Genomic DNA, 56,978 nt, shown 5'->3' on the forward strand with positions numbered 1-56,978 from the left:
CGTTAAAGGAGAACTGCCCGGCGTCGTAATCGCGCTTCTTCGCCGCAGGCGTCGCGGCGAACAACTTGCGCACGTTGTCGAACAAACCGGTGTAGGTCGCCAGGTTGGAACGCGGGGTGCGGCCGATGGGTTTCTGGTCCACCTGCACCAGGCGACGGATATGCTCCAAGCCGGCACCGATGCGTCCGCCGCTGGTTTGCGGGGCGTCGTCTTCCAGGCTCGGTTCTTCGTCGCTGTCCACCCGGCTGCCGAGGCCGCTGCCGACCAACTCCAGCAGCGCCTGGCTGACCAGGCTGGACTTGCCCGAGCCGGAAATACCGGTGACCGACGTAAAGCAGCCCAGCGGGAAATCCACGCTCAGGTCCTTGAGATTATTGCGCGTGACGCCTTCCAGGCTCAGCCAGCCGGTGGGTTCACGGCGCGCCTGACTCGCAGGGCGCTTGTCGGCAAACAGATATTCCCGGGTCTGCGAGGCTTCGACGTCCGCCAGGCCGGCAGGCGGCCCGCTATAGAGCACTTGCCCGCCATGTTCACCCGCGGCCGGGCCCACATCGATCAGCCAGTCGGCGCGGCGCATGGTTTCCAGATCATGTTCGACCACAAACAACGAATTGCCCGCCGCTTTCAAGCGTTCAAGCGCGGTGAACAACGCTTCGCCATCCGCCGGGTGCAGGCCTGCCGAAGGCTCATCCAGCACATAGATCACCCCGAACAACTGCGAGCCCAATTGCGTGGCCAACCGCAAGCGCTGCAACTCCCCGGACGACAGGGTCGGCGTGCTGCGCTCCAGGGACAGATAGCCCAACCCCAACTCGATCAAGGTACTGACCCGCTCCAGCAGATCCTCGGCGATGCGCTGGGCCGCGAGGCGTTTTTCCACCGACAGCTTCATCTTGTCCTGCCCCGCCGCCACCGGCCGCAACAACGCGGCCAATTGCGTCAATGACAGTTGCGACAACTCACCAATGTCCACCCCGGCAAACTTCACCGACAGCGCCGCCTTGGTCAACCGCTTGCCATCGCACAACGGGCAGGCGCTGCCTTGCATGAACTGCGAGACACGCTTCTTCATCAGCGCGCTTTGCGTGTGGCTGAAGGTGTGCAGGATGTAGCGCCGCGCGCCGCTGAAGGTGCCCTGGTAGCTCGGCTCCAGTTTGCGTTTCAGCGCTTCGCGGGTCTGCTCGGGGGTGAAGCCGGCATACACCGGCACGGTCGGGGTTTCTTCGGTGAACAGGATCCAGTCGCGCTGCTTTTTCGGCAGGTCGCGCCACGGAACATCCACGTCATAGCCCAGGGTCACGAGGATGTCGCGCAGGTTCTGGCCCTGCCAGGCCAAGGGCCAGGACGCCACTGCGCGCTGGCGGATGGTCAGGGACGGATCGGGCACCATCAGCGCCTCGGTCACTTCATACACGCGCCCCAGGCCATGGCACTGCGGGCACGCGCCCTGGGGCAGGTTCGGCGAAAAGTCCTCGGCGTACAGCATCGCTTGTCCCGCCGGGTAGCTGCCGGCACGCGAATACAACATGCGGATCAGGCTCGACAAGGTGGTGACACTGCCCACCGAGGAACGCGCACTCGGCGTACCGCGCTGCTGTTGCAAAGCCACGGCGGGGGGCAGTCCTTCGATACTGTCCACATCGGGCACGCCGACCTGATCGATCAGCCGTCGCGCATAGGGCGCCACCGATTCGAAATAGCGGCGCTGGGCTTCGGCATACACCGTGGAAAACGCCAGGGACGACTTGCCCGAGCCCGAGACGCCGGTAAACACCACCAGGGCATCCCTGGGAATATCCACGTCGACGTTCTTCAGGTTGTGTTCGCGGGCGCCGCGCACCCGTACAAATCCAAGGTGCTGGGCAGTGATCGGGGGGAGGGTGCGCTGTGAAGTCATGAACAACCTTGTCTGGCGGTGAGCACGCTGCGCAGCCGTTGCGTCAGGGCCTCGGGGCTGTAGGGTTTGCTCAGCAGGTGAATGTCAGCGCTGAGCAGGTGATTGCTGGAGAGAATGTCCCGCGTGTGCCCGGAGGTGAACAGCACCGCCACCGGTGGCGACTGGGCGCGGGCCCAGTCGGCCAGGTCGGTGCTTTTGACGCGGCCGGGCATCACCACGTCGGTGAAGATCAGGTCGGGCCGCGCCCCGTCCTGCAAGGCTTGCATCGCGCGGTCGCCATCCTCGGCGGTCAGCACGGTGTAGCCCGCCTGTTCGAGCAGATCCACCACGATCACCCGTACGTCCTCGTTGTCCTCGACCACCAGGATGGTCTCCTGGCCCACGTCGTGCGGCACGGGTTCAGGGTGAGTCTCCTGGACTTCTTCGCCCAGGCTGCGCGGAAAGTACATTTGCACCACGGTGCCCTTGCCCTCCTCGCTCCACACGTCCACATGCCCACCGCTTTGCCGGACAAAGCCAAACACCATGCTCAAGCCAAGACCGGTGCCGTGGCCGTTGCGCTTGGTGGTGAAAAACGGCTCGAACACCCGCGCCAGGATCGTCGCCGGCATGCCCACGCCAATGTCCGTGACGGCCAGGCGCACATACTCGCCCGGCTTGATGCTTTTGCCGATGCAATCCCTGGGGTTGAGGATGATGTTTTCGCCGGTGATGCGAATCACGCCCTCGCCTTTCATGGCATCGCGGGCATTGATCGCCAGGTTGAGCAACGCATTTTCCAGCTGGTTGCGGTCGACGTTGATGCACCAGGAGTCCTGCGGCAACTGCACATCGATATGAATGGTTTCGCCGAGTGCGCGTTGCAGCAACTCGCCCAGCCCGGCATAGATGCGCTGCGGGTTATACACGGCCGGTGACAACGGTTGGCGACGGGCAAAGGCCAACAGTTGCGACGACAGTTTGGCGCCACGCTCCACCGCCGCGATGGCCGCCGTGACGCGCCGCTGTACCTGGGCATTCTCCGGTTCATGGCGGGCCAGTAAATGCAGGTTGCCGGCGATCACTTGCAGCAGATTATTGAAGTCATGGGCCACGCCACCGGTCAGGCCGCCGATGGCCTCGAGCTTTTGCGCCTGGCGCAGTTGGTCTTCGGCGGCGGAACGCGCCTGGACTTCAGCGGCCACGCGCTGCTCCAGGTTATGGGTCAGCTCCTGGCGCAAGCGTTCGGAATGCACATGGGCGGTGGTCTCCACCACAATCGCCAGCACGCCGGCCGGTTGCTGGTCGTCGCCAGGGACGGGGCTGTAGTAGAGATCCAGCCACACCGTTTCCGGCTGGCCGTTGCGCAGCAGCACCAGGTCCTTGTTGTTGAACGACAAGGTGCCGCCGGCCAGGCAGGTGTCCACCACATGGCGGTTGAAGTCGGCCACTTCCGGCCAACCCAGCTCCACCGGCGAGCCGAGCAAATACGGATGGCGGCCACCGGCGAACACCGAATAGCTGTCGTTGTAGATCATGTACCCGGCCCGGCCCCACAGCATCACCATGGGCACGGGGGACGCCAGCATCATCTGCACGGTACAGGCGAGGCTGGTGGACCAGCGGTCAAGCGGTCCCAGGTCGGTGCTTGACCAGTCAAATGCGCGAATTCGCTGGGCCATTTCGCCGGCCCAACCTTCACAGCCGTGGGGATTGGATAAGAATTGCATCGTTCGGCTCTGCGCAGAGAAAGGACAGTCGCAATTTTTTGAGCGCATCAAGGGTCGATGGTTTCATTTTGTATAAATTAGGGGTTAATCACCGCAAGCGCTACCGGCCTCAGTGAAAATCCCGGCTGCGCACCGTGATGCCTTCCAGCAGCGGCGTCAGGTCGGTCAGGCGCCCGGCGATCAGGTGCCGCACCTCGCCCACCGCCTCCCAGCGTCCGTCCACCTTGAGCAGGCGCGAACCCACCAAGACCTGGCGCTGACGTTCGGCCAGGTCGCGCCAGACCACCACGTTGAGGTTGCCGAATTCATCTTCGAGGGTGACAAAGGTCACGCCACTGGCAGTGCCGGGACGCTGGCGACCGGTCACCAGCCCGGCAACGCTGACAGTGCGGCCATGTTCCACCGCCATCAGTTCGTTCGAGCTGCGGCAGCGCCGTTTACGCAGCTCGGCGCGCAACAGCGCCAACGGATGCGGGCCAAGGGTGGTGCCGAGCAGGGCGTAATCGGCATGCAGGTCCTCGCCCACCGTCGGTGTTGGCAGTTCCACCCGTGCTTCATCGGGGCTGGGAAGGCCTGCAAATAACCCTAGCTGCTTATGCACCCCAGCCACGGCCCAGCGCGCCGTATGCCGATTGCCGGCCAGCGCGCGCAAAGCCCCGGCATCCGCCAGCAAGGCCTGGGCACGCGCCTCCAGGTCGGCGCGCTGGTCCAGGTCGGCAATGTCGCTGAACGCCCGGCGCTGGCGGGCGGCTTCGATACGCCGCCCATCCTCTTCGCGAAACCCCGAGATCATGCGCAAGCCCATGCGAATCGCCGGTTGCTGGCCGTCTATGGGTTCCAGGCTGCAATCCCAGTCGCTGGCCTGCACATCCACCGGACGGATCTGCAAACCATGGCGCCGCGCATCCTGCAGGATCTGGTCCGGGCTATAGAAACCCATGGGCCAGCTGTTGATCAGCGCACAGGCGAAGGCCGCCGGCTCATGGCATTTGAGCCAGCAACTGGCGTAGGTCAGCAAGGCGAAACTGGCGGCGTGGGACTCGGGGAAACCATAGCTGCCAAAGCCCTTGATCTGCTCGAATATCTGCGCGGCAAAAGCCTCGGTGTAGCCATTCTTCAGCATGCCGGTGCGCAGGCGTGCTTGATGCGGTTCCAGGCCACCGTGACGTTTCCAGGCGGCCATGGAACGGCGCAACTGGTCGGCCTCGCCGGGGCTGTAGTCGGCGGCGACCATGGCGATCTGCATCACTTGCTCCTGGAACAACGGGATGCCCAGGGTACGCTTGAGCACCGCCTCAAGCTCCGGCGACGGATAGGTGGTGGGCTCCTCTTCGTTACGTCGGCGCAGGTACGGATGCACCATGCCGCCCTGGATCGGCCCGGGGCGCACGATGGCCACCTCGATCACCAGGTCGTAGAATTTTTGCGGCCGTAACCTGGGCAACATCGACATCTGCGCCCGCGACTCGATCTGGAACACGCCAATGGTGTCGGCCTTGCTGATCATCGCGTAGGTGGCCGGGTCTTCCTTGGGGATCGTCGCCAGGGAAAAGTCCAGATGGCGATGGCGACGCAGCAGATCGAAACAGCGACGGATCGCGCTGAGCATGCCCAGGGCGAGAATATCCACCTTGAGCAGGCCCACGGCGTCGAGGTCATCCTTGTCCCACTGGATGATGGTGCGCTCGGCCATGGCGGCGTTTTCCACCGGTACCAGGGTGTCCAGCGGGTACTCGGAAATCACGAAGCCACCGGGGTGCTGGGACAGGTGCCGGGGAAAACCGATCAGTTGCTGGGTGAGCGTCAGTACGCGGCGCAGGATCGGGCTGTCCGGGTCGAAGCCGCCTTCGCGCAAGCGTTCCAGGGGCGGCGCATCGTCACTCCAGCGTCCGCAGCATTCGGCCAGCGCGTTGATCTGGTCCGGCGGCAAGCCCAGGGCCTTGGCCACATCGCGCACCGCACCGGCTGCGTGGTAACTGCTGACCACCGCCGTCAGCGCCGCGCGCGTGCGGCCATAGCGCTGGAACACGTACTGCAGCACTTCTTCGCGGCGTTCGTGTTCGAAGTCGACGTCGATGTCCGGCGGCTCGTTGCGCTCGCGCGACAGGAAACGCTCGAACAGCATGTTCATCAGGCTCGGGTTGATCTCGGTGATCCCCAAGGCAAAACACACCGCCGAGTTGGCCGCAGAGCCGCGCCCCTGGCACAGGATCGAACGGCTGCGCGCGAAGCGCACGATGTCGTGCACGGTGAGAAAGTAGCTTTCGTAGCCCAGCTCGCTGATCAGTTCCAGTTCGTTGTTGATCTGCTGCAAGGTCTTGGCGTCGACTCCTTGCGGCCAGCGCTGGGCGATGCCTTCTTCGGTGACGGCGCGCAGCCAGGATTTGGCGTCATGGCCCTCGGGCACCAGCTCGCGCGGGTAGTGATAGCGCAACTGGCCAAGGTCGAAGGTGCAACGGCGCGCGATGTTAAGGGTCTCGTCGAGCAAGGCTTGCGGGTACAGCGCGTCCAGCGCCTCGATGCTGCGCAGGTGGCGCTCGCCATTGGGATGCAGGCGCGTGCCGGCTTCGGCCACCGGCACGTGATGGCGGATCGCGGTCATGGTGTCTTGCAGGGCGCGGCGGCCGCGCGCATGCATATGCACATCGCCGCAGGCCACAGCCGGGATATGCAGGCTGGCGGCCAGTTGCAGGCGTTGCTCCAGATGCCGCGCATCGTCCTGGCCGCAGTGCAGGTGCACCGCCAGCCACAGGCGTTCGGCGAAGGTACGGCACAACCACTGAATGGAGGCCTGTGTGTCGCTGTCTTCGGCAATCCATAGCGCCAGGAGGCCGTTGAGGGGGCGTTCGAAGTCTTCTTGCAGCAGGCGATAACTGCCCTTTTCAGCGCGGCGGCGGGCCAGGGTAATCAGGCGGCACAGGGACTGGTAGCCGCTGAGGTCCTGCACCAGCAGCACCAGTTTCGGGCCGTTCTCGATGCGCACTTCGCTGCCGATAATCAGCGGCAAGCCCACCGCCTTCGATGCCTGCCAGGCCCGCACAATGCCCGACAAAGTGCATTCATCGGTGATCGCCAGGGCGCTGTAACCCTGGCGTTTGGCCCGTTCGAACAACTCCAGCGCGCTGGAGGCACCGCGCTGGAAGCTGAAGTTCGTCAGGCAATGCAGCTCGGCGTAACTCATGGCCACCGCCTCCTACAGAAGGCCGGTTGCAGCCTATGGGGACTCATGCGAACCAGCCTTGCAGCCACAGCCCATCGCTTTGCCCCACGCTGCGATAGGCCCAGCCTTGCTGGCCGGCGCGGGTACGGATCAGGTAGTAGTCGCGGCGAATATCGGCGCCGTCCCACCAGCCGGATTCGATGCGCTCCGGCCCCATGAGGATCTGCACGCCCTGCTCGGCCAGCAAGGTCGGTTCGTTAAGCAACCAGCCGGGACGCTGGACCTTGTTCAAGGTGACGCACGGGCTTTTATCCGCCGCCATTTGCCAGGCGCATTCGGGGCGATGGTCGGCATGGAAGCGCAGGCCTTGCACCGCCTCATCCCCCAGGCGGGCCCGCAGGCGTTCGCGCAGTTGCTCCCACGGCAAGGTCTGTTGCGGGCGATCGTCGAACAGGTCCTGGCGTTGCGGCACGAACACCGGCAGGTCCTGGGCCACCAGGCGAAAGCCGCGCACCGGTGAAGTGACCTGTACCTGCTCCAGGCGCCCACGGGCCAGTTCGAACAGCATCGCCGGTTCGCGCTCGGCGCTGAGCAGGCCGACCTTGATCACGCTGTCCGGCGCCTGGGCATGTTCCAGGTGCAGGTCGAAGCGTTGCACGCCACTGTCGCGACCGCAGAGGAAGGCCGAGAGGTCGCCGGTCAAACGCCGCAGGGGGAATAACAAGGCCTGGTGGGATTGCACATCGAAATTCAACTCGATGCGCACATCGAACTGGTCCGGCGGCTGATAGAACGCCAAGGCCAATGGTCGTTGCCCGGTCAACGCATCCAAGTGCTTGAGCAGGCCGGCGTCAAAGCGCCGCGCCAGGGTGTGCCGGGGCAACGCCTGTACCTGGGCCAGGGTACGCAGGCCCATGCGCGACAACGCGGTGGCCGCTTGCGGGTCGAAGCCGGCGCGGTCGATGGGCAATGGCGCCAGGGCCTGGAGCAACGCATCCTCATCGGCCACGGCCAAGCCATCGTAGAGATTGGCCAGCACCCGCGCCGCCGCCGGGTTGGGCGCGGCGACGATACGGTGACGAAAGCCCAGCTCGGTCAGTTCCTGGCGCAAGCGTGCCTCGAACTGTGGCCAAGGCCCGAACAGGCCCAGGCTCGATTCGATCTCGAACAACAAGGCGCGCGGGTAATACACGCTGACCTGGGAGCTGAAGCGGTAGGCCCAGGCCGCCAGGAATTGCTGCCAGCGTTCGATTTGCACGGGGTCGTATTCGGCGCTGGCAAAGGTCTTGGCCAGGGCATGGGCGGCCGTCAGCGATTGACCGGGACGCAGGCCCACTGCGCGGGCGGCGTCATTGACGGTTTGCAGCACGCGCCGCTGCGGCGTGCCGGCCAGCAGCGCCAGGGGTTGGTCGGGCTCGGGGTGCAGGCGCTGCACCCCGTCCAGCGCCAATTGCGGGAAGACAATACACACCCAGCGCATGGCAACCTCAGTGCCCCGCCAGTGCAATCGGCGCCGGGTGAGCCAAACCGCCCCGGCACTTGAGCACCCGCACCTGGGCAGGTTTGGCCTCGACGGCCAGGCGCAGGGCGGCGGGTGAAGCGTTGATCGCTTCACTCAAGGCGCGCCAGGCAAACGCCAGGGTCTGCCCGGTTTCCGCGGCCACCTGCAAGCGACGCAAGGCGCGGTCATCCGCCTTGCGCGGCCAGCACAGCACCGCGCCGCAACTGCCGGAGCGCAGGCACTGCTCCACCGCCCACAACACATCGCGCGCCTCGGCCTGGACCACCGACAGCTGGCGCAAATCCACCCCGGCGTTCTGCCAGGCGTGGGGGTACGGGGTGTAGGGCGGCGCCACCAGCACAATGCGCTCCCCCGCCGCCGATAATCGCGCGAGGGTCGGCAGCACCAGTTGCAGTTCGCCCACGCCTTCCATGGCCATGAGGATTTCGCTCAAGGCCGACTCCGGCCAGCCGCCCGTGGGCAGCACCGCATCCAGCGCCGCCAGCCCCGTGGGGTGTACGCTGGCCGGGGGCGCGGCAGGCCGGCCTTTCCAGACGCGACCGCCATTGAACAGCGTGTCCAGTGCAATCACGGCGCCCATCAGCCTTGCCTCACCAGGCCGCAGAATACCCCTTCGATGGCCAGGTCCTGGTCGGGGCCTACCACGATAGGTTCGTATGCGGGGTTACGCGGCAGCAGACGCACACGCTCGCCACTGCGTTCGAAACGCTTGATGGTGACTTCGCCGTCCAGGCGCGCCACCACAATCTGCCCGTTCACGGCTTCGGCACTGCGGCGGACGCCCACCAGGTCGCCGTCGAGGATGCCGTCTTCGATCATCGAATCACCTTGCACCCGCAACAGGTAATCCGGGGTTTTCGCGAAAGTAGCGGGGTCGAGTTGCAGGCGGCTGTGCACTTCGGCATCCGCGCCGATGGGCAGGCCTGCTGCCACTCGGCCGAGCACCGGGACATCCAGCCACTCCGGGCGCATGGGCTGGTTGAGCAAACGGATACCACGCGCCTGGTTGGGGTTGACCTCGATGAAGCCGGCCTCGGTCAGGGCCACTACGTGTTTACGCGCGACGCTGCGAGAGGCAAAGCCGAACGCCTCGGCGATCTCGGCGAGGCTGGGGGGTTGGCCTTGCTGCGCGATACGGTCGCGGATGAAGGTCAGGATGGCGGTGCGGCGGGGGGTCAGGGTTGTCATGGAGTACATTTGTACTCTTTTGGGAAATTTCTTACAAGGACCGGTAGTCGGGGTTGGGGGGTTATGCACATTTAACCGAGTACACCAGGCTCACAACTCCGGTCGGCCCAGAAGCCGCCAAGCTCACCCCCCTCCCGCCATATGCTGCGCAATCCTGCCCCTCAACCACCGCTCCGCCGGGTCATTGTCATGCACCCCACTCCACACCATCGACAACTCCGCCGCATCAATCGCAAACGGCGGATCCTCTGCCCGCAGCGCCGTGCCCTCGGTCAACGCACACGCCGCATAGTCCGGCACCGTCGCAATAATCTGTGTACCGGCCAGCAACGCCCGCAAGCCACTGAATTGCGGCACCGCCAGCACCACCCGGCGGGCACGGCCGATACGCGCCAGGTCCAGGTCGATATTGCCGCTCAAGTCTCCCGAGAACGACACCATCGCATGGGGCCGCGCGCAATAGTCGTCGAGGGTCAGCGGTTCAACGCCGTCATCACCGCGCAGTACCTTGCAGGGAATGTCCCGCAGTTTCTTGCGCTTGGCATTCGCCGGCAGTTCAGTGGTGTAGCTCACGCCTACCGAGATCTCGCCACTGGCCAGTAATGCGGACATCAGCAGGTAATTGGCGCGGCGTACCACCACGATGATGCCCGGGGCTTCTTCACGCAGTTGGCTGAGCAACGGCGGGAACAGGCCGAACTCGGCGTCGTCGGACAGGCCGATGCGGAACACCGCACAGCTGGTGGAGGGGTCGAAGTCCTTGGCGCGGCTGACTGCGCCTGAAATGGTGTCCATGGCCGGTTGCAGCTCCTTGAGTATCGCCACGGCGCGCGGCGTGGGCTCCATGCCCCGGCCGTTGCGCAGCAGCAACGGGTCGTCGAACAAATCTCGCAGCCGACCCAAGGCCGCGCTCACCGCCGGTTGGCCCATGAAGAGCTTTTCGGCGACCCGGGTCAGGTTCTTCTCGAACATCAGCGCTTCGAAAATCACCAACAGGTTCATATCGACGCGGCGCAGGTCGTTGCGGTTCATGGCGGTATCCAAACGGTTAGCAGGCTGCCAGCTAAGCAGGCAAAACACTGCCTGGATTGCATGCCTGTGCTGTCTTTTTCGTGACCGAACCTGGCGAAATTAACAACGATTAACTCGCCAGCCAGACGGTGCGGCGCCAAAAATGAGCCGGTCTACACTGCATCCATTCACCGGGAACGCTCCCATCGACTGCGGATATTCGTCATGGCCCGACCTGCGTACTGTGCTCCTCGCTTATCCGCTACCGGCGGCCTGTGCCCCCGGCGCGAGCGGATCGCCAAGCAATTGATCCTCGCCAACCTCGGCGAAAGCCTGGCGATTGCCGACCTGGCCCAAGCCTGCGCCCTGTCGCGCAGCCATTTTTCCCGCGCATTCAAGTGCACCACCGGGCTGTCGCCCCAGGAATGGATACGCCAGCAGCGCATCCAGCGGGCCAAGGAACTGATCACCGGTTCCTCCTTGAGCCTCACGCAAATCAGCCTGGAGTGCGGGTTTTGCGACCAGGCGCATTTCTGCCATATGTTCACGCGCAGCGAGGGCGTCAACCCGATGACCTGGCGAAATCACCAACTGCGTCACAAGCCTCAAGAGATCGCTGCCTAGTGGTCTGCATGCACCTGGAATATGCTGGCCGCTTACTTTTCCCAGAGCATGGCCACCCATGAGTGCCCCACGCGACCAGGCCGTGCATTTCGGTCCTTACCGTATCCACCCGCGCCAGCGCCTGGTGCTGGAGGCCGGTCGCCCGTTGCGCTTGGGCCGGCGGGCAATGGACATCCTGCTGATCCTGTTGGAGCAGGCCGGCACTGTGGTGAGCAAGCAGGAACTGATCGCCCGGGTCTGGCCCAAAAGCGTGGTGGAAGACGGCAACCTGCGGGTGCATATGGCAGCGCTGCGCAAGGCCCTGGGCGATGGCCAGGCCGGGCAGCGCTATATCGTCACGGTGGCCCAGCGGGGCTACAGTTTTGTAGCACCACTGAGCATCGAGCCGATGAGCCTACCGACCGAAGGCGCGCCCCCACGCCCGGGCCACAACCTGCCGTTGCGACGCACGCGCATGCTCGGCCGCCAGGCCCTGATCGACAGCCTGGTGCAGCAGCTGCCCGAGCAACGCTTTATCACCCTGACCGGCGCCGGCGGCATCGGCAAGACCACCGTCGCCTTGCGCGTGGCGGAATTGTTGATCGGACATTACCGCGACGGTATTCGCCTGTTGGACCTGGCGCCTCTCAGTGCACCGTCGATGATCCTGCCCAATCTCGCCGCGCTGCTCGACCTCACCCACACTGAGCACGAACCGCTGGCTGTGTTTGCCCGCCGTCTGCAGGAGCACCAATTGCTGCTGGTGATCGACAACTGCGAACACCTGCTGGACGACATCGCGCTGATCAGCGAGACCCTGCTGCGCCACGCGCCCAAATTGCACATCCTCACCACCAGCCGCGAGGCATTGCGCGCCGAGGGCGAGTCGGTGCAACGCCTGGAGCCCCTGGCCTGCCCGCCCGCCACCGGCAACCGCGCCCAGGCCCTGGGCTATCCGGCCCTGCAACTGCTGATCGAGCGGGCCATGTCCCATCAGGACAGCTTCGAACTGAGCGAAGCCGAACTGCCCCTGGCTATCGACATCTGCCAACGCCTGGACGGCATCCCCCTGGCAATCGAGTTGGTGGCCGCGCAGATCGAGCGCTTCGGCCTGCCCGGCCTGCTGGTGCAAATGGAAGACAACTTCCGCCTGCTCACCCGTGGCCGGCGCAGCGCCCTGCCCCGCCATCAAACCTTGCGCGCCACCCTGGACTGGAGCTTTGAACTGCTCACCGGCTGCGAGCAAATCTGCCTGCGTCGCCTCGCGGTGTTCCGGGGTGGCTTCAGCCTGGCCAGTGCCGCAGCGGTGATCGCCGGGCAACAGGTTGCGCCGGTCGCGGTACTGGGTTCGATCACCCAACTGGTGGCGAAATCCTTGCTCAATGTGGAGGCTGGGGATGACGAGGTGATCTATCGCCTGCTGGACATCACCCGCACCTACGCCCTGGAAAAACTCAGCGTCGCCAATGAACTCGACGCCACGCGTGAACGCCACGCCAACCGTTGCCTGGTCCTGATGAACCAGGCGCAGGCCGATTGGGAACAGACGGCCACCCAAACCTGGATCGACCGCTATGCCCCGCTGCGCGAAGACATTCGTGCCGCCCTCGACTGGGGCCTGGGCGACCAGGGCGTCCACCTGCTGGGCATTCGTCTCACCGTCAGCGCCATGCCGTTGTGGCAGGAGCTATCGCTGCTGCGCGAACACGGCCTGTACGTGAGCAAGGCCCTGGCGCGGCTGGGGCAATCGAGCACGCCGAGCCCGCACTTGAACATGGCCCTGCAGTTGGCCTTCGGCAGTTTTTCCTATCACACCCTGGGCGGTACGCCGCAGACCATCGAAGCCTTTGCCCATGCACGGCGCCTGGCCGAAGCCGACAGCAACCTGGTCGGTCAACTGCGCGCGGTGTCGGGGCAAATGACGGTCAGCCTGTGCGGTGGCAACTACCGCGAGGCCCTGGAGCAAAGCCTGCATTTCGACCGGTTGGGGCCTCAGGCCGAGCCGTTGCTGGCCCTCAGCGCCCAACGCCTGAGGGTGCTGGCGCAGCACTTCGCCGGCCACCAGGCGCTGGCGCAGCAGAATGCCGAACAGGTGATCCAGCGCATGGCCCAGAGCGGCCATCTCAACCGGTTTACCCACGGCTTTGGCGTGCAATACGACCAGAGCGTGGCCTCGTTGACCATCCTCGCACGCATCCTGTGGCTGCGCGGTTTCCCCGACCGCGCGTGGCGCACCGCAAGCCAGGCACTGGCGCTGGCATTGCAGATCAATCACGGCACGTCGATTTGCTACACCCTGGCCCTGGCCGGGGTGGTCATCGCCCACTACAACGGCGACTCCGTCGCAGCCCGCGACCAGTTGGACCTGCTGCTGCAGCAGGCGCAAAAGCATTCGGTGCAGTTGTTCCACACCTGGGCGCAGTGCTACGAAGGCACGGCGCAGATCGACGATAGGCAGGGGTTGGGGCTGGTCGAAGACATCCTGGTGACCTTCAACGCCCGTGCAGTGGGTGACGCCTTGTTCGAACGCGCCCGGTGCGGTGCGGCCGGCTGGTGCAGCGCGGAAATCCTGCGCGTGCGCGCCGAGTCCATGCCCGACATCCACGGGGCTGAGGCACTGCTGCTCGAAGCCCTGGGCCTGGCACACCAGCAAGGCGCGCTGGCCTGGGAGCTGCGCTGTGCGGACTCCTTGGCGCGGCTGTGGCAAAAGCAGGGTCGTGTGCAGGCCGCCCGCGACCTGCTGGGTTCGGTCTACGCGCGATTTACCGAAGGCTTCGCCACCCAGGACCTAGTCCGCGTACGCTGCCTGCTCGACGAGTTGCAGGACAAACGGCCGGCCTGAAAACGTCCCCAGGTAATGCCCATAACCCTGCTGCAAACGGGCAACCTGCTGCGGGTTGCGCAGGAGTGCCAGGCCATAGCTGCGCACGCTGTTGAGCAGGCGATAGCGCGGATAACCCGGACCGGGTTCGAGGCTCAACAGCGAGGTACCGACCAGGCGCGTGAGCAAATACGACAAGTCGGCGTGTTCCAGCTCTGTGCCGGCGACCAGCTGATTCAGGGTGGGCGCGGTCACGGCCATCTTGAACAGGCTCAATTGCAGGAACAGCCAGCGCTCCGGCAGGCTCAGGCGCTCGTAGGTCCAGTCCAGGGCGGCGGCCAGGGATTGGTGGCGCTCCACCGCCGTGCGGCGGCCCCGGGCCAGTACCTGCAATCCACTGTGCAACTGCGCCTGTAAACCACGTACGCCCAGCGCGTCCACCTGGGCGGCCGCCAGTTCAAGGGCCAGGGGAATACCGTCGAGGCGCCGGCAGATGTCTCGCAACGGCGTCAGATCCTGTTGGCGCAACACAAAGCCCTGTTGACCGGCGCACGCCCGTGCGACGAACAGTTGCACGGCGGGGAACGCCATCGCCTGTTCAATACTGCCCACCGCCGACGGCGCCGGCACGGCCAATGGGGGCACGCGCAGCACCCATTCGCCTGGGGCCTGCAACGCTTCGCGACTGCTGACCAGCACGCTGACCTGGGGCGCGTTCTCGCGCAGCGCCCGCAAAAGATGTCGACAGGCACCGAGCAACAGGTCGGCGCCGTCGAGTACCAGCAGCAATTGCCGGGACACCAGCTGGCGGCACAACTCAGTGACACTGCCGCTGGGTTCCAGATGCAGGATCGTGGCCAGATGGCGCAGCATCATCAGCGGCGCCTCCACCGTGGCCAGGTCGACCCACCACACACCGTCGCGGTAACGTGGCAACACGCGCTCGGCCAGGGCCTGGGCCAAGGTGCTCTTGCCCACGCCGGCGCAACCGGTCAGGGTCATCAGGCGCTGCCCGGACACACGCCGAACCAGCACACCCAGCAGTTCATCGCGACCGATCACCGGGCTGAGCCGGGTGCCGAGGTTATGCCGGGGCAACACCGTGGCGGCCGCAACCTCCACGGGTGCAACAAAACAGTAACCGCGCTGGGGGTCATTGAGGATAAGGCGTTGCCCGTCGAGGGCACGGCGCAGTGCGGCGATGTGCACCCGCAGGTTGTTCTCCTCCACCACGCTGCACGGCCAGACCCGCTCGATCAAGGTAGCCTTGCTGATGAATTGCCCTGGCGACTCCAGCAGTACCGCGAGGATATCCAACGCCCGCCCACCCAACGGCACCGGCCAACCCGCCTTGCTCACCAGCCGCTGCTGCCGGTGAAACGCATAGGCGCCGAAGCGCACCGTGCCATCCGCGTCAATCGCCTGAGGCTCATTCATGTCTGCAATCGCGCTGAAACGCCCGGTCTTGGGCATCCGCGCATCCTTTTCCATGGGCTCGACGTTATCTTGCCAGCTACCTGTAACAGGGCAATGCTGGCACAGGGAGCGATACGGACAATCGGGTGCGCGAGACGGACATCCCGTCGTTAACTGAACTGTTGGCGGTATTGGGTAGGGTTCAAGCCGAGTTTTTCACTGAATAGAAAGCGCATGTGCCGCACGCTGCCGAAGCCTGCATGGAACGCCACGGTCTTGAGCGGCAGGTCGGTGGTTTCCAGCAGTTGCCGGGCGCGGTCGATGCGCGCGCCCTGCAGGAAGGCCATGGGCGTCATCTGCACGTCCTTGGCGAACAACCGGGCAAAGTGGCGTGGGCTCATGCCAGCCAGTTCGGCCATGGACTCGATGGTGAAGGGCTGGTCCAGATGGGCGAGCACATGGTTCTGCACGCGGGTGATCGCGGTTTCCTGGGGCGCCACGGACGCCGTCATCGGACTGAACTGGGCCTGGCCGCCCTGGCGTTTCATCACCACCAGCAGCACCTTGGCCACATCCACCGCCACTTGCTTGCCATGGTCCTGGGCGACGATCGACAGCGCCAGATCGATACCGGCGGTGACCCCGCCCGAGGTAATCAACCGCCCATCCTGCAGGTAGATGCGATCCGTCTCGACGATGGCCTTGGGGAAGGCCTTGATCAGGCGTTCGGTGTAGTGCCAGTGGGTGGTCACGCGGCGTTCGTCGAGCAGCCCGGCGTGGCCCAGCACAAAGGCTCCGGTGCAGATCGAGCCGAAGCGCCGCGCCCGTGGCGCCGCCGCCTTGAGCCAGGGCAGCAGCGACGGGTGGCATTCGTTATAGGCACCCGGGCCGCCGGGCACCAGCAGCAGGTCATAAGCCGCCTGGGCCTGGTCCAGCAGCAGGTCAGTCTGGACCATCACCCCATTGGAGGCGCGCAACGGACCGGGCTCGGTACCCAGGGTGAGAATCTGGTAATGCTCCGCCGCCGGCAGGTAGCGGTTGGCAATGGAAAACACTTCGAGCGGCCCGGCCATGTCCAGCAGGAGGAAGTCCGGGAACAGCGCCATGGCCACGGTTTTCATACGGGAAGAATCCATCGAGGGAAGAAAGCGGCGGATATTATGACACGCCTTTTTATTGTCAACATATAGGGGACAGTTATTCAGATTCCAGCTTCTTAATGAATATCTCAGTTACCAGTAATCTTCTTCTCAACGCAAGCGCCCTGCATCTCGCAGCCCGCGCTCACTTGAGGACAAGACCATGCTGACCCTTCGCAAAGCTTCCGAACGCGGCGCCGCCAATCACGGTTGGTTGAAGTCGTTCCATACCTTCTCGTTCGCCAACTATTGGAACCCCAATGAACAGGGTTTTTCCGACCTGCTGGTGATCAACGACGACCGCGTCGCGGCCGGCAAAGGCTTCGGCCAGCACCCGCACCGCGACATGGAGATTTTCTCCTATGTGCTTGAAGGCGCCCTGGAACACAAGGACACCCTGGGCACCGGCTCGGTGATCCGCCCCGGCGATGTGCAACTGATGAGCGCCGGCAGCGGCGTGGCCCACAGCGAGTTCAACCACAGCCAGACCCGCGGCGTGCACTTCCTGCAAATCTGGATCGTACCCGCCGTGGCCGGTGCCGAGCCGCGCTATCAACAGGAGCACTTCAGCGCGGCGCAGAAACAAGGGCGCCTGCAACTGATCATCTCGCCGGACGGCACCGACGGCTCCCTGACCGTGCGCCAGGACGCCAGGGTGTACGCCGGGCTGTTCAACGGCGACGAAGCCGCGACCCTCGACCTGCCGCCGGATCGCCACGTGTACATCCATGTAGCTCGGGGCAGCGTGGACATCAACGGCCAGCGCTTGCAGGAAGGCGACGGTGCCCGAGTGCGCGATGAGCGGCAAATCCGCCTGAGCCAGGGCCAGGATGCCGAGGTGCTGGTGTTCGACCTGCGTCCCCAGGAATTGCCGCAGATGCCGTGACGAGCACGGCGATGGCCCTTTGAAACGGGCCATCGCTGGCATCGATAGTCACCATCAGCCCAATGAAGTTCTCTTAAAAAATGCAACGCGTAACATCAAACCCATACCAGGCAACACCCAACTAAAACACTCGGAGCACACCATCATGAAACGCCAAATCTTGCTTAGCCTCGCTTTCTCGGTACTCGCTGCAAACGCATTTGCCCACCCTGTTGTTGCTGAAGGCGGCGCGGATCGCCTGATCGAAAATCGTGTTGCTGAAGGTGGCTCGGATCGCCTGCTGGAACGTCGTATTGCCGAAGGTGGCTCGGATCGCCTGCTGGAGCGTCGTGTTGCCGAAGGTGGTGCTGATCGCTTGCAGCAACGCGGTATTGTTGAAGATGGCGCCGACCGCCTGCAAGGCAACCGCGTTGCTGAAGATGGCGCCGACCGCCTGCAAGGCAACCGCGTTGCCGAAGGTGGCGCTGATCGCCTGCAGGAACGTGGCCTGGCCGAAGGCGGTGCCGACCGCCTGCTGGACAACCACGCTTAATCCCGCACTGTTCGCGGGGCACCCCAAACCGGCCTGATCAGCCGGTTTTTTTTCGTCTTCGATTAATGCAGCTCGCGATCCACCCACACCACAGCCTTGCCGATCTGTTGCCGCGCTTCGATGCGCTCATGCACCTGCTGCAGCGTTTCCAAGGTGTAATGCCCTTCGATAGCCACCGTCAACGTACCTTCGAGCATCGCCGCAAACACCGCGTTGGCACGCTGTTGTACGGTCACGCCGTCGGCCATATGGTCGGCCAACCGGGGGCGCGTCAAAAACAGATGCACCCACTGCGCGGCGGCCGTGAGATCGCGTTTGCCGCAAGCGACCTGGCCACCCACTGCGGTCGAGGGTCCTGTGCGTGATATTTGGCTCACGGTGTGCCCCCACATGCGCCGTTCGCCGTCGGTAAAGGTGGTCATGGAGTTTCTGGTGCCGTGCAAAGCCGAGGCGCATCCGCCACCCTTCGGGTCGCCCTGCCGGGCGTTTTTCCGGCCTGAGCAGGCAACGCTTAAACCTGCGCCCGTCAAAAAAATCGTTGGAACCAAAATACTTATCGAGCATTAAGAGTTTGCACTAGCATATGTGTAAGTCCGTACGAGCTCTGTGGAACATCCCCCTACTCCCCCCCTTGCGAACGTAAAAAACAAGTGGCAAATGTTAAAATTTGTCACGTTTTAGCGTAATCAATTCGATTAGTATCTAAACGCTAGCAGTGATTGAACTGACGGCCTTGCATGCCGGAAAAGGGAGTAGGTTATGCATTTTTCCAACGTCCTCGCCATTGCACGGACTCAATCGAAATCGGAGGACTTTCGGGAGCTTTTAGTTCGCACTGTAGCGAATAATTTAAAAGTCGATACACGTTGCTACGGACAACTAATTGACCCCCAGGAAAGCCACGTACATTACCGTGCCATCATTATAGAAATTGATACACCCTCCGCCAGCAATCTAAGCCTGGACATAATAAGAAAGGCGCGAACTGAAAACCCTGACTGCACGATATTCGTCGTCGTCACCTTTGCGTCGACCCTCAGCAAAACAAAATACTACCTGGCCGGCGCCGACTACTGCATCAAGGTGGTCGAAACTTCCCCTGAAAAAAAATTGAATTTGTTTGATGCCTTTCTCAGTGAAAGCGCTCGACTCAATCAGTGCGACCTGGTGCTCGACCAAGATCGCATGTGCCTGTATGGCGATGGGAAAAAGTTGGAAATATCCTTCGTCGAAATGAAAGTACTGGAAGCACTTATTCAGAACCGACTGCTCAGCCATAATGAGATCGCCGGTGTCATGGGGCTTAATACCAAGTACTACGACTCCCGCGCACTGGAAAAGTCCATCAGCCGTTTGCGCAGTAAGATCAAGGCGCACTATGGTGAAAACATCATCCAAAACATTCGCGGTTATGGTTACAAACTCAGTCGGGGCCTTATTTGCGCCAGCCATTTCCACCCCACTCAGGAGGGGTTGAGCCGTGAAGAGTGAAAAAGAGCCCTCCCTACATACCCCCCCTGTCAAGATCATCAGGCAAGCTGTCGTTGACCGCAGTCATGCCTGGTGGGGCAGTGAAATCAGCGTAACGGGTGGCGTAGACCTCGAACAACTTGAAAGTGCCTGCACTAAGGCCTTGCGCTATATCCACCCACCGCGCACAACGCTTAAGGCGGTCAGTCCGGCGACGGGTCATACGCTTTTGCGCATGGGGCAATCGGCCCTGATGAACGACGACATCCTCAAGGCGATCATTCAGGTCACGCGGGCATTGGAATACCACAAACAACCTTTCACCCTCAGTCTCGACAACCCCCTGGACGCCCTGCCCGGTCCGGTGGAACGCCGGGCGATGGTGCGCCAGTTGTATAAGTTGAAAGACCAGAGCGGTATCACGCTGGCCTATAACAATTACAGACTCGATACAAAGCCGGCGGACCTGCTGATCGGCCTTGAGCTCTACGACTATATAAAGATGCCGTTTCCGGATTCCGCCCTGCGGCTCAGCCTCAATACCCGCTCGGACCTGTTCGACCGGCTCTACGACCGCATGCTGGAGCTGATGAGTGCAAGCAGAGTGCGCTTTATCGCCGACCAGGTGGAATTTTCCGACAGCGCCATGCTGGCTAAAAACTTGCCGTTCGAATACTTTCAGGGCGGCTATTACTCCCCTGCTGACTGCCTTTAACAACTAACAACTGCATCTTCCTGATATGGGTGGCCCCTATGAGTTCTTTCAAGAAACACACTTTCGCTCCAACACTTGCGTCTATCGCACTGCAGGACTTCACGCCCAACGCAGAGTTCTTCCATTACGACGTAAACGCCCCGGAGGCGACGGACCCCGCCGATACAAACCTGGCGTTTTCTCAAACACGGATCACCTCGCGCTTTAATACCTACATTATTACCCACACCCTCAGCTTGCCCTCGCAATCGTTTAACGCCAAGCGGCAAGAATCCAGAATGCCAACCACCAAGGCCCCTGACAGCGCGCCGAATAACCCTACGCGTACTCAGGAGAGCAGCGCCGGACGAACGCCACTGTATCCACAGGATTTCTGGCTGCTCACTCAACATGACCGAGCACTGGTCAAAGGTGGTCTGCGCATTTCATTGACCACTATTGAATCGGCGTTGATTAAAAAGATGCTGCACCATGAAGAACGCGTGGTCAGCAAAGAAGAGTTGATCCGCAATATAGGTCGTGAACCTGACTTATACCGCGGATTGGAAATGTGCCTGAGTCGCCTGCAGGAAAAGTTCAAGCGGGTTAATGACGGTGAACGCCTGTTTCGTGCGGTAAGAAACCGTGGTTATTGCCTGACGCAAAAAATCAAAAAGCCGCTTGAGCTTAGTCAGCCACGCCGTTAAACAATAAAAACAATCCAGCATTTAGCACGCACCCTGCCTATTACCACACGCTTCTACCTGCCCTTTTATAACATACAATTCGCCTGCCCCCTTCTGACCTTGTTATAAGTCGTCAGCCACTGCCCCATGCCGTTCATTACTATCAACAGGCACGCGCTTGCGCGTGCCTGTTGTTTATAACAGTTAATCCTAAACACCTGCCACCACGTGCGCGCTCATCACCGGGAGCAGAACTATGCTTAATAACACTAGAATGCATCGCAACCTCACCCCCAGGGGGTTGACGTTCTGGGGGCAATGGACACTCGCATCGAGCTTAGTTGTTGCGCTGTTATTCACGCTGGTCATCTTAAAGACTGGCCAACTGGAGTATTACTACCGCGTCCTGGCCGCCTTTACGATATTAGCCTCTCTCCCGGCGTATACCTTGTGCGGTGTCTACAGCAAGAAAGATGATTATGCGGTAGGCCTTGGACGCTTGTTCATGGGCTGGCTGTTAACCATGGGCATATTGTTTGCCGTGGGTGTAGCGTGTAATGCCAACGCCCTGTTCCCTGTAGAAATTTTATTACTCTGGGCAGCGGTCAGTTACCCGTTATTGGCACTGTGTTACATACCGCTGCACAGCCTGTCCCGGTATTACCACCGCCAACTTCACGAGCGCCAAAAATCATTGATCGTGGGCACTGGCAAGCTTGCGGTGGACCTGGCCAAAACCCTCTCGCGGCAAAAACGCTCGCCCCTGGTGGGGCTTGTCGGCAGCCGTGCCGAGGCGGCCGAAGATGCACAAGCGCAGATACTCGGCGAGCTGCCGCAACTGCCCCAATTGATCCGGCAGCACGGTATCCGCCGGCTCTACATCACCCATTCATTGCAGGACGCCACGCACATTGAGGCGTTGTACCTCAACCTGCTGGAGATCAGCGTGGATGTGATCTGGGTGCCCGACCTCAATAACATGCTGCTGCTCAACCATTGTGTGGCCGAGGTGGATGGGCTGCCGGCGATCTACCTCAACGAAAGCCCGCTGACCAGCCGCCCCACCGCAGCGCTGAGCAAGTCGCTGCTGGACAAGAGCCTGGCGCTGCTGGCGATCATCGTGCTGAGCCCCCTGCTGTTGCTGGTCGCCCTGTTGATCAAGCTCACCTCCCCTGGCCCGGTGATCTTCAAGCAAGACCGCCACGGCTGGAACGGTGAGGTGATCAAGGTGTGGAAATTCCGCTCCATGCGTGTGCATGACGACCATGAGGTACGCCAGGCCAGTCGCAACGATTCGCGCATTACGCCGGTGGGCCGGTTTATCCGACGTACCTCCATCGATGAATTGCCGCAGCTGTTCAACGTGCTGCAAGGGCACATGGCACTGGTCGGCCCGCGCCCCCATGCGATTGCACACAACGATTACTACTCGGGAAAAATCCGCGCCTACATGGCCCGCCATCGAATCAAACCCGGCATCACCGGCCTGGCTCAGGTCAATGGCTGCCGGGGCGAGACCGAGACCCTGGAGAAGATGCAACAGCGCGTCGACATCGACCTGCGCTACATCAACACCTGGTCGCTGTGGCTGGACATCAAGATCCTGTTGAAGACGCCATTTACGCTGCTGTCCAAGGACATCTACTGATCCCCTACGGGTAGCAACTGCCGAGCGCAAGCGAGGCTGCGTCAGCGGTGTGCCTGGCAGGCCGCAAACGCAGCCTCGCCGGGGGCTCGAAAGCTGCTACGGATTTGCGCGGTGTTGGATAAGACAGTATCTACAGGGGTGCATCTATTCGGTGATCTTGTCGATGTTCTTGTAGAACAGCTCACTGTCGCGCCCATCGGTCATCGAATGCAGTGAGTAGGCGCGGTTCAAGCGTGCGCCGCCGTCGCGGGTCAGCGGCGCCCATACCAGGTTGGCGCGGCGCATGGTCGACAAGCTCATCAACTCATCGAAGGGAATGGACAGGTAGAGGCCCTTGTCGAAGCTGCCTTCGCCATATTGCTCTGTCGACGCGGTGGTCCGGGTGACCCATGCCCCTATGCGCACGCCATTGGTGAATTGGCGCGACAGGTCCAGGGTCGCGCCCCAGTCCCTGGCCAGGTAGCGGCCGACACTCAAGGCGCCCTGAATGTTGAACGGCAGATCGGTATAGCCGGTGATATGTCCGGTGACGGTGCGGTAATCGCGCAAGCTGAAATCCTGCTCGAAACCGCGCTGGCGCACGTAGTTCAGGTCGGCACCCAATGCCCAGCGTTGGCCCATCGGGCGGTACAGCACTTCACTGCCGACACCGGCATACATCGATTCAAGCAAGCCACCGTAGACCATGCCGTAGAGGTCCTGGTCCAACTGCATCGCATGGTTGAGCTGGAAAGTCGGCAGCGTCACATCGGCGCTGGTCATGTACTGGCGCAAGTCGGTGCGTACCCGGGGCAGGCCACTGGGCGCATCGTAGGTAAAACCGTCGTAGTTATTCAGCAGGTTGACGCTCAGCAGGCCACTCCACCAGGTGTTGCGGGTGAAGCGGTATTCGGCGTCGAGGTCGGCGGAAATCTGGTAGAGCAAGCCATCCGGCCCGCCAACGTTCTGTTTGTAGCCAAGGCCCACACCGTAGCTGAAGGGTTTGGGGGGCTGAGTGTAGAGTACCGTCTGGGTGTTGATGTTGGCGCGATTGACTTCAGCCTGTCGGTGCAGGTTTTGCAGGGATTCGCGGTTGTTGACCACCTCGCGGAAGGTCTTGCGCGGCACACTGGTTTCCTCGATCGGCATGGCGTAGCGCTCGCTCACCAGCGTAAACCAATCGATCTGGTCATTGACGCTGTTATCCAGGATACGACTGGCGCGACCCACCGCCTTGGCGCTGTAGAAATAGCGTTGCTGCTCGCCATACACCAACAGCTCCGGCCCGCGCTGGGCGATGCGCTGCACGTTGTAGCCGGCATTGTCGTGCAGGCGCTGGGATACGGCGGCCCAGTCCACCTGATCCATCGGCGTGGTGGGTGCCTTGGTGGGCAGTTTCGGCGCCGGTGGGTCGTAGGTCTTCGCCGGCGCCTTGCGACTGACGAAATTGGTGTGCAGGGTGATACCGAACATGGCGGTGTTGCCACGTTCCCAGGCGGCACTCACGTCGATGGCGTCGGCCACCTTGTAGACCAGGCCCAGGTTGATCGGCGAGTCCTGGCGAAAGCTGTTGTCCCGAGGCTCGTTCTTGTAGTCGTTACCTTCCACCTCGAGCTTGAGGCTCAGTGGCGCCCAGGGTGTCTGGTAGGCGACACCGCCGAACAAGGAAGGCCGGCCGCGAAAATAACCGTTGGAAAAATTGCCGGAGCCCTCGGCGCTGGGTCGCTCCTTGAAGCGATCATCCAGCGCGCCCAGCGGGTTGTCCAAATCACCGCGACTGCCCAGGTAGCCCCAGGCGATGCCGGCACTGAAATCCAGATCGCCATAGCGTTTGTTAGCCACCAGGTACTCGCTGGAAAACAGCCCGGTGCCGCCCAGGTCCATGAACCCCAGCGCCACCTCCGGCAGCCAATGGCTTTCCTGATACAGGCGCACCTTGGCATCGACCGCCTTGTCCTTGTAACTCTGGCCGCCGCTGAACGACTCGGCGCCATACGGGCGGTTGGTAATCGCGGTGTAGCGAAAGGTGCCTTCGAGCCAGTCCAGGGGCTGCGCGGAAAAACTATATCGACTGTAAGGTTCGGTGCGATTGGCATTCACGCTGAGTTCGCCAGTGGGCGCCATGCGCGCGGTAGGGGTTTGCAGCAGCCCGACGCCGCCAAAATCGCTTTGGGTGTAACGGGGATCGCCGTGCGCGACGCCACAGGGCACCAGCAGCACAGCTGCAATACATAATTTCAAGGCGTGACCTCGGCCAGGGGTTGAGTGGCAAGAAACTCGGCCAATTGCGGGTTCAGGTCGGGGGTGGGCGGGTCCAGGTCATCACTGCGGATAGGCACCAGCAATGTGCTGCCCGGCGCCGGCGGATCACCCTCCTCGCGGTTCCAGGGGGCAATGCCCAGGCGCGTGATGCGGCCGTCGGGCTGGATCAGCCACAGGTAATCGGCATCCGCCTGCGCCGATGACGGGCAGCTGCGCAGGTAATCGCGGGCCGGCTGCAGTGGCTGGAACGCCAGAGTGCAGACGCCGGCGACGGCGCCGAACACACGCACGCTGTCAGGCCGTGGCGGATAAACCAGGCGGTCGCCGTCGCTGACCAGCGGGTTCGGCGCAAACCCCACCTCCACCGCCACCGGGTCCAGCACCGCCACCTGGCGGCCGGTCACCGGCAACGCCTGCACCTGCTCATACAAGCGCACCGCCACCTGGGCCCGGCTTTCGCGCCCGGCCGCCAATGCCGCACGGCGCAACGTGTCCAGGTCAAACAGCACACCGGCCTTGAGCCGTGCCTGGCGCTCCAGCAACGGCTGGTGCAGCCACGCCGCGCCCAGCCAATAGCCCTGGGCATCCGGTTGCGCCGCACCGATCACATCCAGCAAGCGGGTCTCGGGGTGCAGCGTGATCGCGCCGGGATTGCGCACCTGGCCGCTGACCGTCATTGCGGCGTGGCACGCACTGGCGCATCCCCACAACAACAGCAGCGCGCCTAATCGTCGGCCAGTCATCGGGCATCCTTGCGGGTGGGTTGCAGTTGGGTAATGGTCAGGGTCAGGGCGGGCGTGAGGTGCTGCTCGCTCTGCACGACAAAGCCGTTTTCGGGATCGACCCAGTAACGGTTGCGTGCCTGAAAGCCCAGCGCCTCGGACTCGATGTCTTCGTCTACGCGCAGCAAGGCATAGGGTTTATCGAGAATCTCGACGGTCTCGATGCCTTTGCGCCTCATGTGACTGGTGACCACCACGCCCAAGCGATAGCCACCGACCAAGTCGATCTGGCGCGTGCTGCGATAGCCATCCGGCACGTGGTGCAGCCCTTGCTGGAACGGCGACTGGCCCTGCCAGCGCGTGCCATCCAGGTCGGCACCCAGACCGACCGTGCGCACCACCAGGCCATCGCGCACCAGCAACACCTGCTTGCCGGAGGCCACCCAGAATTGCAAGTCGCCGCGCTGGCGAATCAGCGCCATCACCCCTTCACTGGACACCGTGGTGACCTTGATCTGGGGAAACGGCACCGCATCCACCTGGGCTTGGCTCAACTGCAACGGTGCAGGCCCGCCCACGGCTGCCTTGAAGGTATCGAGTGAGGCCGTCATCAGCGGATTACAGCCAGCCAACAGCCACGCCAACCCCGCGTACGTACCGATTTTCAGACTGTTCACGCAGGTACCACCCTATCGGCTGCTGGCTTCGCTCAGGTTGTTCTGGGTGGATGCGCCAATGCCGATGATCGACGCGGACGGCACCAGTTGGCTGATAAAGCGGTTCCAGCGCGTGATATTCGCGGGACCGACAAACACCACATCCTGGGGTTGCACATCAAAGCGCGTGGCCAGGGCCATGGCCGACGGGGATCCGGCTTCCAGCTGGAACACCTTGGCCGGCTCCACATCGATGTTCTGCGCACCACGAATCACGTAGATGGCATCGGCGTTGGAGGTGTTCTGGTTAACCCCGCCCACCGAACCCAGCACGTCGGAGAGGTTCATGCTGCGGGTCTTGAAACTCAGTGCGCGCGGCTGCATCACCTCGCCCATCACGTAGATGCGCTTGCGGTCGTTGTAGGCCAGGTACAGCTGGTCGCCGTCTTTGAGGTAGATGTCGTTCAACCGCGATGGCTCGAGGTTGAGCGTATCGAGGTCGAGGGTGTAGCGCTTGCCGCCACGGGTGAGCGTGAGGTTCGACAGGTCGGCATTAATGGGATCGATTCCGGCGGCACCGAGCGCCTCGGTCAGGTTCATTGCGATGGTGGTGATCGGCACAGGTCCGGCCTTGATCACTGCACCGGTGATCACCACTTTCTGGCTGGCGAAACGCAACACGCTGATATCCACCTGGGGGCTGTCGATGTACTGACGCAGCTTGTCGGTGATTTCACTGCGCAACGCTTCAATGGATCGGCCCTTGGCAACCACTTCGCCCACATAGGGGTAGAACAGATTGCCTTCGGGGCTGACCAATCGACCGTTGGCATCGATCTGCTGCTGCGGCCCCGAGGGTGCGGTCAGTTCAGGGTGGTCCCATACGGTGATATACAGCGCATCATTAGCGCCAATCAGGTACGGGCCGGGTTTATAACTCAAGAGTTCCGCCGGTATGGAATAAGGCACGCGTGTCGCTGCGTCCATGGCCAATAACTTCGGGGTGATGGGAATTAAATCCACCCGACTATTTTGCGCATCGCCCTCCTGGGTCATGGCCGCCGTGTCCATATATTGACCCGGGGAAAACATGCAGCCTTGCAACAATGCAGCGGCCACAGCCGCCATAGAAAAAATACGCATCATAGTGCTAGGACACTCGCGATAAACGACAAGAAAAAAAGACCACTTGGGCGGGGATTCCAAGCGGTCTTAAAAGCGGAAGATTGACTACTAGTTGCCGGTACCGGTTGTACCGGTGGTACCCGTGGTACCCGTGGTGGTGCCGCCATTGGAGCTGCCGCCACTGCTGGAAACAGCGGCAACACCGGCGATAAGGGCGCTGCCGACCAGCAGGGTTTGCCCTACCGTCACAGTCCCCGCCACCGTTGTATCCAGCCCCAAGGGCAACTCGACGGCCGATGCAGCAGTACTCAATACACTGAGTACCATAACAGCCAGTGCTTTTCTCATATCAGACTCCTTATCTTCAGTGAGCAGGCAAACCGATAGTGCCACTCAACTAAACAGCACACCAGACGGACAACTTCCAAGCGTACCAATTGAAAATAACGTTTTTCCGATGAAGTGCCCGGCGTTCAATGCATCAGGGCTATCAACGTTATTTTAAATGTTATTAATTGTCGGAAAACCTCAGACCCTGCCGTACTTATCTTCAAAGCGCACAATATCGTCCTCGCCCAAATAAGAGCCCGACTGCACCTCGATCAACTCCAGCGGAATCACCCCCGGGTTTTCCAGGGCGTGCACCTGGCCGATGGGGATATAGGTCGACTGGTTTTCCGACACCAGGTAAGTCTGTTCGCCATTGGTGACCCGCGCCGTACCGCTGACCACAATCCAGTGCTCGGCGCGGTGGTGGTGCATCTGCACCGACAACTTGGCCCCCGGCTTCACCGTGATGCGCTTGACCTGATAGCGCTGGCCGTTGTCCACCGAGTCGTACATGCCCCATGGCCGATACACTTCGCGGTGGTTGAGATGCTCATGGCGCCCGGCCTGCTTGAGCAGGTCGACGATGCCCTTGACCTGCTGCACCTGGTCCTTATGGGCCACCAGCACCGCATCCTTCGTCTCGACAATGATCAGGTCCTGCACCCCCACCGTGGCCACCAGCCGACTGTCGGCGTGAACGTACGTGTCACGGGTGTCCAGGCTCAGCCCATCGCCGCGTATCACATTGCCGCTGGCATCTTTTTCGCTGGCCTCCCACAACGCCGACCACGAGCCGATATCACTCCAGCCGGCCTGCAACGGCACCATCACCGCGTCATGAGTGTTTTCCATCACCGCGTAATCGATGGAATCGTCCGGGCAAGCGGCAAAGGTCGCGGCATGCACGCGGGTGAAGGGTTGATCCTGGCTGCCCCCTTCCAGGGCCACGCGACAGGCCTCGAGGATGGCCGGCTGGAAGCGTTCCAGTTCCTCCAGGTAACGGCTGGCGCGGAACATGAACATGCCGCTGTTCCAGTAATACGCACCGCAGGCCACATACGCCGCAGCGGTGGCGGCGTCAGGTTTCTCGACAAAGCGCTTGACCCGATAACCGCCCTCGCCCGCCGCCGCGCCTTGTTCGATATAGCCGTAGCCGGTATGGGCGCTGGTGGGCGTGATACCGAAAGTCACCAGCTTGCCGTCACGGGCCAGCGGCAACGCCACTTCCAGGCTGGCATGAAACGCAGGGATGTCTTCAATCAAATGGTCCGCCGCCAGCACCAGCAGGATCGGGTCCTGTTGCTCGGCAAGCGCCTTGCACGCCGCCAGCGCGATGGCCGGCGCCGTGTTGCGCCCCACCGGCTCCAACAGGATGCTGGCCTGCTCCATGCCCAACTGGCGCAACTGCTCGGCCACCAGGAAGCGGTGCTGTTCATTGCAGATCAACTGCGGCAGCGCGACGTTGGCGCCTTCCAGCCGCGTGATGGTCTGCTGCAGCATCGACAGGTGCGCGTCGGTCAAGCGCAGGAACTGCTTAGGGTTCAGTTGCCGCGAAAGCGGCCACAGGCGCGACCCCGAACCGCCTGCCATGATCACGGGTAATAACATGAGAGCGTCCTCGGGAGAGAGACAGAAGTAGGCGCGAGTGTGTTCATGCACCCGCAGGCTGATGCGCAGTTCATCCTCGGACCACCAGCGGTAATGCTGGTGTTGCTCCGTGGGCGGCTGCAGGGTCTGGCCTTGCGCCAGGTCCAGGCAATAGCTGAGCACCACATAATGGGTGTCCGGCCCGGCCCCGGCGTTGGCAAACACGCTGTCGTCGTAGAAGTGCTCGAACACCCCCCGCAGCCGCGCCTCGGCGCGCTCGAAGGTGTGCCCCAGTTCGTCGTGGGTGATGCGCCGGAATGCGCTGTCGAGGTTTTCGTTTTTCTGGATACGCCCGCCGGGCACGAACCAGAAGCCGTAGGCCGGCCGATTGACGCGCAAGCCCAGCAGGACCTCGCCACGGGTATTTCTCACCACCAGGTCGATCGCCACCAGCGGCGTCGACGCCACGACCGTATTGAAGGTCGGTAAATCAAGCCACATACCCATCAGACCTGTGCCAGAAAACGTTGCAGAATGCGTTCCTTGTCGAGGAACTCCTTGGCGTAGTTCAGCGCCACCTCGTTGCGCGCGGGCAATGCCAGTGCCCGCTCGATCCCTGTGTTCAACGCCGCGACGGATTCCGGTTCAGTCAACACCGCAATGCCGGGGTGTTCCTCGCACAGGCGCCCGAGGGTGGTGTCGGGGTCGGCGGTGATGATGGCGTGGCCGCCCACCGCCAGGATATTGGTCAACTTGGAAGGCAGCACTGCGTCCGCCACCCCGCGCTTCTGGATCACCAGGTGCACATCGGCCGAGGCCAGCAGCGCCGGCAAATCCTCGTAGGGCTGCAACGGCGCAAACAGCACATTGTGCAGGCCATCGCGCTGTACACGCTCGAGCAAGCGTGCCTTGCCGGTGCCCTGGCCGACGATCAGGAACACCAGCTCCGGGCGATCGGCATAGGCCTGGGCGGCGTCGAGGATCAGTTCCAGGCCCTGCTTCTCACCGATATTGCCGGAGTACAACAGCACCTTTTGGCCCGGCGCCACACCCAGGCGTTGCAGCAGCCCGCAGCTGCGAGGCACCTGGCGAAAGCGGGCGGTTTCCGACCAATTGGGAAAGAACAGCAGGCGCTTGCTGCTCACGCCTTTGCCCCGAGCCTTGTCGAGCATGCCGCTGGAAATCGTCGAGACCCGGTCAAAGCGCCGCAACAGCCAGCGTTCAAGCTCAAACGCCAGGCGACGCATAACGGAGCCGCCACCAATGCCGAGGCCGAACATCGCGTCCACCTCGTAGTCCTGGATGTGCAGCACCGAGCGCGCGCCACTGAGCTTGGCCAACAACAGTGCCTGGGGCGCACAAAACAGGGTCGGCACTACCAGGATCACCAGGTCCGGTTTCCAGCGCAACTGCCCCATGACCGCCAGAAACGAACTGGCGGAAAAGCTCATCAGGTGCAGCAAGCGCGTCAACGCCGTGGGCTGGCGTGGCACATACAGCGGGCAACGAATCACCGTCACACCCTCATCCTGCTCGGTGCGAAAGCGCCATGGCGAATACCCATCGCCCACCTGCCACTGCGGGTAATACGGCGGCGCCGTCACCACCCGCACGTCATGCCCCTGGCCCGCCAGCCAGCGTGCCTGTTCACCGCTGTACTTGCCGATGCCGGTGAGCTCCGGGCTGTAGTTGATGCCGTACAGGAGGATCTTCATCAGTGGCCCCGAGGCTGTTCAAGGGCCGCGAGGTAGGCGTTGTAGGCGTCGCGCAGGCCCTCCTCCAGCGGCACATAGGCTTCCCAGCCGAGGGCGTTGATCCGGCTCACATCCAGCAGCTTGCGCGGCGCGCCGTCGGGCTTGCTGGCGTCAAAGCGCAACTGCCCCTTGAAGCCGGTGACCCGCACCAGCGCCTGGGCCAGTTCGGCGATGGTGCAATCCACCCCCGTGCCGACGTTCAAATGCGAACGCATCGGCAGGGTCTGCTCGCGGTAGCGTTCCTGGCTAAGCTCCATCACATGCACACTGGCTGCCGCCATATCATCCACATGCAGGAACTCGCGCCGCGGCTTGCCACTGCCCCAGATCACTACTTCCTCATCGCCGCGCTGGGTCGCCTCATGGAAGCGCCGCAGCAAGGCGGCGATCACATGGCTGTTCTGCGGATGGTAGTTGTCGCCCGGCCCGTACAGGTTGGTGGGCATCACGCTGCGGTAATCGCGGCCATGCTGGCGGTTGTAGCTTTCGCACAGCTTGATCCCGGCGATCTTGGCCACCGCGTAGGGTTCGTTGGTGGGTTCCAGCGCGCCGTCCAGCAACACCGCTTCGATCATCGGTTGCGGTGCATGCACCGGGTAGATGCATGACGAGCCCAGGAACAGCAGTTTCTCCACGCCATGGCTGTGGGCAGCGTGGATCACGTTGGCCTGGATCATCAGGTTCTGGTAGATGAAATCGGCCGGGTACGTCGCGTTGGCGTGAATCCCGCCGACCTTGGCGGCCGCCAGGTACACCTGGTCCACACGGTGCCTGGCGAAGTACGCCTGCACTGCCGCCGGGTCGAGCAGGTCCAGCTCATCACGGCCGGCGGTGAGCAACTGCGTGTAGCCCAAGGCCCACAGGCGCCGCACGATGGCCGAGCCGACCATGCCGCGATGGCCGGCCACAAAAATCCGCGCATCAAAGTCACGAGCCATGTTCAGTTCTCCACGGCAATCGGTGCATCGTGACCATGGGAGCGCAACAAGGCGTGGCGCTGGGCGATCTTGAGGTCTTCGCGGACCATCTCGGCGCACATTTCCTGGGCGCTGATCTCCGGCACCCAGCCGAGCAGGCGCTTGGCCTTGGCCGGGTCGCCCAACAGCGTCTCGACTTCCGCCGGGCGGAAGTAACGCGGGTCGACGCGCACAATCACATCGCCCACCAGGATGCCCGGCGCCAGGTCGCCGTCGATCTGCTCGACCACCGCCACCTCTTCCACGCCCTCGCCGACAAAGCGCAAATGCAGCCCCAGTTCCGCCGCCGACCAGCGAATAAAGTCGCGCACCGAATACTGCACACCAGTGGCGATCACAAAATCCTCGGGGTGTTCCTGTTGCAGCATCATCCACTGCATGCGCACGTAGTCCTTGGCGTGGCCCCAGTCGCGCAGTGCATCCATGTTGCCCATGTACAGGCACTGTTCCAGGCCCAGGGCGATGTTGCTCAGGGCACGGGTGATCTTGCGCGTCACGAAGGTTTCACCGCGACGCGGCGACTCGTGGTTGAACAGGATGCCGTTGCACGCATACAGCCCATAGGCTTCGCGGAAGTTCACGGTGATCCAGTAGGCGTATAGCTTGGCCACCGCATAGGGCGAACGCGGGTAGAACGGCGTGGTTTCCTTCTGCGGGGTTTCCTGCACCAGTCCGTACAGCTCGGAGGTCGAGGCCTGGTAGAAACGGGTCTTCTTTTCCAGGCCCAGCAGGCGGATCGCCTCAAGGATGCGCAAGGCACCCAGGGCATCCACATCGGCAGTGTATTCCGGCGAATCGAAGCTCACCGCCACGTGGGATTGGGCGCCGAGGTTGTAGATTTCGTCGGGCTGGATCTGCTGGATGATGCGTGTCAGGTTCGACGAGTCCGCCAGGTCGCCATAGTGCAGGATCAGGTTTTTATGCAGGGCCTGCGGGTCCTGGTAAATATGATCGATGCGCTGGGTATTGAACGACGAAGAACGTCGCTTGAGGCCGTGCACGGTATAGCCTTTTTCCAGCAGCAGCTCTGCCAGGTACGAGCCATCCTGACCGGTGATCCCGGTAATAAGCGCGACTTTATTCATGTCTGTCTCCCAATTGATAGGCGAGCGAAGGCCGACACCCAAACTTGGGTGTTTGTTAAAAACGCTCAGTTACTTCGGTGTGGGCAGGTTCAAGTTATGTCCGGTCAACTTTGAGAGTTCCCGGACAATGGCTTCCTTATCGTTTAAGTGCGCAATCGCGGTTTCCAGTTCGAGCACTTTGGCGCCCACCAGAAAGCGGTACCAATAGCCCTGGAGCAGGTGATAGACCAGGCCACTGCGGCCATCGAGAAACCCCAGCTGGATGATGTAGCGCCACAGGAAATACGCGGTGGAACTGAGGGTGAACGGCACGCGGTTGTACACGCGGTTCTTGACCAGGCGCTTGGCCTTGGCCTGGAACGAACTCTGCCCGGCATGCAGTTCATCGCGTATCGCAAACAGCCCCAGCCGCGCGTTAAGCACTTCAATCGCTTCGCGGGTGGCGTACTGGTTGTGCTTGTGGGTGAAGAAGGTCAGGTCATGCAGGTTATGGTCGGCAAACCCGCCTTCGAGGGTGATGGTGCGTCCCTCGGCGACCGAGATGTGCTCGTCCATCCAACGGTCCTCAACGCGCCCCTGCCCGGTGCGCCACAGCCGCAGCATTTTCAACGGATAGCGGCCGCCATGGCGCACCCAACGCCCCATGAAGATATGCTTGCGCTTGAAGTTGATGCCGGTGATGTCGCGAGCCAGGGTCGGCAGTCGGGTATTGATCGCGGCGGCAAGGTCGGCCTCGATGATTTCGTCGGCATCCAGGCGCATCGTCCAGTTGCCGGTAATCGGCAGGTGATCCAGCGCCCACTGGAACTGCTTGGCCTGGTTGACGAATACATGCTGCACCACCAGCGCGCCATGGCGCCGGGCGATGTCGCAGGTGTCGTCGGTGGAAAACGAATCGACCACCAGCACTTCGTCGCTGAAGGCCCGTACCGACTCGATGGCCCGGGCGATATGCAGGCTTTCGTTGTAGGTAAGGATGATCACACTGACGGTTTCGCGCTTCATATCAGCCACCGTGCATCTGCAGGACTTCGGTGGTGAGCCGGCGCGGTGAACGCGCGGCCCGGAAGTGGCTTTCCAGGGGCAGTCCCACGGCGATCATCATGATCAACCGCTCGCTGGCCGGGATGGCGCCGATGCCACGGATCTTCTTTTCCACCGAATTGAGGATCGCCAGGTTCAGCGGGCACGCGCCCAGGCCATTGGCGTGACAGGCCAGCAGCAGGCCCATGGAAAACAACGCACCGTCGACGTATAGCTGGTTGCGCTGCCCCGCGCCGCCCCAGGCGGTGACTTCGGACGTGACCACAAACAGGTTGTCCACCGACTGCGCAAACCCGCGCGAGCCGCCTTGCAGTTCAAGCAACTGCGCGATCACCGCGCGGTCCTGATACACATGCACCCGCGATGACTGGCGGTTGCATTGCGAGGGTGACGACTGCGCCAATTCCACCAGGGACGTCAGCAGGCCACTGTCGATCTTGCCGGCCTGGAACATGCGGCAGCTGGAGCGCGATTGCAGGAACGCCTTGGCATCCAGCCCGCCGTTGCCCAGCCACGTCGCCGCGTGCTTGATGCCGCCGCTGCCGGCGGTACCGTCGCGCTTGAGGTGCTCTACATAGGCATCCAGGTAAAACACAAAATCGTCGCTGATACCGAGGGTGCGGTGCAGGTCGAGGTAGCCCTGGAAGGCGCCAAGGGCCATCTCCACCGGCAACGCCGAATACGTGCGGTCGTAGTCGTTGAGCATATGGATGATGCCGTTAATCTTGTCCTTGCCGAACAGCGGCTTGGGTTCCTTGAGGGACAGGCCTTTTTCCACGGTGTGGGTTTCGATGAGGATTTTGTAGAACAGCTTCTTGTTGCGGCTTTCCAGCGGCGAGTAACCGTTGTGGCGAATAAACGTGAGCATGTCGCGAAAAAACTCGCTGACGAAATACATCAACTTCCATGCCTTATCCATCATGCGTTTCACCTGCTTCATAGTGCGATGTCTCTCGTTTTGAGGGGCCGGCACGGCGCACCGACGCAAATCATCCAGGCGGGCAGGCTTGCCGTGACCACCGAGCGCGCGCCGACCACGCAGCCCTCCTCCAGCACACAACCGGGGTGGATAAAGGCCTCGGCGGCGACCCACACGTGGTCCTTGATCACGATCTCGCGGGTCACCAGGGGCCGCAGCAGACTGCGGGTGTCGTGGCTGCCGGTGCACAGGAAGCTGCGCTGGCTGATGGTGACTTTGGAGCCCAACGTGATTTTGGCCATGGCGTACACATCGACCCCATCGCCGATGGCGGTGTAGTCGCCGATCTCCAGGTTCCACGGCGCCCAGATGCTGCACGTGGGCGCGATGCGGCAGCCCACGCCGACCTTGGCGCCAAAGCAGCGCAACAGCCAACGCCGCCAGTTGTGCAGCATCCAGCGCGGCGTGGGGCGAAACAGCAGCTGGTAGACGATGCCCCACAACAGGCGCCGCGCCTTGTTGCTGCGCGGCAACGTATCGACGTACTTGAGTTGCGCGAAGTCGCTCATGGCCGGATCGCCGCCAGTTGTTCCAACAGGTAGCGCTCGCCCACCTGTTGCAGGGCCTGGCGCCGGGCCCGCACCGCCACCCAGTCGATGGGCGCCGCGATCAAGGCCTGCACCTGGTCGGCATTGTCTGCCGGCAGGAAGCGTTGCGACAGTTCCAGCTTCTCCAGCAGGTTGCGCACGCGGGCATTCAGCGAGGCCTTGTTGCCCGGCAACCCCACGGCGATAAACGGCTTCTCGAAAATGATCGCGAACACCGTGGCGTGGAAGGAGTTGGTCACCACGTAGGCACTCTCCTTGAGCAACTTGAGCCAATCCTGCGGGCCCATCTGCACGGTCTCGCCGATCTGCCGCCAGCGCCGGTGAGCGTTGTACGGCGAGACAATCGGCCCGGCCACCTGCCGCGACAGCGCCTGGGCCACTTCGCGCACGCCCACGCCGGTGCGCAGCGCATAACAGAACACGTGGCCGGTGCGGGTCTGGGTGGACGTGGCGAGCAGCGCCGAATAGTCACGGTGCAACAGCGTCGGGTCCGGCACACACTGGGCAGCCAGCCCCGAGACCTGTTGCACGATGCTGACTCCGCTCTCCTCGCGCACGCTGATCGCCGACAGTTGCTTGAGCAGGCCCTCGGCTTCGGCGTGGTACTGCGGCTCCAGGTACTCCTTGCCGAAACTCGCGGCATAGGAAATGCGCCGGATCGCCTTGTCGCAATCAAAGGCCAGGAAGTACGCCGGATCGAGGCCGGTCTGGCCCGAAGGGTTCCAGATCTGGTCACTGCCGGCCACCAGCAACTGCTGGCCGGCCACCGCCTGGTTGAGCTGGTCGGCATGGACATAGCGCGACGCCTGGATATTCAGGAAGCGCGTCTTGAACGCCTGGAACTGGCGCGACTGGGCATTGGGCCCCAGCAGCCGGGTTTTCAACGCCAGGGCCTTAAGGTACAGGGCCTTGAGGTTGGCCTTGAGCTGGCGTGGGTTGAACAGCTGGCGGACCTCGCTGCCATCCTCCACGTAGGCCGGGTGGTAGTTGATCAGGCTCACCTGCAAGCCCTGTTGCTGCAGCCAGCGCTGCAAGGCATAGGCTTGCAGCACCGCGCCGAAGTTTTCGCTGAAGTGGTACGTCAGTATCCCGGCCCTGATAGGGCTTGCAGGTGCGTTCATGATCCAGCCTGTTTCAGTAAGTAATTTGGGTAAACAGCCTGGCGTGCAGGCGCAGCCTTGTTGAGCAGGCCGATAAACATCGACCACACCAGCAAGTAGCTGCCATCGAAGGTGGTGAAGAACTGGTAGCTGGTCTTGAACGAGAAAATCAGCAGGATCGCCACCACGGCCAGCGATACCGGGTTGCGCGGCAGTCTGCTGAACAGCAGGCAAAACAGCGCCACGCCGACCACACCCAGTTTGGCGGTCACGCCCCAGTAGCCGTTCTCGATATCGAACTTGGAGTTCTCGAACCAGCGCTCGTCATTGGTGGGCACGCCGGGAGTCAATTGCTTGGCCAGGCCATTGCCCAGGAACACCGTGGCGGGGTTGTCGAGAAACGATTCCTTGGCATGGGCGATCTCGAACGCTCGGGTCACGTCCTCGCCCTTCTCCTCAAACAGGTAAGTGGCAAAGCGGGACACCGCCAAGGGACTGGCATAGAACGTCAGCGTGCCCAGCGCAGCGATGGCCACCACCAGCACCGCCAATGATTTGAGCTTGCGCTGGGTAATCGCCGACAACAGGATCATCACCGCCATCGCCGCAAGGATGGTCTTGGAGCCGGCGGCCAGCAGCGTGACCGCGAGGATCAGCATCAAGCCGATCCTGCGATGGCAACAGGCATAGAAAAACAGCAGCACCGCCGAGCTGGTGGGGAACAACATGATCCGCCCGACTTCGTCGCTGGACTTGGACGCGGCGTTAGTCAGGTCGATACCCACGCCGTACAGGCTGACCTGCAGTAACTGGCCAAGGGCGAAGATATAGATGATGCGTTCGAGGATGCGCCGGTAGTTGACGCTATGGGCCAGCGCGATTTTTTCCAGATTGGCCAACACATAGCTGTACCCGGCCAACAGCAGCACAAAATAGAAAAACGGAATACCGGAACGCAGGAACTGGTACAGCGAGATCTTCGCCCCACTGCTCACCAATACCTGCAACACGCTGGACGCGACCACCAGCGCCAGCAATGGCAGCGCGCGGGTAAAGCCACGCGCCGCGTACACCACGAACGGCAGCAACAGCAGCAGCGCCAAGGGTTGCGAGAGGTTGTTGCTCAGCGCCAGGGGCAAGGCGAAGAACGTCAGTGGCAAGTAGAGGGTCAGGCGCGCCTGGGACAGCATCATGGGCCCACCTCCCCCACGCGAATCACCCGCAGGTACACCAACACCACCAGTTCCGGCAGCGACAACAACAGCGACGCGCCCAGCAGCGGATCGATACGTTCCTTGCACGCCAGCCACAGCAGCAAGGCCGCGACGCTGCTCAAGGCGTAGATCACCGAAGTGCGGGTGTGGCGGTTGGTGGAGATCAGCATCGCCGCGAGGATGAACCAGGCCACATTCAAAATCGTATGGGAGCCGATCAGCGCCAATGACAGGCGATCGACCTGCACCAGACCATGGCTCCACAGCAGGATGATCTGCGGCCCGGCCCAGATCCCGGCGGCATACACCAGCAGGCACAGGCCCAGTACCAGGGAGCTGGCGCGCTGGGTAAAGCGTCGCGCCTGTTCGAACTCGCCGCGCCCGGCCAGCCGTGAGATCTCCGGGGTCAGGGCGTTGCTGCAGGTGATGCCTAACTGGATGATCAGGCGCATCAAGGTGCGCGCCATGGTGTAACCCACCACCACCGCCGGGCCAGCGATCTGGTTGAGCACTTGCAGGCCGCCTTGCAGGGTGATCGCCTGTGCCAGCGGGATCGCCGCGCTGCCCAGCGCCGGTTTCCAGATACCGCGAAACTCGGCCCAGGACGCCGACGCCAGCCCCAGCAAAGGCCAGGGTGAAATCCGCCGCACAAACAGGGTCACCAGCACCAGGAACAGCACCTGGCTTAGGAACATGCCCTGGGCCAATTGCAGTTCGGAGCCGCCGAGCAGCAGCACGACGATGGACAGCACAATGTCCAGGGTTCTGCGGTTGGCCATGATGAAGACGCCGCCGACCGTTCTGTCGATGGTGCGAAACCAGGCGTCGATCGGCCCACCCAGCAAGCGCGTGCACAGGTAGCCGGACATGAACAGCACCACAAGGCTGGCCTGCTCGGGTGTCAGTGTCTTGAGCCCGAGCAGTGACACCCAGTCGAGCCACTGGCCCAGGGTCAGGGCGAATACCAGCACCAGCGCAACCACCGCCAGGGTAAAGGCCAGCGCGGTCTGCACACTGCGCCGCGCCCCCGGCACATCGCCCTGGCTGGCGCGCAACGTGGCGCTGGTGGCCGACGCCTGGGCCACCCCCAGGTCCAGCAGGCTGAGCATCGACGGAATACCGGTGAGCACCAGCCAATCGGCATAGCGCCCGGTGCCCCAGGCGTGCAGGAAGAACGGCACCAGCACCAGTTGCGCCGCCAGCGTCACCAGTTGGGTGTAGCCGTAGCTCAGCACGTTGAGGCGAAACCGTCGCGACAACGAACGCGGCATTTCAAGCACTTTGCTCATGGTCATCAGGCCTTGTCGGACTGATAGGCGTAGCTGTAGTAGCCGTAGTCGCCATAGCCGTAGCTGGCGGACCGGCGTTTTTCCACACCATTGAAGATCGCGCCTTTGAGCTCGATGCCGTTCTGATGGAAGCGGCGCAGGGTCAACTCGATTTCCTTCGCCGAGTTCACCCCAAAACGCGTAACCATCAGGCTGGTGCCGGCCTGGCGCCCGACAATCGCGGCGTCGGTCACCGCCAGCAACGGCGGCGTGTCGATGATCACCAGGTCATAGCGCTCGCTGACTTCGGCCAGCAACGCAGCAAAGTTGGGGTGCATCAACAGTTCCGACGGGTTGGGCGGGATCTGCCCACGGCCAATGAAGTCGAAACGCTCCACTGCCGTGGGGTGAATCGCTTCCTGCAAATCACAGCGCTTGGCAAGCAGGTCGGACAACCCCGCCTCCACCGCCTTGCCAAGCATCTTGTGCAAGTAGCCCTTGCGCATGTCGGCATCGATCAGCAGCACGCGCTGGCCCGACTGCGCGACAATCGCCGCCAGGTTGGCCGAGACAAACGTCTTGCCCACTTCGGGGCTCGGGCCGGTGATCATCAGGCGGTTGTTCTTGGCTTCGAGCATGGCGAAGTGCAGGCTGGTGCGCAGGCTGCGCATGGCTTCCATCACCAGGTCATGGGGATGGTTGAGCGCCAGCAGCGACGGCGCGGCGGAGCGGCCCTTGGCGGCGTTGGTTTCCTCGGCCTTTTGCAAGAGGCTGAAGGGGATCGAGGCGTACACCGGCAGGCCGAGTTTCTCGATGTCATCCGGGCTTTCCAGGCCACGGTTGAGCAGGCTGCGCACCAGCACGATGCCCACCGAAAGCATGCCGCCGAGCAGCATCGCCAGCAGCACCACGATGACCTTGCGCGGCTCCACTGGCTTGGCCAGGTTGACATCGGCACTGTCGATCAGGCGCACGTTGCCCACGGTGCCGGCGCGCATCACGTCCAGCTCCTGGGAGCGGTTGAGCAACTGGGTGTAGATCTCGGTGCCCACTTGCACGTCGCGGGTCAGGCTGAGCAATTCCTGCTGGGTCGTGGGCAAGCCTTCGACGCGCTTGGTCATCTGCGCCTGCTTGGCGTTGAGCTCTGCCAGTTTGGCGATCAAGGCACGATAAGCCGGGTGCTGGGGGGTGAACTTGCGGTCCATCTCGGCCTGTTGCAGCTTGAGCTCGGAGATGCCGGTGTCCAGGGCCACCACCTGGTCGAGCATGGCCTTGGCTTCGAGGCTGATGTCGATGGATTTGCTGCGGGTCTGGAAGCGGTTCAAGGCGTTCTCGGCCTTCTCCAGGTCGCGACGCACCTGGGGCAACTGGTCATTGAGAAACGACAGGCTCTGCGCCGCCTCGGCCGAGGTGCGGTCGACGTTCTGCTTCACATACAGGTTGGAGATTTCATTCAGCGTCCGCACCGCCAGGGCCGGGCGCGTGCTCTCCAGGGACAGGCTGATGATCCCCGACTCCTTGCCGCGCTCGATCACGGTGAGCAGGTCCTGGTAGTCGGCCACCGCGTCCAGGCGCGGCTTGCGCACGATCTTGAAATGCGCGCCCGGATTGGCCCGCAGCTCCTTGACCAGCACCTCGACACCCTCGGCGGCAAACGGCACGCCGACGCGACCCGAGGCGATCTCGACGCCGTCCTCATCAAATAACGTGTAGGCCTGGGCTTCGCCGGCCACCAGTACCAGCTTGGTTCCGAGCAACGCCGTCGGCAGGTTCAAGCTGCTCAGCACCAGGGACTCGCCACCCGCCGAGTAGCGGCTGAAACCGAACAGCGGTGGCGCAATATCGCCCTTGTGTTCAGGCGCATAACGCCGCGCGAGGAAGCCACCGATCAACGGAAAATGCTGAGGCGTGATGGTGATATCCAGCGCCAGGGTATCGACGGTCTTGCCAATGATGGTGCGCGATTTGATCAGCTCGATCTCGGTCACCGCTGGCGACTCCTTGCCCAGCAGGCTGCTGACGTCGGAGAAACCGAGCATGTCGTTCTTCTTCGGTTCCACCTGGATCAACGCATTCGCCTGGTACACCGGCGCCGCCAGAATCGCGTAGGCGGCGCCGATCACCATGCAGGTGCCGGTGATCCCTGCGATCAGCCATTTGTGATCGATCAGGGTGCCAAGCATGCCGAGCACATCGATCTCGTCACGGTGAGGGCTTTCAGGGGAAGCGTTCTGGGGTGAATGCATAAATCGCGTCTTCGTCCTTGCAATCGTTTAAAGAGGGAGCGTCAGCGCGCCAGGCGCTGGGCCCAGGCCTGTGCGGCCTGTTCGATCAAGGCATAGGCCTGCACAAAGGCGGGCTTGCCCTGGCGATAGGGGTCGGTGATCTCGCGATCGTGCTGCCACTTGCCCAACAGGAACACCTTGCCCCGCGCCTCGGGGGCGAGGTTGAGCACGCCGTCGATGTGCCGTTGTTCCATCACCAGGATCAGGTCGGCCTCACTCACCGCTTCAACGCTGAGTTGCCGCGCCTTGTGCGCCCGGGGGACGTGCCCATGCTCCTGCAACACTTGCCCGGCCATCGGCTCCAGCGGATGGTCACGCAACGCCGCCAAGCCGGCGGAACTCACCGTGATCTCGGAGGACGTAAGCGCGGCACCCAGCAAGTGTTCCGCCGTAGGGCTGCGGCAGATGTTGCCGATGCACACAATCAATATCTTTTTGAACAAGGCAACCTCCCACGCACCGCACACTTATTCTTCGGCAAAAGGGACGACCTTATTTAATAACCGGCAACTAACTACCGAGTAATTATGACCACAGCCTACAAACAGAGACCATCTATCGCGCAAGACAAAAAATAACAACCACCGCATTACCCGACTAAAAATAACATTCCGGTATTTTTTCATCGCCCCATAATAAAGTGCCATTTGAATGCACCAGATAGGAGACGGCCATGAACACGTCAAAGTTATTGGTAGAACGTATTGGCCTATTTCCTTCTTCGGGAAATATTCACGTGGAAGTGCATGACTCAACCCATGTCATCGAGCGCATCCAGGTGCTGTATGCCGATAACTCACTGGACAGCGATGCCTCCGGCGCCGGATTTTCCATGGTCTTCGCCGACTGGCGTTTCAAGTTGCAGGTCAGTGATCCGCTGTCCGTGTGCCTGTGCGTGGAAAGTCGCGGCGACAGCCAGTTCATGCAGGTCAAGACCGCTGAACTGCTGGCCAATATCTGCGGCACCGAGGAGCGGCCATGAACCTGTGGGCAGGCTTGAGACGCGGCTATGCGCTGCGCCGGCTGACGGGGATATTCGAGGGGTTTGCCGAGCCGGTGCTGGGCGCGCAGTACCAGCGCAACACCCGGGCCATCGGCCGCTGGCTGGACCAGCTGCGAGGCAGTTCCCCCCAGCAGATTACCCATGCGCTGTTCCAGCAGATGAAACGCGCGCGGCGCCGTGGCAATGCGCAACGCTTCAACGCGCAGACGACCTTGCTCGCGCTGATGGTGGAAAGCAACCTGGCGCTGGACCTGGCGACTTACTCGGCCTTCCTGTGCGCCGTTTCCAGCCGCCAGGCAGGCTCTTGATGGGCCTGGTCGGCACCTGACAGGATCACCGCGACGCGGTTGAGCAGCAACTCCGCGTTGTACTTGGGCACCAGCGCACAGACCAGCAAAAACACCAGCCCGCCGCCGATGAACGCTGGGGATACCTTGATGGGTGCGGCATCAACACGCCACAGAAACACAATGGCGGCTGTCGCCCCCAATGCAGCACCGGCCAGGGCTTCATTCAGCGGATGTATATAAGGCGCGACACAATAAGCACTGAACCCGATACTTATCACTGATCCCGCCAACGCCGCCGGCCAACGCCAGGCCAAGTTGAACTGGCGGGCCAGCACACTCGTTGCCACCGTGACCATCAAACAGGTGTTCATGGCATGGCCACTTATTACAGCAATATCCAAGTGCTGGAAGGATAAGCCCCAACCTTTAAACAGCAACTTGCTGGCCGCCACGATCGAATAAGTAATACCCAGCGTTATTATCCAGGCCCGCAATGCCCACGGCGTGGAATACCTTAACCAGACAGCAATCACCAGTGCGGCCGGAATCATGACCGTAATGCCGCCATATTGCGCAAGTTCTGCCCGCATCACTGCCTAACCTTCGAGGTGCCGTTTTCGGCGCTCATCAGACCTCAGGCCCGAAAAAAACACAACGTTATCTAACGTCAGCAACGCCTTCAAAATGCAATTTACTGATCACTGCATACAAACATGATTCTATATTTTAATAGTTAGGTTAGAACCAAACGGCATTTTACACCGGCTGTCGCGGCCCCTACCGTGGACGAGCATGGGCGCTGGTCGACTATTACGACCTCGGCATCACCACCTTCCTGATTCGTGGGTTTGATCCGCTCAATGATGCAATCGACTATGGCAGGCGGTTGATCCCCCTCACCCGACAGCTGATTGCTGAACGCGAGCAGAAAGTCGCCTGACCAAACACCACAAAATCCATGCGGGAGGGGGCATGCCCTAATGCCAGTCAGTTAAGCGTACATCGCCTCCTGTAGGAGCGAGCTTGCTCGCTCCTACAAAATGCCTTAACTGACTGGCATTGGGTCGACGGGGAAATATCATTTGATGCGATAGTGGAAGGTGTTGCGCACTGCCGGTACGGCCACGGCCTTGCCATCAACGATCCTCGGCTGGTAGCGGAAAGTGTTCGCCGCCGCCAGTGACGGCCGGATAAACAATGGGTGGCAGCCGTCCAGCACCTTGGGGTTTTCCACGCGGCCTTGGGTGTTGACGCTGTACTCCAAGGTGCAGTCGCCTTCGATGTTCTTGTCCAGGGCGCGCTCGGGATAGTCCGGTGCCTCCTTGCTCAGGGGTTGGTATTGGCGGCTGTCGAAGGCGGGTGCCGGGGCTGGCGCGGGTGTGGCAACCCGGGCTTTTTCAGCGGCCAGGCGTTGCTGATTGAGGCGTTGTTGTTCCAGCTCGCGGTTGCGTTGTTCGCTGGCCAGGCGTTCCTGCTGCTGCTCGATTTTCTTGTCTTCGACGCGTTTACGCGCCAGGGCGGCTTTCTCGAGTTTTTGCGCCTGGACCTGCGGGTCGACCGTGGGCTTTGTCGGCACCGGCACCGGCATCACCACCGGCTCCGGCGGTGCGGGTGCAGCCACCACCGGTTCAGGCTCGGGCGCTGGCGCCGGTGGCAGCATGACCAACTGCGTGTGCATCACCCGAGGGGCATCCACCACAGGCTTCTCCGTCGACCAGCCCAGCATCAACGCGGCCAGCACGCCGACGTGCAGCGCCACCGCCAGGCTGGCGGCGAGGCTGTTTCTCCAAATCCCGGAAGCATCCCGGGGCGCCATCGTCAGGGAGGGACTGTGCATGATCATCGCCGTCATTGCGGGGCCTCGGTCACCAGCCCCAGGTTGCTGACTCCACCCTTCTGTAACACCGCCATGGCCGCGACCACACGGCCGTAACCGGCGTTGTCGTCGGCGCGGATATAGACCTGGGTGTCGCTGCGCGCCGCCACCACCTGCATGACCTTGGCGCCCATTTCATCCAGGCTCACGGCGCTGTCGGTCTGGTGTTGGGTATCGAGTTCGCCGCCGAGGTTCCAGTAGTAGCCACCGTCGGCCTTTACCGACAGCGTGAGGATCTGCTGGCGGGTGTCGGTAGCCAACGCCTCGGCGGCTACCTTGGGCAGGTCGATCTTCACGCCCTGGGTCAGCATCGGCGCGGTGACCATGAAGATCACCAGCAGCACCAGCATCACGTCGATATACGGCACCACGTTCATCTCGGCCTTGGGCCCGTGCTTGCGTTGCGGCCTGACTAGCATGGGAGTTGCTCCTTTCAGGCGGCGACGGCCAGGTTGATCGACGTACCGCGCAGGGTGCGGTGCAGGCGCACTTGCAGCTCGTTGCCGAAGGCGTAGTAACGGGTGAGCAGAGTCTGGCCGCGCGCCGCGAAGCGGTTATAGGCGATCACCGCCGGGATCGCCGCAAACAGGCCGATGGCCGTGGCGATCAAGGCTTCGGCGATGCCCGGCGCTACGGTGGACAACGTCGCCTGTTGCACCTGGGAAAGACCGATAAAGGAATTCATGATGCCCCACACCGTGCCGAACAGGCCGATATAAGGGCTCACCGAACCCACGGTCGCCAGAAATTGCAGGCCCTTTTCCAGCTCGATTTCCTGCTCGGTAATCGCCACCTGCAAGGCCCGCTCCACGCCTTCAAGCACCGCCGGGTCATGGCTGTGCAGGTGCTGGTATTCCTGGACCCCTGCGATAAAGATCGGCGCAATGCCGCCCTCGCCCGCCTGCTGGATCTCACGGGACAGTGCCTGCAAATCCGGCGCGGCGCGAAAGCGCTGCACAAACGTATTCAACTGCCGTTCCAGGCGGCGCAACACACTGCCGCGCTGGATAATCAAGTACCAACTGAGCAAGGACGCCAACAGCAAGGTGACCATGACAGCCTTGACCAACAGGCTGGCGTCGCTGATCAAACCCCAGATCGTCATATGTTCCATCGTCGCGTGCATAGTGAATCTCCCATTCGATTAAAAAGTGATGACCGGTTGATGACGGTTCACGGCAATTTCAATGCGCGGGTGACCTCGGCCCAGGGCACGAACTTGAAGTTCTGGGTTTGCTCGGGCATGCGCTTGCGCCCGTCCTGCACCACCAGCATGCCTTGGCTCCATGGCCCGCCGAGGTTGATGGCGGTGACTTCCAGGCCATCGGTTTCCGACGCGCCGTCGATACCGGCGGCGGCGTTCAAGCCGACACGGAAGCCGCCGTGCACGGCAAACGGCGGTTCGGCATCCACCACCAGGTAGCTGTCATTGCCTTGGCTTGAGATCACCAGGTAGTCATGTTTATCGCTCTGGTACAGCGCCAGGCCCTCGACATCCGCATGCAATTGCGGGCCGACCTTGATCACGCTGGTGAGCGTCGCCGGTTGATCGGCGCGCGCATCCACCGCCCATACGCCGACGTCCTCCTCACCGATAAACAGGCGCTGGCGCTGGTCGTCGGCCACACAGCCTTCGGGTTGGCTATCGACCTTGAACTGGCGCACCAGCTCGCCGTGCACACGGCCGTCCGGCGCACTGAGGCGGTATTGCAGGAAGGTGCCGTCCTTGCCGTTGGCAATCGCGTAGATCTCGCCGCTGGCGGGCTGGAACAGGCAGATACCGTAGATTTCCTTGAGCGGCGTGGGCACTTCACCGGCCTCACGCAGCTCGCCGCTACGGCGGTCGATGCTGAACAGACTCAGGCTGTTGTGGTCGCGATTGCTCGCCACCGCCAGGTCGACCGTTTGCGCGCCGAGCTTGAAGTTGGGGCGTACGTCCACATTGTTCAGGCGGCCCACCGCCAGCTCCTGCAACAGCTTGCCGTCGAGGTCGTAGGCCAGCAGGCCCTGTTTCTTGTTGGTGCCGAGCACACGGCTGTTGGCCGGTGTTTCCGGGTGAATCCAGATCGCCGGGTCATCCGCCGCATCGCCTTGGCGGCCGACCGGGTCGCTCTGGCGCAAGGCCGCGACTTCCGGCAGCACCGCAGCCGCCGCGACGGGCGTGGCCTGCCAGTCGAGCCTGGCCTGGTAGAGCGTGCCGCTGTCGTCATCGCGTACCAGCAGCTGGCGGCCATTGATCGCCAATTGTTCCGGTTCTTTCAGGCCCGGCAGGCCCAGGCTCGATTGCTCCACCCAGCGCTCGCCGGTGTGCTGGAACAGGTGTAACCGGGCGGTCTTCGGGTCCAGCGCAACCACGCCACCGGGTACCAACGCCATGGCCCCGGCTTCGCGCTTGGGAGTGTCGAACAGCGCCACCGGCGTGCGTTTCACCTCGGCTTCCGGGTGCGCCGGGTAGGCCCACCAGCCGACATTCTCTTCATTCACCAGCAACTGCTGGGTGGCATCGTCCACCTGGCAGAACTGCGCCGACGGCGGCAGCGGCAAACCGCGTACGCGCTGGGGATCGGTGAGCAGCGTCGAGCCGTTGCCCACCAGCCATTGCTCGCCCTTGCCCTCTTCGCCCACTAGGAACACAAACAGGTTGGCCGCTGCGTCGCGGTACAGGCACAGGCCGTTCACCGGGTAGTCGCGGGTCGGCAGGTACAGCGGCTTGCCCCAGTTTTTGCCGGCGCTGTCCAGGCTGATCAGCAGCGCCTGTTGGCGGTCGTTGTCGAGGCTGGCGACCAGCACCTGGGCACCTGCGGCGCGGGTGTCGAGGCTGCTGAAATTACCTTTGAAACGCGCCAGCTCGGCGCCCTTGCTGTCGAGCAGTTGCAGGCCGTCACGGGTGCTGGCAGCCACGCGCTCGGTGGCGTTGGGCAGGAAGGCCACGGCTTCGGCCTTCAGGCTGGGTGCCCACGGGGTCAGCGCCAGGTCGGCGGCGAACGCATTGCCGCTGGTGACCAGGGCAATCAGCAGGTACAGCTTGGAAATTCTCATGAACAAGCAAATCCTTCGGAAGCAATAGAGATCCAATGTGGAAGGGGCGGCGCGACGACTCGACTTGCTCCCGATAGCGGTGTACCAGTCAATAAATTTGTATCTGGCCTACCGCCATCGGGAGCAAGCCCCCTCCCACATTTGGCATGTGTTGAATTCAAAAATGAGTGAAGGTCAGGCCCACTTTGTAGGTGGGGCCGTACTCTTCGTATTGGCCGTTGTAGCTGCGGTGGCCGGTGTAGACGAAGTACGACTCATCGGTAAGGTTCTGGGCCTCGAAGCTGACCTTCAGGTTCTTGGTCAGTGAGTAGCGCGCGCTGAAGTCGACGAAGGTCTGCGCGTCGACGTGCAGGTCGTGGGCCTTGTCGTTGATCGAGGCCAGTTCATACAGGTAGGCCGACTTGTAGTTGGCCGACAGGCGCAGGCTGAGCTTGTCGTCCTCCCAGCCGAGCATCAGGTTGCCGACGGTGTCCGACTGGTTGGGCAGGCTGATGTTGCGCTTGCGATTCGTGCCGCTGGCGGCGTCGAAGCCTTCGATATCGGCGCTGGAGCGGCTGAAGGTGCTGTTGGCGCCGACCAGCAAACCGTTCCACGGCGCCGGCAGCCAGTCGAACTTCTGTGAGTAGGCCAGTTCCAGGCCGTAGAGCTTGGCGCTGTCGCCGTTGGCGTAGGTGTGAGCCTCGGAGAAATTGGTCCAGGCGCCGGTGCCGGCGAGGTCGGTGTTGTAGACGAAGTTCTTGATGTCCTTGTAGAACACGAACGCCGACACGGTGCCGGCACGGCCCATGAAGTGCTCGATACCCAAGTCAAGGTTGCTCGATTCCAGGGGCTTGAGGTCCGGGTTGCCGAAGGTGGCTTCGTCATCGTCGATCACAAAACCCGGCGCCAACTGGCCGAACGTCGGGCGCACCACCGACTTGGTCCAGGCCGCGCGCACCTGGGTGTTCTTGTCGATCTTGTAGCGCGCATGCAGGCCCGGCAGCCAATGGTGATAGCGGCGCTTGGTCTCGGTGGGGGTGAACACGCCATCGGTGGCGCCGGTGCCCTTGGCTTCGAACTCGGTACCTTCGTAGCGCAGCCCGGCGATAAAGCGCCAGTCGTCGATGTCGAGGGTGTTCATCAGATAGCCGGCGTTGATGTCCTCGCGGATGGTGAAGTCGTTGACCCGCGATTCGGTCTGGTCATAGAAGTCCGCCGGGTTGAGGCTGCCGATCAGCTGCTTGATGGCGCTGGGGCTGATGCCGGGGCCGTAGTTGCCCAGGCGATAGTCGACGCTGCCCTTCTGGAACCGGGTGAGGTTGAGCTGGTCGGAGGTGAAGCCAAGGGTGTCGAGGTCTTCGTAGACCCAGGCTTCCAGGTCGTTGTCCTTGTTGCGACGGCTGACCTTGCCACCGAACTTGACCTGGGACGCATAGCCGCTCAGGTCATAGTCGCGGGCCAGGTCCAGGCGCAGGTTTTTCTCGGTGTCCTGGGTGTTCTGTTTTTCCCAATCAACCTTGTCGAGGCTGAAGTTGCTGGCGTCGTAGAAGCCGCTGCCGATGATCGGGCGGGGTTTGTCCTTGTCGTAGAAACCGCTGTTGGCAAAGTCACCGCCGTCGAAGGTGGCGCCGGCGATATGCGCCGGGCTGTCTTCGCTGGACTGGCTGTAGCCGGCCTGGCCGCTTAAGGTCCACAGGCCGAGCATGCGTTCGCCGCCGAACACATAGGATTGAATTTCCTGGGTTTCCTCACGGTTTTTCAGTTTGCGCTTGCCCTCGGCATCGCCCAGTTGGCCCGGGGCCTGGGGGTCGGCAAATTCAATGCTGGTGGAGTTGCGGGTTTCGGTGTCGGTGTAGCGGCTGTAGAGGGTGCGCAGGTAGTAGCTGCTGAGGTCATCGGGCTTGTAGTCGAAGTTCAGGCCACCGCCGGCGCGTTCGCGGCTGATGTCGTAATCGCGTTGTTCGAACTCGTTGAGCCGCGCGCCGTCGGTGAAGTCCCAGGCGCCACCGGTTTCGACGTTGTCCGAGCCGAAGTCGCGCTTTTGCCAGCTCAGCGCTGCAGCCACGCCGAAGTTGTCGATGCCGTCGCCGAGGCTGAAACGGTTACTGGCGGCGCCGGAGAATTTCGGGCTGGTCTGGCGGGTGTTCTTGTCGTAGCTGGCTTCGCTGCTGCCGGTATAGAACAGGCCTTTATGGTCAAAGGCCGAGAGGCTTTGCACATCGACGGTGCCGCCGAGGGAGTTGGCGTCCATATCCGGGGTGAGGGTCTTGATCACCGACAGCGACTGCACCAGCTCCGAGGGCAGCACATCGAGGGCCACGGCGCGGCGCGCGCTTTCCGGGGCGGGCACCAGGGTGCCGTTGATGGTCACGCTGTTGAGGTCCGGGCCCAGGCCGCGCACGCTGACAAAACGCCCTTCGCCCTGGTCGCGCTCGACACTGATGCCCGGCAGGCGCTGCGCCGCTTCGGCGACGTTCTGATCCGGCAACTGGGCCACGCCGTCGGCATGCACCACGCTCTTGATGCTGTCGGCGCTGCGTTGCTCCTTGAGTGCCTGGTCGATGGCGGCAGCCTGGCCGATCACTTCGACATGCTCGGTGGCGCTCGCTTCGGCGGCGCTCAACCGTTCACTGGCCATCGCCAGGGCCAAGGCGGTAAGCGTAAAGCTGACGAGCCCGGTGCGCTTGTACATGCAATCCTCCCCAAGAATCCGTTGGCGCCAGGCAACGGGCCCGGCAACTGGGAGGGCAAGCTAGGGGTGGGGGATGACGGTTCTGTGACAGAAGGTCTGTGGCAGGCCCATAAACCGAGGGGTTTAGCCGATTTCCGGTTTGAAATGAGCTGAAATGACCTCAGCAGATCGAATGTGGGAGGGGGCTTGCTCCCGATAGGGGTGGGTCAGTCACCTGTTTCTCTACTGATCCACCGCTATCGGGAGCAAGCCCCCTCCCACATTTTTGATCTCCCGTGTGTTTGAGCTGAGCTGATTCGACCCTCCTCCACCGTCATCCAACGGTCACATCCATCTGCTGTGCTGGCGCCCATCGCTCATTTGCCCAAGGACCCGCGGCCATGTTTTCCGTGCTCAAGCCCCACCGCTGGAAACTCTCGTTGCTGCTGATCGCCGCCAACCTCGGGCTGATCCTGAACCTGGCCTGTGGCGAGTTGAAAAGCGTCAGCGAATGGGTGTGGCTGGATATCTTCGGCGAAGGCGGTTCCGCCCTGCTCGCCCTGGTGTGGCTGGGCCTGGTGCTCAAAAGCCGCCCCGCCGGGCGCGTCACCAATTACCTGGCGCTGGGCCTGTCGTGCATCTTTTTTTCCTGGTGGATCGACAGCCTCGACGAATTTATCCGCCTGCCCGACAGCATCACCTGGGACCATTGGCTCGAGTCCGGGCCGATGCCGGTGGGCATGATCCTGCTGACCATCGGCATCTACCACTGGCACCGCGAACAACTGGCGATCAGCGCGCAGATGGAAAAACGCGAGCGGCTGTTCCGTGAGCATCGGCTGTTCGACAAACTCACGCCGCTGGCCGGCGCCGACTACCTCAAGCGCCAATTGGCCGACAGCCTGCAAGACAGCCGCGACCAGCAACAACCGCTATCGCTGCTGGCCCTGGACCTGGACAACTTCGCCGCCATCAACCAGGCCTACGGGCATGCCGAGGGCGACGCGGTGTTGCAGGCGCTCAGCCATTTGCTGCTGCTCAACCTGCGCCGCCAGGACCTGCTGTGCCGCCTGGCCGGCGACCGCTTTGTGGTGCTGCTGCCCAATACCGGCGAACGCCAGGCCAAGGAGCTGGCGCTAGAGTTGCAGCAAGCGGTGCTCGGCCTGGCCCACAAGACCCGGCAACAAGGCGAACGCCTGCAACTGGCCGCGACCACCGCCGTGGTCATGGCCCTTGAAGAACCGCCTCAGGACTTGCTCAAGCGCCTGAACCTGGCATTGGCCAGGGCCAAGCAACCGCTTGCGAAAAGTGCCTGAGATGGCCGTGAAAACCAGCTGGTATGAAGCCGACAGCCGCTTTATCCCAGGGCATTACCAACCCGCCACGCTGATCGACCTGGCCTTGTCCCGCGACATCGACAGCCATCGCCTGCTGCGCGGCACCGGGCTGTTTCACGAGGACATCCTGGCCGGCACCGCGCACCTGAGCCCGCAGCAGTTTTTCGGCTTGATCGGCAACAGCCGCAAGTTACTGGACGCCGACGACAGCAGCTTCCTGTTTGGCCAGCGACTGCTACCGGGCTATTACGGTGCCGCCAGCCACGCCCTTGGCCATGCGCAGAACCTGCACCAGGCCCTGGAGATCCTGATCCAGCAACAAGTGCTGCTCAGCCCGTTGGCCACCCTGCAACTGGAGCTGGATGAGCACCACGCCTACCTTTACTGGCTGGACAGTTGCGGCGCCGGCGAGCACTGGCGTTTCCTGCTGGAAGCCAGCATGACCTCGCTGGTTGCCATGAGCCAATGGCTCAGCGGCGAGCGCCTGCCGTGGACGTGCAGTTTCAGCCATGCCGAACCGCGTTATATCGAGCAGTACTGGGTGCACCTGGGCGAGAGCACGCGCTTCGAGCGCCCGCTGGACATGATGACTATCCCGCGTGAATACCTCACCCGCACCTGGCCTGGTGCCTCGGCCACGGCCGGCCAGGTTGCACGCCGCCAAGCCCGCGAGCAGATCGAGCAGTTGGGCTTTGCCGGCAGTTTTCTCGACTGCCTCTACGAGTACCTGCGCGAGCAGGTGCGCCAGCCGCCCAGCCTGGAACAGGCGGCACAGGCCTTCGCCATGAGCCCGGCGACCCTCAAGCGCAAGTTGCACAAGCACGACACCGGTTTTCAACAGCAGGTGGACCGGGTGCGCAAGCAGGTGGCGTTGCACTTGTACCAGGTCAAGGGCTACAGCAATGATGAGGTGGCGGCGTACCTGAACTTCAACGATGCGGCGAACTTCCGGCGCTCATTCAAGCGCTGGACCGGCAGCACCCCGAACCTGATTCGCCAGCTGTTCAACAGCCGCTAGCCAGGCGTTCGCGCAAAAACTCCACCAGCGCCTGCACCGGCCGTGAGCTTTGCCGATGCTGGGGATACACCGCCGACAGGGTCAGGGCTTCGGGGGCAAAGTCATCGAGGACGGTGACCAGGCGCCCGTCCTTCAAGGCGTCGCCGACGATAAAGGTCGGCAAGTAGGTCACGCCCAGCCCCGCGATGGCGGTGTCGCGCAACAGGTCGCCGTTGTTTACACGCATGCGGCCGCTGACCGGCAGCGCCTGCAACTTGCCCTTGAAGCGCCATTGCACCTGGCGGCCATGGCCGTAGGGCAGGCAGTCGTGCTCGGCAAGGTCCTCGGGTTTTTGCGGGGTGCCGCGCAGGGCCAGGTAGTCGGGACTGGCGCAATACACGCGCGGGATGCTGGCGATACGGCGGGCGATCAGGGTGGAGTCTTCCAGGGTGCCGATCCGCAGCACCAGGTCGTAGCCTTCGCCGATCAGGTCCACGGAACGGTCGCTGAGGTCGACCTCCACCGAGACCAGCGGATGGCGCTGCAAAAACAGCGGCAACAGGCAACCCAGATGGGCCATGGCAAACGACAACGGCGCGCTGAGGCGCAGGGTGCCGCGCGGTTCGCTGTTCTGGCCGGCGATGCCCTGCTCCACTTGCTCGACTTCACCGAGCAGGCGCAAGGCGGATTCGTAGTAACTCTGGCCCAGGGGCGTGATATCCAGGCGGCGCGTGGAGCGGTTGAGCAGGCGCACGCCGAGGCGGTCTTCCAACTGGATCAGGCGGCGACTGACAAATTGCTTGGACAGGCCCAGCTGTTCGGCGGCGGCGGTGAAGCTGCCGGATTCCATGACCTGGCAGAACAGGCGCATGTCTTCGAAGGGGTTCATTGTCGCTTCTCGGTGGACAGTTTGGAGATTTATAACTGGATGGTCGCAACATCACAAATCAAATGTGGGAGGGGACTTGCCCCCGATTGCGGTGTGTCAGTCTCAATAGCTTTGACTGATACACCGCAATCGGGGGCAAGCCCCCTCCCACATTGATCACCTAAAGGCTTGAAAACCGGTTACTTGGCAGTGAACGCCGAGTAGCTGTTCATCAGGTTGCGGTAGTTGGGAATGCGCGGCGACAGCAGGTTGGCCAGGCCTTCCATGTCGTTGCGCCAGTCCACTTGCAGCTCGCAGGCCACGGCGAACCAGTTCACCAGTTGCGCACCTGCGGCGGTCATACGGGCCCAGGCGGCCTGCTGTACGGTTTCGTTGAAGGTGCCGGAGGCGTCGGTGACCACGAACACCTCGAAGCCTTCGTCGAGGGCGCACAGGGTCGGGAACGCTACGCACACATCCGTCACCACGCCAGCAATGATGATCTGCTTACGACCGGTAGCCTTGACCGCCTTGACGAAATCTTCGTTGTCCCAGGCGTTGATCTGGCCAGGACGGGCGATGTACGGCGCGTCCGGGAACAGCTCCTTGAGTTCCGGCACCAGTGGGCCGTTAGGACCGCCTTCAAAACTGGTGGTCAGGATGGTCGGCAGGTTGAAGAACTTCGCCACGTCGGCCAGGGCCAGTACGTTGTTCTTGAATTCGTTAGGGGAGAAATCCTGCACCAGTGAGATCAGGCCGGTCTGGTGATCGACCAACAGGACAACGGCGTCATCTTTGTTCAAGCGCGAGTAAGTCATGGGGTAACTCCTTTGGGTAGTGAAATCAGAAGGCAAAGCACGAGCAGCCAAACGCGCCCCAGAACCCCTGGAAGTCGCTGACCGGCACGCTGGAAAGGCGCGCTTTTTCGTGGCTGTGGGAATGCACGCCGCACGGGCCGCTGCATTGGTGTACTTGAGCTTGCAAAGACGAACTCGGGCGCCAGTGCCCCGGCACCTTGACCACCGGCGACCAGTCCGGCAGCACCGGCACGCGTGGCGGTGCGAAGTCTTCAAAGTCGCCGGCGCCGTAGACCACCTTGCCGCCCACGACAGTGAGCACTGATTCGATCCACTTGATGGCTTCTTCATCGACGCTGAAAAAGTCCGCCGACAGCGCCGCCACGTCCGCCAATTGGCCGACCTTGATCTGGCCTTTCTTGCCCTGCTCGGAGGAGAACCAGGCGCTGCCATGGGTGAACAGCTCCAGCGCGGTGAGGCGCGGCAGGCCTTCGGCGTGCAACTCCAGGCCGCCGACGGTGCGGCCGCTGACCATCCAGTACAGCGAGGTCCACGGGTTGTAGCTCGAGACCCGCGTGGCATCGGTGCCCGCCCCTACCGGCACGCCTTCGGCCAGCATGCGCTTGATCGGTGGCGTGGCTTCGGCAGCCTTGGCGCCGTAGCGCTCGACAAAATATTCGCCCTGGAACGCCATGCGGTCCTGGATCGCAATGCCGCCACCGAGGGCGCGGACCCGCTCGATATTCTTCGGGGTGATGGTTTCTGCATGGTCGAAGAACCACGGCAAGCCATTGAACGGGATGTCGCGGTTGACCTTCTCGAACACATCGAGCATGCGCGAGATGGACTCGTCATACGTGGCATGCAGGCGGAACGGCCAGCGCTGTTCCACCAGATGGCGCACCACCGGTTCCAGCTCCTGCTCCATGGTCAGCGGCAGGTCGGGACGGGGTTCGAGGAAGTCTTCGAAGTCGGCGGCGGAGAACACCAGCATCTCGCCGGCGCCGTTGTGACGCAGGTAGTCATCGCCCTGGTGCAGGGTGACGCTGCCGGTCCAGTTCTTGAAGTCGCTGAGTTCTTCCTTGGGCTTCTGGGTGAACAGGTTGTAGGCGATGCGCACCGTCAGCTGTTGATCCTTGGCCAGTTGCTCGATCACCGCGTAGTCATCGGGGTAGTTCTGGAAACCACCGCCGGCATCGATGGCGCTGGTCAGGCCGAGGCGATTGAGTTCACGCATGAACTGGCGGGTGGAGTTGACCTGGTATTCCAGCGGCAGTTTCGGGCCTTTGGCCAAGGTCGAGTAGAGGATCATCGCGTTGGGTCGCGCCACCAGCATGCCGGTGGGGTTGCCGTTGCTGTCGCGCACGATCTCGCCACCCGGCGGGTTTGGCGTGTCCTTGGTGTAACCGGCCACGCGCAGGGCGGCGCGGTTGAGCAAGGCGCGGTCATACAGGTGCAGCACGAACACCGGGGTGTCCGGTGCGGCCTGGTTGAGTTCTTCCAAGGTGGGCATGCGTTTTTCGGCGAACTGGAATTCATTCCAACCACCCACCACCCGCACCCATTGCGGCGTAGGGGTACGGTCGGCCTGCTCCTTGAGCATGCGCAGGGCATCGGCCAGGGACGGCACGCCTTCCCAGCGCAGCTCGAGGTTGTAGTTGAGCCCGCCACGGATCAGGTGCAGGTGCGAGTCATTGAGGCCGGGGATCACGGTGCGGCCCTTGAGGTCGATGACCTGGGTACCGCTGCCACGCAGGGCCATGGCCTCGCCATCGGTGCCGACGGCAACAAAGCGTCCCTCGCGGATGGCGACGGCGGTTGCCCGCGGGTTTTCACGGTCCACGGTGTGGAACTGGCCATTGAACAGAATCAGATCGGCGTTCATAGGGTTTCCTTTACAGAGGCTTCAAGCCAGGGAGCGAACAGGCGAGTGGCGGCCGGCATCAGCAGGTAGACCACCAGCAGGACGATGGTCACGGTGACCAGGAAGGTCGCGACCACATAGTTGGACAGGAACGGGTGCAGGCCGAGGATCGGACCCCACACGATCGGCACCAACAAGGTCAGCGGCAGGATCACGCACAGGGTGACCACCGCCTGCTTCCAGCGCGGCGGCTTGGCGGCGCTGTCAGCCAGGGGCGTGAACCAGAATTCGTTGACCGCACCGATTTCGGTCTTGTCGCCGTCGGCCAGCATCGGCGTGGCTTCGGCGATCAGGGTGTTGCGCTCGGGGGAATTGAGCCAGGTTTCCAGGTCAGCGGTGGAGCGGTAGCGCAATACGCAGGTGAACAGCGTCAGGCCGCTCTGTTTGCTGCGCACTACGTCGACACCGAGGTGGCCGGGACGCTCGCCAGCGATGCGCACGGTACGGCGTAGCCAGGCTTCGTAGTCGGCTTCGCGGCCTGCCTTGATCAGGTGTTTCACGACCAGGGTGACGATTTCGTCGGGCCCTGTCTGTGGTGCTGGGTCCATGGGATGCCCCTCTGCCTTGAAATGTCAGCGATGAGGGGAGTTTGCCGGGGCCAGCGTTGGGAAAATTGGATATACGTGCTGTTTAAGCGGGGCGCTGGAAGGGTGTCACCAGCCTTCTTTCAGCATGCGCAACTCCAGGTGCTGCAACAGCATGATGGTCTTGCCGTCGGCGATCTCGCCGCTCTGCACCATGGCCAGGGCCTGCTCGAAACCCAGCTCCAGCACCTCGATGTCCTCGCCCTCCTCTTCCAGGCCGCCGCCACTGCCAACCCGGTCTCCTGGCTGGTATTCGCCGAGAAAAAAATGAATCCGCTCAGTGACCGACCCCGGGCTCATGAACGCCGCATAGATC

Annotated in this window: 50 protein-coding genes and 2 pseudogenes (2 of these 52 only partly in view); 13 read left to right on the forward strand and 39 right to left on the reverse strand. The window is 62.5% G+C overall.

Annotation, left to right across the window (positions count from 1 at the left end; all coding sequences use genetic code 11):
* From uvrA to M2397_RS09700, 7 genes are all read right to left on the reverse strand, one after another.
* On the reverse strand, positions 1 to 1,897 hold the 5' portion of the coding sequence (gene uvrA / locus M2397_RS09670; RefSeq protein WP_259242743.1) for an excinuclease ABC subunit UvrA. 623 nt of this gene lie to the left of the window's left edge; only the first 1,897 of its 2,520 coding nucleotides appear in the window; its start codon is at positions 1,895 to 1,897; its stop codon lies off the left edge, out of view.
* On the reverse strand, positions 1,894 to 3,606 hold the full coding sequence (locus M2397_RS09675) for an ATP-binding protein (protein WP_259242744.1): 1,713 nt from the start codon (positions 3,604 to 3,606) through the stop codon (positions 1,894 to 1,896). Before M2397_RS09675 ends, uvrA begins: the two co-directional genes overlap by 4 nt.
* A gap of 109 nt (positions 3,607 to 3,715) precedes the next feature.
* Positions 3,716 to 6,787, reverse strand: a complete 3,072-nt coding sequence (locus tag M2397_RS09680) for an error-prone DNA polymerase (protein ID WP_259242745.1) — start codon at positions 6,785 to 6,787, stop codon at positions 3,716 to 3,718.
* A 43-nt stretch (positions 6,788 to 6,830) separates the two neighbouring features.
* Entirely contained in the window at positions 6,831 to 8,246 is a 1,416-nt protein-coding gene (locus tag M2397_RS09685; protein ID WP_259242746.1) for a DNA polymerase Y family protein, read from the reverse strand.
* Positions 8,247 to 8,253: 7 nt separating this feature from the next.
* Positions 8,254 to 8,868, reverse strand: a complete 615-nt coding sequence (imuA, locus tag M2397_RS09690) for a translesion DNA synthesis-associated protein ImuA (RefSeq protein ID WP_259242747.1) — start codon at positions 8,866 to 8,868, stop codon at positions 8,254 to 8,256.
* Positions 8,868 to 9,485, reverse strand: coding sequence for a transcriptional repressor LexA (lexA, locus tag M2397_RS09695; RefSeq protein ID WP_131699268.1), 618 nt, complete (start codon positions 9,483 to 9,485; stop codon positions 8,868 to 8,870). Before lexA ends, imuA begins: the two co-directional genes overlap by 1 nt.
* Positions 9,486 to 9,599: 114 nt before the next feature.
* The gene (locus M2397_RS09700; protein WP_131699267.1) at positions 9,600 to 10,508 is read right to left on the reverse strand and encodes a LysR family transcriptional regulator; all 909 of its coding nucleotides are present in this window, start codon (positions 10,506 to 10,508) and stop codon (positions 9,600 to 9,602) included.
* A gap of 204 nt (positions 10,509 to 10,712) precedes the next feature.
* Between M2397_RS09700 and M2397_RS09705 the strand changes: the two genes are divergently transcribed.
* Together M2397_RS09705 and M2397_RS09710 are read left to right on the forward strand one after the other, a co-directional pair.
* On the forward strand, positions 10,713 to 11,111 hold the full coding sequence (locus M2397_RS09705) for a helix-turn-helix domain-containing protein (protein WP_090403294.1): 399 nt from the start codon (positions 10,713 to 10,715) through the stop codon (positions 11,109 to 11,111).
* 58 nt (positions 11,112 to 11,169) lie between these two features.
* Positions 11,170 to 13,932 (forward strand): helix-turn-helix transcriptional regulator, encoded by a 2,763-nt coding sequence (locus M2397_RS09710; protein ID WP_259242748.1) that lies wholly within the window; start codon positions 11,170 to 11,172, stop codon positions 13,930 to 13,932.
* On the opposite strand, the gene M2397_RS09715 is transcribed toward M2397_RS09710, so the two are convergent.
* Together M2397_RS09715 and M2397_RS09720 are read right to left on the reverse strand one after the other, a co-directional pair.
* Positions 13,879 to 15,402, reverse strand: coding sequence for a helix-turn-helix transcriptional regulator (locus tag M2397_RS09715; RefSeq protein ID WP_259242749.1), 1,524 nt, complete (start codon positions 15,400 to 15,402; stop codon positions 13,879 to 13,881). The two genes, M2397_RS09710 and M2397_RS09715, sit on opposite strands and share 54 nt — an antisense overlap.
* Positions 15,403 to 15,497: 95 nt before the next feature.
* Positions 15,498 to 16,448 (reverse strand): GlxA family transcriptional regulator, encoded by a 951-nt coding sequence (locus M2397_RS09720; protein WP_131699264.1) that lies wholly within the window; start codon positions 16,446 to 16,448, stop codon positions 15,498 to 15,500.
* A gap of 181 nt (positions 16,449 to 16,629) precedes the next feature.
* Between M2397_RS09720 and M2397_RS09725 the strand changes: the two genes are divergently transcribed.
* Positions 16,630 to 17,352, forward strand: a complete 723-nt coding sequence (locus M2397_RS09725) for a pirin family protein (RefSeq protein WP_145337494.1) — start codon at positions 16,630 to 16,632, stop codon at positions 17,350 to 17,352.
* Between the two features lie 145 nt (positions 17,353 to 17,497).
* A complete protein-coding gene (locus tag M2397_RS09730; RefSeq protein WP_259242750.1) occupies positions 17,498 to 17,884 on the forward strand; it encodes a hypothetical protein in 387 nt (128 codons plus the stop codon).
* A 62-nt stretch (positions 17,885 to 17,946) separates the two neighbouring features.
* On the opposite strand, the gene M2397_RS30495 is transcribed toward M2397_RS09730, so the two are convergent.
* On the reverse strand, positions 17,947 to 18,306 hold the full coding sequence (locus M2397_RS30495; RefSeq protein ID WP_259242751.1) for a zinc-binding dehydrogenase: 360 nt from the start codon (positions 18,304 to 18,306) through the stop codon (positions 17,947 to 17,949).
* Between the two features lie 337 nt (positions 18,307 to 18,643).
* Here M2397_RS30495 and M2397_RS09740 point away from each other — a divergent pair, with 337 nt between their 5' ends.
* The 4 genes from M2397_RS09740 to M2397_RS09755 all read left to right on the forward strand — a co-directional run bounded on the left by M2397_RS09740 (position 18,644) and on the right by M2397_RS09755 (position 22,382).
* Positions 18,644 to 19,375 (forward strand): winged helix-turn-helix domain-containing protein, encoded by a 732-nt coding sequence (locus M2397_RS09740; protein ID WP_184742594.1) that lies wholly within the window; start codon positions 18,644 to 18,646, stop codon positions 19,373 to 19,375.
* Positions 19,365 to 20,069 (forward strand): hypothetical protein, encoded by a 705-nt coding sequence (locus tag M2397_RS09745; protein ID WP_256663557.1) that lies wholly within the window; start codon positions 19,365 to 19,367, stop codon positions 20,067 to 20,069. The genes M2397_RS09740 and M2397_RS09745 overlap by 11 nt, the downstream gene beginning before the upstream one ends.
* Positions 20,070 to 20,107: 38 nt before the next feature.
* Positions 20,108 to 20,755 carry a winged helix-turn-helix domain-containing protein gene (locus M2397_RS09750; protein ID WP_259242754.1) on the forward strand — a complete coding sequence of 216 codons (648 nt, stop codon included), beginning with the start codon at positions 20,108 to 20,110 and terminating at the stop codon, positions 20,753 to 20,755.
* 235 nt (positions 20,756 to 20,990) lie between these two features.
* Positions 20,991 to 22,382, forward strand: coding sequence for an undecaprenyl-phosphate glucose phosphotransferase (locus M2397_RS09755; protein WP_259242755.1), 1,392 nt, complete (start codon positions 20,991 to 20,993; stop codon positions 22,380 to 22,382).
* Positions 22,383 to 22,526: 144 nt separating this feature from the next.
* Here the strand turns inward: M2397_RS09755 and M2397_RS09760 are convergent, their stop codons facing one another.
* The 18 genes and pseudogenes from M2397_RS09760 to M2397_RS09845 form a co-directional block, all read right to left on the reverse strand.
* On the reverse strand, positions 22,527 to 24,602 hold the full coding sequence (locus tag M2397_RS09760; RefSeq protein WP_259242756.1) for a YjbH domain-containing protein: 2,076 nt from the start codon (positions 24,600 to 24,602) through the stop codon (positions 22,527 to 22,529).
* Positions 24,599 to 25,366, reverse strand: coding sequence for a capsule biosynthesis GfcC family protein (locus M2397_RS09765; protein ID WP_184742598.1), 768 nt, complete (start codon positions 25,364 to 25,366; stop codon positions 24,599 to 24,601). The genes M2397_RS09760 and M2397_RS09765 overlap by 4 nt, the downstream gene beginning before the upstream one ends.
* Positions 25,363 to 26,022, reverse strand: coding sequence for a YjbF family lipoprotein (locus M2397_RS09770; RefSeq protein ID WP_306100597.1), 660 nt, complete (start codon positions 26,020 to 26,022; stop codon positions 25,363 to 25,365). The genes M2397_RS09765 and M2397_RS09770 overlap by 4 nt, the downstream gene beginning before the upstream one ends.
* A gap of 12 nt (positions 26,023 to 26,034) precedes the next feature.
* Entirely contained in the window at positions 26,035 to 27,147 is a 1,113-nt protein-coding gene (locus M2397_RS09775) for a polysaccharide biosynthesis/export family protein (RefSeq protein ID WP_184742600.1), read from the reverse strand.
* Between the two features lie 87 nt (positions 27,148 to 27,234).
* Entirely contained in the window at positions 27,235 to 27,474 is a 240-nt protein-coding gene (locus M2397_RS09780; protein ID WP_184742602.1) for a hypothetical protein, read from the reverse strand.
* Positions 27,475 to 27,654: 180 nt separating this feature from the next.
* Positions 27,655 to 29,064: a mannose-1-phosphate guanylyltransferase/mannose-6-phosphate isomerase gene (locus M2397_RS09785; protein ID WP_259242795.1), complete on the reverse strand. Its 1,410-nt coding sequence runs from the start codon at positions 29,062 to 29,064 to the stop codon at positions 27,655 to 27,657.
* Between the two features lie 30 nt (positions 29,065 to 29,094).
* Positions 29,095 to 29,550 (reverse strand): annotated as a pseudogene (locus M2397_RS09790) (GDP-mannose mannosyl hydrolase); the annotation flags it as partial.
* Entirely contained in the window at positions 29,550 to 30,758 is a 1,209-nt protein-coding gene (locus M2397_RS09795; protein WP_184742604.1) for a glycosyltransferase WbuB, read from the reverse strand. The gene M2397_RS09795 and the pseudogene M2397_RS09790, both read right to left, overlap by 1 nt.
* Positions 30,758 to 31,735 carry a GDP-L-fucose synthase gene (locus tag M2397_RS09800; RefSeq protein WP_131699250.1) on the reverse strand — a complete coding sequence of 326 codons (978 nt, stop codon included), beginning with the start codon at positions 31,733 to 31,735 and terminating at the stop codon, positions 30,758 to 30,760. The genes M2397_RS09795 and M2397_RS09800 overlap by 1 nt, the downstream gene beginning before the upstream one ends.
* 2 nt (positions 31,736 to 31,737) lie before the next feature.
* Positions 31,738 to 32,859, reverse strand: coding sequence for a GDP-mannose 4,6-dehydratase (gmd, locus tag M2397_RS09805; protein WP_145337482.1), 1,122 nt, complete (start codon positions 32,857 to 32,859; stop codon positions 31,738 to 31,740).
* A gap of 69 nt (positions 32,860 to 32,928) precedes the next feature.
* Positions 32,929 to 33,864: a glycosyltransferase family 2 protein gene (locus tag M2397_RS09810; protein ID WP_145337481.1), complete on the reverse strand. Its 936-nt coding sequence runs from the start codon at positions 33,862 to 33,864 to the stop codon at positions 32,929 to 32,931.
* A gap of 1 nt (position 33,865) precedes the next feature.
* A complete protein-coding gene (locus M2397_RS09815; RefSeq protein ID WP_184742608.1) occupies positions 33,866 to 34,825 on the reverse strand; it encodes a nitroreductase family protein in 960 nt (319 codons plus the stop codon).
* Positions 34,826 to 34,839: 14 nt separating this feature from the next.
* Positions 34,840 to 35,391 (reverse strand): putative colanic acid biosynthesis acetyltransferase, encoded by a 552-nt coding sequence (locus tag M2397_RS09820; protein ID WP_145337479.1) that lies wholly within the window; start codon positions 35,389 to 35,391, stop codon positions 34,840 to 34,842.
* Positions 35,388 to 36,551 (reverse strand): polysaccharide pyruvyl transferase family protein, encoded by a 1,164-nt coding sequence (locus M2397_RS09825; RefSeq protein WP_259242758.1) that lies wholly within the window; start codon positions 36,549 to 36,551, stop codon positions 35,388 to 35,390. The genes M2397_RS09820 and M2397_RS09825 overlap by 4 nt, the downstream gene beginning before the upstream one ends.
* Positions 36,548 to 37,723, reverse strand: coding sequence for an O-antigen ligase family protein (locus tag M2397_RS09830; protein WP_259242759.1), 1,176 nt, complete (start codon positions 37,721 to 37,723; stop codon positions 36,548 to 36,550). The genes M2397_RS09825 and M2397_RS09830 overlap by 4 nt, the downstream gene beginning before the upstream one ends.
* Positions 37,720 to 39,033 carry a lipopolysaccharide biosynthesis protein gene (locus M2397_RS09835; RefSeq protein WP_145337476.1) on the reverse strand — a complete coding sequence of 438 codons (1,314 nt, stop codon included), beginning with the start codon at positions 39,031 to 39,033 and terminating at the stop codon, positions 37,720 to 37,722. Before M2397_RS09835 ends, M2397_RS09830 begins: the two co-directional genes overlap by 4 nt.
* A gap of 5 nt (positions 39,034 to 39,038) precedes the next feature.
* Entirely contained in the window at positions 39,039 to 41,258 is a 2,220-nt protein-coding gene (locus M2397_RS09840) for a polysaccharide biosynthesis tyrosine autokinase (RefSeq protein WP_259242760.1), read from the reverse strand.
* A gap of 41 nt (positions 41,259 to 41,299) precedes the next feature.
* Complete coding sequence (locus M2397_RS09845; protein ID WP_184742615.1) at positions 41,300 to 41,740, reverse strand: low molecular weight protein-tyrosine-phosphatase; 441 nt, start codon at positions 41,738 to 41,740, stop codon at positions 41,300 to 41,302.
* 230 nt (positions 41,741 to 41,970) lie between these two features.
* Between M2397_RS09845 and M2397_RS09850 the strand changes: the two genes are divergently transcribed.
* Both M2397_RS09850 and M2397_RS09855 read left to right on the forward strand, forming a co-directional pair.
* Positions 41,971 to 42,279 (forward strand): phosphomannomutase, encoded by a 309-nt coding sequence (locus M2397_RS09850; protein ID WP_256663551.1) that lies wholly within the window; start codon positions 41,971 to 41,973, stop codon positions 42,277 to 42,279.
* Positions 42,276 to 42,608, forward strand: coding sequence for a hypothetical protein (locus tag M2397_RS09855; RefSeq protein ID WP_145337473.1), 333 nt, complete (start codon positions 42,276 to 42,278; stop codon positions 42,606 to 42,608). The genes M2397_RS09850 and M2397_RS09855 overlap by 4 nt, the downstream gene beginning before the upstream one ends.
* On the opposite strand, the gene M2397_RS09860 is transcribed toward M2397_RS09855, so the two are convergent.
* Positions 42,560 to 43,180: a hypothetical protein gene (locus M2397_RS09860; RefSeq protein WP_260403599.1), complete on the reverse strand. Its 621-nt coding sequence runs from the start codon at positions 43,178 to 43,180 to the stop codon at positions 42,560 to 42,562. The two genes, M2397_RS09855 and M2397_RS09860, sit on opposite strands and share 49 nt — an antisense overlap.
* Before the next feature lie 200 nt (positions 43,181 to 43,380).
* Between M2397_RS09860 and M2397_RS09865 the strand changes: the two are divergent.
* Positions 43,381 to 43,530: pseudogene (locus M2397_RS09865) on the forward strand (alkanesulfonate monooxygenase); the annotation flags it as partial.
* A 138-nt stretch (positions 43,531 to 43,668) separates the two neighbouring features.
* Here the strand turns inward: M2397_RS09865 and M2397_RS09870 are convergent.
* From M2397_RS09870 to M2397_RS09890, 5 genes are all read right to left on the reverse strand, one after another.
* The gene (locus M2397_RS09870) at positions 43,669 to 44,442 is read right to left on the reverse strand and encodes an energy transducer TonB (RefSeq protein ID WP_184742620.1); all 774 of its coding nucleotides are present in this window, start codon (positions 44,440 to 44,442) and stop codon (positions 43,669 to 43,671) included.
* A complete protein-coding gene (gene tolR / locus M2397_RS09875; RefSeq protein ID WP_027607142.1) occupies positions 44,439 to 44,885 on the reverse strand; it encodes a protein TolR in 447 nt (148 codons plus the stop codon). Before tolR ends, M2397_RS09870 begins: the two co-directional genes overlap by 4 nt.
* A gap of 14 nt (positions 44,886 to 44,899) precedes the next feature.
* Positions 44,900 to 45,592, reverse strand: coding sequence for a protein TolQ (tolQ, locus tag M2397_RS09880; protein WP_259242761.1), 693 nt, complete (start codon positions 45,590 to 45,592; stop codon positions 44,900 to 44,902).
* 47 nt (positions 45,593 to 45,639) lie between these two features.
* Positions 45,640 to 47,505: a phytase gene (locus M2397_RS09885; RefSeq protein ID WP_131699233.1), complete on the reverse strand. Its 1,866-nt coding sequence runs from the start codon at positions 47,503 to 47,505 to the stop codon at positions 45,640 to 45,642.
* Positions 47,506 to 47,662: 157 nt separating this feature from the next.
* Complete coding sequence (locus M2397_RS09890; RefSeq protein WP_259242762.1) at positions 47,663 to 50,176, reverse strand: TonB-dependent receptor; 2,514 nt, start codon at positions 50,174 to 50,176, stop codon at positions 47,663 to 47,665.
* A gap of 380 nt (positions 50,177 to 50,556) precedes the next feature.
* On the opposite strand from M2397_RS09890, the gene M2397_RS09895 reads away from it, so the two are divergent.
* Both M2397_RS09895 and M2397_RS09900 read left to right on the forward strand, forming a co-directional pair.
* The gene (locus M2397_RS09895; RefSeq protein ID WP_145337467.1) at positions 50,557 to 51,471 is read left to right on the forward strand and encodes a GGDEF domain-containing protein; all 915 of its coding nucleotides are present in this window, start codon (positions 50,557 to 50,559) and stop codon (positions 51,469 to 51,471) included.
* Position 51,472: 1 nt separating this feature from the next.
* Positions 51,473 to 52,510, forward strand: a complete 1,038-nt coding sequence (locus M2397_RS09900; protein ID WP_259242763.1) for an AraC family transcriptional regulator — start codon at positions 51,473 to 51,475, stop codon at positions 52,508 to 52,510.
* On the opposite strand, the gene M2397_RS09905 is transcribed toward M2397_RS09900, so the two are convergent.
* The 5 genes from M2397_RS09905 to M2397_RS09925 form a co-directional block, all read right to left on the reverse strand.
* Entirely contained in the window at positions 52,497 to 53,378 is an 882-nt protein-coding gene (locus M2397_RS09905; RefSeq protein ID WP_259242764.1) for a LysR family transcriptional regulator, read from the reverse strand. The two genes, M2397_RS09900 and M2397_RS09905, sit on opposite strands and share 14 nt — an antisense overlap.
* A gap of 179 nt (positions 53,379 to 53,557) precedes the next feature.
* On the reverse strand, positions 53,558 to 54,175 hold the full coding sequence (ycaC, locus tag M2397_RS09910) for an isochorismate family cysteine hydrolase YcaC (RefSeq protein ID WP_131699228.1): 618 nt from the start codon (positions 54,173 to 54,175) through the stop codon (positions 53,558 to 53,560).
* A gap of 25 nt (positions 54,176 to 54,200) precedes the next feature.
* Positions 54,201 to 56,039, reverse strand: coding sequence for an amidohydrolase (locus M2397_RS09915; RefSeq protein ID WP_184742630.1), 1,839 nt, complete (start codon positions 56,037 to 56,039; stop codon positions 54,201 to 54,203).
* A complete protein-coding gene (locus M2397_RS09920; RefSeq protein ID WP_145337464.1) occupies positions 56,036 to 56,626 on the reverse strand; it encodes an antibiotic biosynthesis monooxygenase in 591 nt (196 codons plus the stop codon). Before M2397_RS09920 ends, M2397_RS09915 begins: the two co-directional genes overlap by 4 nt.
* 105 nt (positions 56,627 to 56,731) lie before the next feature.
* A protein-coding gene (locus tag M2397_RS09925) for an NUDIX domain-containing protein (protein WP_131699225.1) crosses the window boundary here: on the reverse strand, positions 56,732 to 56,978 show its final stretch. The gene runs 341 nt beyond the window's last position; the window shows 247 of its 588 coding nt (coding positions 342-588); its start codon lies beyond the right edge, outside the window — the gene reads right to left on this strand; it ends in the stop codon at positions 56,732 to 56,734.

Origin of the sequence: Pseudomonas sp. BIGb0381 (assembly GCF_024809815.1) — a bacterium.
GTDB lineage: Bacteria > Pseudomonadota > Gammaproteobacteria > Pseudomonadales > Pseudomonadaceae > Aquipseudomonas.

What these genes read in the sequence shown, in the direction of transcription:
- M2397_RS09795 (WP_184742604.1), bottom strand. Translation starts at nt 30,758, where the DNA reads ATGAAGATCCTCCTGTACGGCATCAACTACAGCCCGGAGCTCACCGGC.
- M2397_RS09800 (WP_131699250.1), bottom strand. Translation starts at nt 31,735, where the DNA reads ATGGCTCGTGACTTTGATGCGCGGATTTTTGTGGCCGGCCATCGCGGC.
- M2397_RS09750 (WP_259242754.1), top strand. Translation starts at nt 20,108, where the DNA reads ATGAGTTCTTTCAAGAAACACACTTTCGCTCCAACACTTGCGTCTATC.
- lexA (WP_131699268.1), bottom strand. Translation starts at nt 9,485, where the DNA reads ATGTACTCCATGACAACCCTGACCCCCCGCCGCACCGCCATCCTGACC.
- M2397_RS09905 (WP_259242764.1), bottom strand. Translation starts at nt 53,378, where the DNA reads ATGAACCCCTTCGAAGACATGCGCCTGTTCTGCCAGGTCATGGAATCC.
- M2397_RS09705 (WP_090403294.1), top strand. Translation starts at nt 10,713, where the DNA reads ATGGCCCGACCTGCGTACTGTGCTCCTCGCTTATCCGCTACCGGCGGC.
- M2397_RS09780 (WP_184742602.1), bottom strand. Translation starts at nt 27,474, where the DNA reads ATGAGAAAAGCACTGGCTGTTATGGTACTCAGTGTATTGAGTACTGCT.
- M2397_RS09715 (WP_259242749.1), bottom strand. Translation starts at nt 15,402, where the DNA reads ATGGAAAAGGATGCGCGGATGCCCAAGACCGGGCGTTTCAGCGCGATT.
- M2397_RS09825 (WP_259242758.1), bottom strand. Translation starts at nt 36,551, where the DNA reads ATGAACGCACCTGCAAGCCCTATCAGGGCCGGGATACTGACGTACCAC.
- imuA (WP_259242747.1), bottom strand. Translation starts at nt 8,868, where the DNA reads ATGGGCGCCGTGATTGCACTGGACACGCTGTTCAATGGCGGTCGCGTC.
- tolQ (WP_259242761.1), bottom strand. Translation starts at nt 45,592, where the DNA reads ATGCACGCGACGATGGAACATATGACGATCTGGGGTTTGATCAGCGAC.
- M2397_RS09720 (WP_131699264.1), bottom strand. Translation starts at nt 16,448, where the DNA reads ATGAAAACCGTGGCCATGGCGCTGTTCCCGGACTTCCTCCTGCTGGAC.
- M2397_RS09835 (WP_145337476.1), bottom strand. Translation starts at nt 39,033, where the DNA reads ATGAGCAAAGTGCTTGAAATGCCGCGTTCGTTGTCGCGACGGTTTCGC.
- M2397_RS09840 (WP_259242760.1), bottom strand. Translation starts at nt 41,258, where the DNA reads ATGCATTCACCCCAGAACGCTTCCCCTGAAAGCCCTCACCGTGACGAG.
- M2397_RS09675 (WP_259242744.1), bottom strand. Translation starts at nt 3,606, where the DNA reads ATGCAATTCTTATCCAATCCCCACGGCTGTGAAGGTTGGGCCGGCGAA.
- M2397_RS09685 (WP_259242746.1), bottom strand. Translation starts at nt 8,246, where the DNA reads ATGCGCTGGGTGTGTATTGTCTTCCCGCAATTGGCGCTGGACGGGGTG.
- M2397_RS09815 (WP_184742608.1), bottom strand. Translation starts at nt 34,825, where the DNA reads ATGATGGATAAGGCATGGAAGTTGATGTATTTCGTCAGCGAGTTTTTT.
- M2397_RS09730 (WP_259242750.1), top strand. Translation starts at nt 17,498, where the DNA reads ATGAAACGCCAAATCTTGCTTAGCCTCGCTTTCTCGGTACTCGCTGCA.
- ycaC (WP_131699228.1), bottom strand. Translation starts at nt 54,175, where the DNA reads ATGACTTACTCGCGCTTGAACAAAGATGACGCCGTTGTCCTGTTGGTC.
- gmd (WP_145337482.1), bottom strand. Translation starts at nt 32,859, where the DNA reads ATGAATAAAGTCGCGCTTATTACCGGGATCACCGGTCAGGATGGCTCG.
- M2397_RS09895 (WP_145337467.1), top strand. Translation starts at nt 50,557, where the DNA reads ATGTTTTCCGTGCTCAAGCCCCACCGCTGGAAACTCTCGTTGCTGCTG.
- M2397_RS09860 (WP_260403599.1), bottom strand. Translation starts at nt 43,180, where the DNA reads ATGCGGGCAGAACTTGCGCAATATGGCGGCATTACGGTCATGATTCCG.
- M2397_RS09710 (WP_259242748.1), top strand. Translation starts at nt 11,170, where the DNA reads ATGAGTGCCCCACGCGACCAGGCCGTGCATTTCGGTCCTTACCGTATC.
- M2397_RS09885 (WP_131699233.1), bottom strand. Translation starts at nt 47,505, where the DNA reads ATGAGAATTTCCAAGCTGTACCTGCTGATTGCCCTGGTCACCAGCGGC.
- M2397_RS09810 (WP_145337481.1), bottom strand. Translation starts at nt 33,864, where the DNA reads ATGAAGCGCGAAACCGTCAGTGTGATCATCCTTACCTACAACGAAAGC.
- M2397_RS09725 (WP_145337494.1), top strand. Translation starts at nt 16,630, where the DNA reads ATGCTGACCCTTCGCAAAGCTTCCGAACGCGGCGCCGCCAATCACGGT.
- M2397_RS09755 (WP_259242755.1), top strand. Translation starts at nt 20,991, where the DNA reads ATGCTTAATAACACTAGAATGCATCGCAACCTCACCCCCAGGGGGTTG.
- M2397_RS09920 (WP_145337464.1), bottom strand. Translation starts at nt 56,626, where the DNA reads ATGGACCCAGCACCACAGACAGGGCCCGACGAAATCGTCACCCTGGTC.
- M2397_RS09900 (WP_259242763.1), top strand. Translation starts at nt 51,473, where the DNA reads ATGGCCGTGAAAACCAGCTGGTATGAAGCCGACAGCCGCTTTATCCCA.
- M2397_RS09850 (WP_256663551.1), top strand. Translation starts at nt 41,971, where the DNA reads ATGAACACGTCAAAGTTATTGGTAGAACGTATTGGCCTATTTCCTTCT.
- tolR (WP_027607142.1), bottom strand. Translation starts at nt 44,885, where the DNA reads ATGCTAGTCAGGCCGCAACGCAAGCACGGGCCCAAGGCCGAGATGAAC.
- M2397_RS09700 (WP_131699267.1), bottom strand. Translation starts at nt 10,508, where the DNA reads ATGAACCGCAACGACCTGCGCCGCGTCGATATGAACCTGTTGGTGATT.
- M2397_RS09870 (WP_184742620.1), bottom strand. Translation starts at nt 44,442, where the DNA reads ATGACGGCGATGATCATGCACAGTCCCTCCCTGACGATGGCGCCCCGG.
- M2397_RS09775 (WP_184742600.1), bottom strand. Translation starts at nt 27,147, where the DNA reads ATGATGCGTATTTTTTCTATGGCGGCTGTGGCCGCTGCATTGTTGCAA.
- M2397_RS09855 (WP_145337473.1), top strand. Translation starts at nt 42,276, where the DNA reads ATGAACCTGTGGGCAGGCTTGAGACGCGGCTATGCGCTGCGCCGGCTG.
- M2397_RS09915 (WP_184742630.1), bottom strand. Translation starts at nt 56,039, where the DNA reads ATGAACGCCGATCTGATTCTGTTCAATGGCCAGTTCCACACCGTGGAC.
- M2397_RS09890 (WP_259242762.1), bottom strand. Translation starts at nt 50,176, where the DNA reads ATGTACAAGCGCACCGGGCTCGTCAGCTTTACGCTTACCGCCTTGGCC.
- M2397_RS09820 (WP_145337479.1), bottom strand. Translation starts at nt 35,391, where the DNA reads ATGAGCGACTTCGCGCAACTCAAGTACGTCGATACGTTGCCGCGCAGC.
- M2397_RS09765 (WP_184742598.1), bottom strand. Translation starts at nt 25,366, where the DNA reads ATGACTGGCCGACGATTAGGCGCGCTGCTGTTGTTGTGGGGATGCGCC.
- M2397_RS09830 (WP_259242759.1), bottom strand. Translation starts at nt 37,723, where the DNA reads ATGATGCTGTCCCAGGCGCGCCTGACCCTCTACTTGCCACTGACGTTC.
- M2397_RS09785 (WP_259242795.1), bottom strand. Translation starts at nt 29,064, where the DNA reads ATGTTATTACCCGTGATCATGGCAGGCGGTTCGGGGTCGCGCCTGTGG.
- M2397_RS09740 (WP_184742594.1), top strand. Translation starts at nt 18,644, where the DNA reads ATGCATTTTTCCAACGTCCTCGCCATTGCACGGACTCAATCGAAATCG.
- M2397_RS09680 (WP_259242745.1), bottom strand. Translation starts at nt 6,787, where the DNA reads ATGAGTTACGCCGAGCTGCATTGCCTGACGAACTTCAGCTTCCAGCGC.
- M2397_RS30495 (WP_259242751.1), bottom strand. Translation starts at nt 18,306, where the DNA reads ATGACCACCTTTACCGACGGCGAACGGCGCATGTGGGGGCACACCGTG.